54 protein-coding genes, 1 pseudogene and 1 riboswitch (1 of these 56 only partly in view) are annotated in these 57,671 nt (G+C 46.0%); of the genes and pseudogenes, 34 read left to right on the top strand and 21 right to left on the bottom strand.

Annotated features, from left to right (window positions below; all coding sequences use genetic code 11):
- Both AC15IQ_RS11160 and AC15IQ_RS11155 read right to left on the bottom strand, forming a co-directional pair.
- Positions 1-32: the 5' end (the start) of a transposase gene (locus AC15IQ_RS11160; protein WP_483179202.1), read on the bottom strand. Its footprint begins 1,189 nt before the window's first position; 32 of the gene's 1,221 nt are visible here — the first part of the coding sequence; its start codon is at positions 30-32; its stop codon lies beyond the left edge, outside the window.
- Positions 33-419: 387 nt separating this feature from the next.
- The gene (locus AC15IQ_RS11155) at positions 420-1,802 is read right to left on the bottom strand and encodes a hypothetical protein (RefSeq protein WP_483179201.1); all 1,383 of its coding nucleotides are present in this window, start codon (positions 1,800-1,802) and stop codon (positions 420-422) included.
- A gap of 313 nt (positions 1,803-2,115) precedes the next feature.
- On the opposite strand from AC15IQ_RS11155, the gene AC15IQ_RS11150 reads away from it, so the two are divergent.
- The 3 genes from AC15IQ_RS11150 to AC15IQ_RS11140 are packed head-to-tail and all read left to right on the top strand — an operon-like array spanning position 2,116 to position 5,456.
- On the top strand, positions 2,116-2,505 hold the full coding sequence (locus AC15IQ_RS11150) for a GntR family transcriptional regulator (RefSeq protein ID WP_483179199.1): 390 nt from the start codon (positions 2,116-2,118) through the stop codon (positions 2,503-2,505).
- Positions 2,498-3,397 carry an ABC transporter ATP-binding protein gene (locus tag AC15IQ_RS11145; protein ID WP_483179197.1) on the top strand — a complete coding sequence of 300 codons (900 nt, stop codon included), beginning with the start codon at positions 2,498-2,500 and terminating at the stop codon, positions 3,395-3,397. Before AC15IQ_RS11150 ends, AC15IQ_RS11145 begins: the two co-directional genes overlap by 8 nt.
- Positions 3,372-5,456, top strand: a complete 2,085-nt coding sequence (locus AC15IQ_RS11140; protein ID WP_483179196.1) for a DUF6449 domain-containing protein — start codon at positions 3,372-3,374, stop codon at positions 5,454-5,456. The genes AC15IQ_RS11145 and AC15IQ_RS11140 overlap by 26 nt, the downstream gene beginning before the upstream one ends.
- Before the next feature lie 233 nt (positions 5,457-5,689).
- Here the strand turns inward: AC15IQ_RS11140 and AC15IQ_RS11135 are convergent, their stop codons facing one another.
- The 3 genes from AC15IQ_RS11135 to AC15IQ_RS11125 are packed head-to-tail and all read right to left on the bottom strand — an operon-like array spanning position 5,690 to position 8,048.
- The gene (locus AC15IQ_RS11135) at positions 5,690-5,950 is read right to left on the bottom strand and encodes a putative Se/S carrier protein (protein ID WP_483179194.1); all 261 of its coding nucleotides are present in this window, start codon (positions 5,948-5,950) and stop codon (positions 5,690-5,692) included.
- A 9-nt stretch (positions 5,951-5,959) separates the two neighbouring features.
- Positions 5,960-7,234, bottom strand: coding sequence for a double-cubane-cluster-containing anaerobic reductase (locus AC15IQ_RS11130; protein WP_483179193.1), 1,275 nt, complete (start codon positions 7,232-7,234; stop codon positions 5,960-5,962).
- Between the two features lie 49 nt (positions 7,235-7,283).
- The gene (locus tag AC15IQ_RS11125; protein WP_483179191.1) at positions 7,284-8,048 is read right to left on the bottom strand and encodes an acyl-CoA dehydratase activase; all 765 of its coding nucleotides are present in this window, start codon (positions 8,046-8,048) and stop codon (positions 7,284-7,286) included.
- A 542-nt stretch (positions 8,049-8,590) separates the two neighbouring features.
- Between AC15IQ_RS11125 and AC15IQ_RS11120 the strand changes: the two genes are divergently transcribed.
- From AC15IQ_RS11120 to AC15IQ_RS11100, 5 genes are all read left to right on the top strand, one after another.
- Positions 8,591-8,980, top strand: coding sequence for a GntR family transcriptional regulator (locus AC15IQ_RS11120; protein WP_483179189.1), 390 nt, complete (start codon positions 8,591-8,593; stop codon positions 8,978-8,980).
- Between the two features lie 2 nt (positions 8,981-8,982).
- Positions 8,983-9,888, top strand: a complete 906-nt coding sequence (locus AC15IQ_RS11115) for an ABC transporter ATP-binding protein (RefSeq protein ID WP_483179188.1) — start codon at positions 8,983-8,985, stop codon at positions 9,886-9,888.
- Positions 9,889-10,000: 112 nt separating this feature from the next.
- Positions 10,001-11,047: an ABC transporter permease subunit gene (locus AC15IQ_RS11110; RefSeq protein ID WP_483179186.1), complete on the top strand. Its 1,047-nt coding sequence runs from the start codon at positions 10,001-10,003 to the stop codon at positions 11,045-11,047.
- A gap of 12 nt (positions 11,048-11,059) precedes the next feature.
- A complete protein-coding gene (locus tag AC15IQ_RS11105; RefSeq protein WP_483179184.1) occupies positions 11,060-12,166 on the top strand; it encodes an ABC-2 transporter permease in 1,107 nt (368 codons plus the stop codon).
- An 89-nt stretch (positions 12,167-12,255) separates the two neighbouring features.
- Complete coding sequence (locus AC15IQ_RS11100) at positions 12,256-12,801, top strand: HPP family protein (protein ID WP_483179182.1); 546 nt, start codon at positions 12,256-12,258, stop codon at positions 12,799-12,801.
- 34 nt (positions 12,802-12,835) lie between these two features.
- On the opposite strand, the gene AC15IQ_RS11095 is transcribed toward AC15IQ_RS11100, so the two are convergent.
- A complete protein-coding gene (locus tag AC15IQ_RS11095) occupies positions 12,836-14,026 on the bottom strand; it encodes an acyltransferase family protein (protein WP_483179181.1) in 1,191 nt (396 codons plus the stop codon).
- A 304-nt stretch (positions 14,027-14,330) separates the two neighbouring features.
- Between AC15IQ_RS11095 and AC15IQ_RS11090 the strand changes: the two genes are divergently transcribed.
- Complete coding sequence (locus tag AC15IQ_RS11090) at positions 14,331-15,890, top strand: stalk domain-containing protein (protein WP_483179179.1); 1,560 nt, start codon at positions 14,331-14,333, stop codon at positions 15,888-15,890.
- A gap of 208 nt (positions 15,891-16,098) precedes the next feature.
- On the opposite strand, the gene AC15IQ_RS11085 is transcribed toward AC15IQ_RS11090, so the two are convergent.
- Together AC15IQ_RS11085 and AC15IQ_RS11080 are read right to left on the bottom strand one after the other, a co-directional pair.
- On the bottom strand, positions 16,099-17,361 hold the full coding sequence (locus AC15IQ_RS11085; RefSeq protein WP_483179177.1) for a hypothetical protein: 1,263 nt from the start codon (positions 17,359-17,361) through the stop codon (positions 16,099-16,101).
- A 747-nt stretch (positions 17,362-18,108) separates the two neighbouring features.
- Positions 18,109-18,501, bottom strand: coding sequence for a helix-turn-helix domain-containing protein (locus tag AC15IQ_RS11080; RefSeq protein WP_483179383.1), 393 nt, complete (start codon positions 18,499-18,501; stop codon positions 18,109-18,111).
- A 144-nt stretch (positions 18,502-18,645) separates the two neighbouring features.
- Between AC15IQ_RS11080 and AC15IQ_RS11075 the strand changes: the two genes are divergently transcribed.
- The 8 genes and pseudogenes from AC15IQ_RS11075 to AC15IQ_RS11040 all read left to right on the top strand — a co-directional run bounded on the left by AC15IQ_RS11075 (position 18,646) and on the right by AC15IQ_RS11040 (position 23,331).
- Positions 18,646-18,852: a helix-turn-helix transcriptional regulator gene (locus AC15IQ_RS11075; protein WP_483179176.1), complete on the top strand. Its 207-nt coding sequence runs from the start codon at positions 18,646-18,648 to the stop codon at positions 18,850-18,852.
- Between the two features lie 265 nt (positions 18,853-19,117).
- Positions 19,118-19,471: a hypothetical protein gene (locus tag AC15IQ_RS11070; RefSeq protein ID WP_483179174.1), complete on the top strand. Its 354-nt coding sequence runs from the start codon at positions 19,118-19,120 to the stop codon at positions 19,469-19,471.
- Positions 19,472-19,733: 262 nt separating this feature from the next.
- A pseudogene (locus AC15IQ_RS11065) lies at positions 19,734-20,304 on the top strand (HAMP domain-containing sensor histidine kinase); the annotation flags it as partial.
- A 177-nt stretch (positions 20,305-20,481) separates the two neighbouring features.
- Positions 20,482-20,964, top strand: a complete 483-nt coding sequence (locus AC15IQ_RS11060; protein ID WP_483179173.1) for a hypothetical protein — start codon at positions 20,482-20,484, stop codon at positions 20,962-20,964.
- A complete protein-coding gene (locus AC15IQ_RS11055) occupies positions 20,948-21,784 on the top strand; it encodes a sensor histidine kinase (protein WP_483179172.1) in 837 nt (278 codons plus the stop codon). Before AC15IQ_RS11060 ends, AC15IQ_RS11055 begins: the two co-directional genes overlap by 17 nt.
- Positions 21,781-22,407, top strand: a complete 627-nt coding sequence (locus tag AC15IQ_RS11050; protein ID WP_483179169.1) for an accessory gene regulator ArgB-like protein — start codon at positions 21,781-21,783, stop codon at positions 22,405-22,407. Before AC15IQ_RS11055 ends, AC15IQ_RS11050 begins: the two co-directional genes overlap by 4 nt.
- A gap of 3 nt (positions 22,408-22,410) precedes the next feature.
- Complete coding sequence (locus AC15IQ_RS11045; protein WP_483179167.1) at positions 22,411-22,533, top strand: AgrD family cyclic lactone autoinducer peptide; 123 nt, start codon at positions 22,411-22,413, stop codon at positions 22,531-22,533.
- A 33-nt stretch (positions 22,534-22,566) separates the two neighbouring features.
- Positions 22,567-23,331 carry a LytR/AlgR family response regulator transcription factor gene (locus AC15IQ_RS11040; protein WP_483179165.1) on the top strand — a complete coding sequence of 255 codons (765 nt, stop codon included), beginning with the start codon at positions 22,567-22,569 and terminating at the stop codon, positions 23,329-23,331.
- Positions 23,332-23,495: 164 nt separating this feature from the next.
- Here AC15IQ_RS11040 and AC15IQ_RS11035 read toward each other — a convergent pair whose 3' ends face one another.
- The 3 genes from AC15IQ_RS11035 to istA (AC15IQ_RS11025) all read right to left on the bottom strand — a co-directional run bounded on the left by AC15IQ_RS11035 (position 23,496) and on the right by istA (AC15IQ_RS11025) (position 26,134).
- Positions 23,496-23,741 carry a hypothetical protein gene (locus tag AC15IQ_RS11035; protein WP_483179164.1) on the bottom strand — a complete coding sequence of 82 codons (246 nt, stop codon included), beginning with the start codon at positions 23,739-23,741 and terminating at the stop codon, positions 23,496-23,498.
- 97 nt (positions 23,742-23,838) lie between these two features.
- Complete coding sequence (istB, locus tag AC15IQ_RS11030; RefSeq protein WP_483177854.1) at positions 23,839-24,585, bottom strand: IS21-like element helper ATPase IstB; 747 nt, start codon at positions 24,583-24,585, stop codon at positions 23,839-23,841.
- Entirely contained in the window at positions 24,575-26,134 is a 1,560-nt protein-coding gene (istA, locus tag AC15IQ_RS11025) for an IS21 family transposase (RefSeq protein ID WP_483177853.1), read from the bottom strand. The genes istB (AC15IQ_RS11030) and istA (AC15IQ_RS11025) overlap by 11 nt, the downstream gene beginning before the upstream one ends.
- A gap of 425 nt (positions 26,135-26,559) precedes the next feature.
- Between istA (AC15IQ_RS11025) and istA (AC15IQ_RS11020) the strand changes: the two genes are divergently transcribed.
- Together istA (AC15IQ_RS11020) and istB (AC15IQ_RS11015) are read left to right on the top strand one after the other, a co-directional pair.
- A complete protein-coding gene (istA, locus tag AC15IQ_RS11020; RefSeq protein WP_483179161.1) occupies positions 26,560-28,116 on the top strand; it encodes an IS21 family transposase in 1,557 nt (518 codons plus the stop codon).
- On the top strand, positions 28,109-28,852 hold the full coding sequence (istB, locus tag AC15IQ_RS11015; RefSeq protein WP_483179159.1) for an IS21-like element helper ATPase IstB: 744 nt from the start codon (positions 28,109-28,111) through the stop codon (positions 28,850-28,852). Before istA (AC15IQ_RS11020) ends, istB (AC15IQ_RS11015) begins: the two co-directional genes overlap by 8 nt.
- Before the next feature lie 100 nt (positions 28,853-28,952).
- Here the strand turns inward: istB (AC15IQ_RS11015) and AC15IQ_RS11010 are convergent, their stop codons facing one another.
- Complete coding sequence (locus AC15IQ_RS11010) at positions 28,953-29,486, bottom strand: hypothetical protein (RefSeq protein ID WP_483179158.1); 534 nt, start codon at positions 29,484-29,486, stop codon at positions 28,953-28,955.
- Positions 29,487-29,886: 400 nt separating this feature from the next.
- On the opposite strand from AC15IQ_RS11010, the gene AC15IQ_RS11005 reads away from it, so the two are divergent.
- From AC15IQ_RS11005 to AC15IQ_RS10970, 8 genes are all read left to right on the top strand, one after another.
- The gene (locus AC15IQ_RS11005) at positions 29,887-31,338 is read left to right on the top strand and encodes an MBOAT family O-acyltransferase (RefSeq protein ID WP_483179156.1); all 1,452 of its coding nucleotides are present in this window, start codon (positions 29,887-29,889) and stop codon (positions 31,336-31,338) included.
- A gap of 20 nt (positions 31,339-31,358) precedes the next feature.
- Positions 31,359-32,414 carry a hypothetical protein gene (locus AC15IQ_RS11000; RefSeq protein ID WP_483179155.1) on the top strand — a complete coding sequence of 352 codons (1,056 nt, stop codon included), beginning with the start codon at positions 31,359-31,361 and terminating at the stop codon, positions 32,412-32,414.
- A gap of 183 nt (positions 32,415-32,597) precedes the next feature.
- Positions 32,598-33,059, top strand: a complete 462-nt coding sequence (locus AC15IQ_RS10995; RefSeq protein ID WP_483179154.1) for a PaaI family thioesterase — start codon at positions 32,598-32,600, stop codon at positions 33,057-33,059.
- Between the two features lie 110 nt (positions 33,060-33,169).
- Positions 33,170-34,156 (top strand): MBL fold metallo-hydrolase, encoded by a 987-nt coding sequence (locus tag AC15IQ_RS10990; RefSeq protein ID WP_483179153.1) that lies wholly within the window; start codon positions 33,170-33,172, stop codon positions 34,154-34,156.
- Between the two features lie 212 nt (positions 34,157-34,368).
- On the top strand, positions 34,369-35,205 hold the full coding sequence (locus AC15IQ_RS10985) for a VanW family protein (RefSeq protein WP_483179152.1): 837 nt from the start codon (positions 34,369-34,371) through the stop codon (positions 35,203-35,205).
- Between the two features lie 79 nt (positions 35,206-35,284).
- On the top strand, positions 35,285-36,133 hold the full coding sequence (locus AC15IQ_RS10980; protein ID WP_483179151.1) for a metallophosphoesterase: 849 nt from the start codon (positions 35,285-35,287) through the stop codon (positions 36,131-36,133).
- A gap of 412 nt (positions 36,134-36,545) precedes the next feature.
- Complete coding sequence (locus AC15IQ_RS10975; protein WP_483179149.1) at positions 36,546-37,778, top strand: MFS transporter; 1,233 nt, start codon at positions 36,546-36,548, stop codon at positions 37,776-37,778.
- 142 nt (positions 37,779-37,920) lie between these two features.
- Positions 37,921-39,987 carry a DUF3298 and DUF4163 domain-containing protein gene (locus AC15IQ_RS10970; protein WP_483179147.1) on the top strand — a complete coding sequence of 689 codons (2,067 nt, stop codon included), beginning with the start codon at positions 37,921-37,923 and terminating at the stop codon, positions 39,985-39,987.
- A 95-nt stretch (positions 39,988-40,082) separates the two neighbouring features.
- Here the strand turns inward: AC15IQ_RS10970 and AC15IQ_RS10965 are convergent, their stop codons facing one another.
- The 7 genes from AC15IQ_RS10965 to AC15IQ_RS10935 form a co-directional block, all read right to left on the bottom strand.
- On the bottom strand, positions 40,083-41,972 hold the full coding sequence (locus AC15IQ_RS10965; RefSeq protein ID WP_483179145.1) for a GNAT family N-acetyltransferase: 1,890 nt from the start codon (positions 41,970-41,972) through the stop codon (positions 40,083-40,085).
- 508 nt (positions 41,973-42,480) lie between these two features.
- Positions 42,481-43,332 carry a ModD protein gene (modD, locus tag AC15IQ_RS10960; RefSeq protein ID WP_483179144.1) on the bottom strand — a complete coding sequence of 284 codons (852 nt, stop codon included), beginning with the start codon at positions 43,330-43,332 and terminating at the stop codon, positions 42,481-42,483.
- Between the two features lie 23 nt (positions 43,333-43,355).
- Entirely contained in the window at positions 43,356-43,937 is a 582-nt protein-coding gene (locus tag AC15IQ_RS10955) for an FmdE family protein (protein ID WP_483179143.1), read from the bottom strand.
- Positions 43,938-43,950: 13 nt separating this feature from the next.
- The gene (tsaA, locus tag AC15IQ_RS10950; protein ID WP_483179141.1) at positions 43,951-44,757 is read right to left on the bottom strand and encodes a tRNA (N6-threonylcarbamoyladenosine(37)-N6)-methyltransferase TrmO; all 807 of its coding nucleotides are present in this window, start codon (positions 44,755-44,757) and stop codon (positions 43,951-43,953) included.
- 28 nt (positions 44,758-44,785) lie between these two features.
- Complete coding sequence (locus AC15IQ_RS10945) at positions 44,786-45,550, bottom strand: ABC transporter permease (protein WP_483179139.1); 765 nt, start codon at positions 45,548-45,550, stop codon at positions 44,786-44,788.
- Positions 45,531-46,550 (bottom strand): ABC transporter substrate-binding protein, encoded by a 1,020-nt coding sequence (locus AC15IQ_RS10940; RefSeq protein ID WP_483179138.1) that lies wholly within the window; start codon positions 46,548-46,550, stop codon positions 45,531-45,533. The genes AC15IQ_RS10945 and AC15IQ_RS10940 overlap by 20 nt, the downstream gene beginning before the upstream one ends.
- Positions 46,551-46,565: 15 nt before the next feature.
- The gene (locus tag AC15IQ_RS10935) at positions 46,566-47,273 is read right to left on the bottom strand and encodes an ABC transporter ATP-binding protein (RefSeq protein ID WP_483179136.1); all 708 of its coding nucleotides are present in this window, start codon (positions 47,271-47,273) and stop codon (positions 46,566-46,568) included.
- A gap of 311 nt (positions 47,274-47,584) precedes the next feature.
- Positions 47,585-47,703: riboswitch (molybdenum cofactor riboswitch) on the bottom strand.
- A 296-nt stretch (positions 47,704-47,999) separates the two neighbouring features.
- Here AC15IQ_RS10935 and AC15IQ_RS10930 point away from each other — a divergent pair.
- Positions 48,000-49,739 (top strand): stalk domain-containing protein, encoded by a 1,740-nt coding sequence (locus AC15IQ_RS10930; protein WP_483179134.1) that lies wholly within the window; start codon positions 48,000-48,002, stop codon positions 49,737-49,739.
- 123 nt (positions 49,740-49,862) lie between these two features.
- On the opposite strand, the gene AC15IQ_RS10925 is transcribed toward AC15IQ_RS10930, so the two are convergent.
- Complete coding sequence (locus AC15IQ_RS10925; protein ID WP_483179133.1) at positions 49,863-50,048, bottom strand: hypothetical protein; 186 nt, start codon at positions 50,046-50,048, stop codon at positions 49,863-49,865.
- Between the two features lie 63 nt (positions 50,049-50,111).
- Entirely contained in the window at positions 50,112-50,225 is a 114-nt protein-coding gene (locus tag AC15IQ_RS10920; RefSeq protein WP_483179382.1) for a helix-turn-helix domain-containing protein, read from the bottom strand.
- A gap of 180 nt (positions 50,226-50,405) precedes the next feature.
- On the opposite strand from AC15IQ_RS10920, the gene AC15IQ_RS10915 reads away from it, so the two are divergent.
- The 6 genes from AC15IQ_RS10915 (at position 50,406) to AC15IQ_RS10890 (ending at position 57,232) form a co-directional block, all read left to right on the top strand.
- A complete protein-coding gene (locus tag AC15IQ_RS10915; protein WP_483179131.1) occupies positions 50,406-51,137 on the top strand; it encodes a Uma2 family endonuclease in 732 nt (243 codons plus the stop codon).
- A 258-nt stretch (positions 51,138-51,395) separates the two neighbouring features.
- Positions 51,396-53,504: a sigma 54-interacting transcriptional regulator gene (locus AC15IQ_RS10910; protein WP_483179129.1), complete on the top strand. Its 2,109-nt coding sequence runs from the start codon at positions 51,396-51,398 to the stop codon at positions 53,502-53,504.
- Between the two features lie 721 nt (positions 53,505-54,225).
- Positions 54,226-54,804: a thiolase family protein gene (locus AC15IQ_RS10905; RefSeq protein WP_483179127.1), complete on the top strand. Its 579-nt coding sequence runs from the start codon at positions 54,226-54,228 to the stop codon at positions 54,802-54,804.
- Positions 54,767-55,399, top strand: coding sequence for a thiolase C-terminal domain-containing protein (locus AC15IQ_RS10900; protein WP_483179126.1), 633 nt, complete (start codon positions 54,767-54,769; stop codon positions 55,397-55,399). Before AC15IQ_RS10905 ends, AC15IQ_RS10900 begins: the two co-directional genes overlap by 38 nt.
- A 14-nt stretch (positions 55,400-55,413) precedes the next feature.
- Entirely contained in the window at positions 55,414-55,824 is a 411-nt protein-coding gene (locus AC15IQ_RS10895; RefSeq protein ID WP_483179124.1) for a Zn-ribbon domain-containing OB-fold protein, read from the top strand.
- A gap of 58 nt (positions 55,825-55,882) precedes the next feature.
- Positions 55,883-57,232 (top strand): acetyl-CoA hydrolase/transferase family protein, encoded by a 1,350-nt coding sequence (locus AC15IQ_RS10890; RefSeq protein ID WP_483179123.1) that lies wholly within the window; start codon positions 55,883-55,885, stop codon positions 57,230-57,232.
- Positions 57,233-57,671: the final 439 nt, after the last annotated feature.

Here is a 57,671-nt window from a genome sequence, read left to right as displayed (position 1 = left end):
AAGGAAAATACGTATCCTTGCCGAATATTCATAGGTGACTTCCCCTTTCGTGTTTGTTTGGGTTTTGGTTTTGTCACCTTATAAATTCGGCAAATACGGGGGTGAAGTCCTTTTATTGTCCTCAAAAAATCCCAATATATCTGGGCTAATTAATATGCAAAATCCTCAATTATTCGACATTTGTATGACAAAATCCTTCCATAATATAGAAAAGGCATAAGTATTAAAAATAGTATATGCTAAAGTTATGTATTACTCAACGAAGTTCGATAACTATAATGAACGGTAGCGAATCTAAATTTAAGCGATTCCTAAATACTGAACATTATTTAGAATATTATTTTCACTGAAAAATAAGAAGCCAGATTATCGAGGAGATAATCTGGCTTCAAAGGTTCCGCATATTACGGATCATACGTCTATACCAAACGCCCGAATACTACCTTGTCAATGATAACCGCACTGTTCTGACTGGCTGGTTTGGTGAACAGCAGCCGGGCTGCTGCGGTGCCGAAAGGTGCAGGCTCAGTGATACCAGTATAAACGAACCAATTCGGTCTGCCGCCAGTAACAAGGCAGGTTAGGCTCAACCCTAAACCAATTTGCACTCCGTTCTTATCCAACCATAAAACCTGGATTAGCATCTGAGGAACTTCGGAAGCTGGCCCGGTATCTTCGAATCCCAGCCCGCAATTAAACAAAAAACACCTGCCAACGGCATTGACCAGGGGTATATCCTGAAACAGTGAACTCCCGGCATCAACCGCCACAGCGGCCGTATTGCCTTCGTAGGTGATGTTTCCGGCAAGTAAGCCTAAATTGTCATGGATCCAGTTATTCAGACCTAAGAAGCTGGGATTTTCCACTAAATTATTTGTAGCTGCCCTGGCAAAAATAACCTGGTCAATTGTCAAAGTAGTATCAGTGGTGACATCCGCGGCGAAAACAATTCTGGCTTTGAAGGTCCCCAATGGGGCAGGGTCGGTGATATCCAGATAAGACAAATAGTTTTCTTGAGTTCTTAGAGTCTGATCAGGTATGACGATGGTAAGACCAACACCGATCTCATTGTCTAATGCATCAAGCCAACGTACCTCAACAGACAAAGAGGCTTCCCCGTTGGCAGAAGCGGCAAAACTCAGCAAAAATGTGGAGTTTTTGGGGAAGTGGTTGATTAGAACGTCTTGGTACATAGTATCGCTCTGAGTGGCCTGTGCCTTGCCACCGCCTGCAAAGGGCAGCTCATAACTGGAAACAAATGAGGCTGTTGTCCACTGGTTCAAGCCGGCTTCAAATCCTGGATTTTGGAGCAGATTGATGCTGCTTACGGGAGTGAGAATCACCTGATCTATCAAGATCATATCAGAGGTACTTCCCTTTGCTTTGCTAAATTGCAGTCTAGCCCAGGCGGCATTGGCAGGGGGGCGATCGGTGATATCGAAATAGGTCAGGTCAATGCCCGTAATCCTGCCGTTTTTGATAAAAAGGCTTAAACCAGTGCCGATAATGTTGCGGCTGGCGTCCAGCCATAACACCTCCACCAATAAATCGCCGTTGAACTGGTTGCTGGTAGGCGATACCGCATTAAAGCTCAGCAACAAAGGCATGCAATTCACTTTGGCCAGAGATATATCCTGGTACATGCTGGCTTCACCCGGTCCCAATCTGGCTGCCTGAGTTCCTTCAAAGGGTGTGCTTTCAGTAGTCGTGACATTATCAGTTGCCCATTGGCTTAAGTCAGTTTCAAAGCTGGGGTTCTGAACCAGATTATTGCACCTGCCACATGCCTTGGGCGAGGTCAATCCGCACCATTGGCAGCAGGGGTAAGCCTTGCAATACCTGCAGAAATAAGTATGGCAATATTGCCTCATAATCGCTATTCACCCTCTCAATGTATATATTTCCACAATATTCCCATGAAAAGGGTTTGGTTACGCAGGTTCTTGCCAGAACGCCTCTCAAAGCCAGTAGAACATCCACATGCGGGCAGACAGGGCTATGTGGTGGGCAGACTAGGTCGTCTGCCCCTAACACCCAATTGCGGGAATTTCTTGACTTTAACCTGTGTCAACTGTACTATGTATACTAGTACGGTTAACAGAGAGGAGGGAATTCATGTTTGAATTGGACCTTCGCAGTCGCAAGCCGGTTTATGAGCAATTGGCGGAGAAAATAATCGAGCTGATTGTCTGCAATGTCTTGAAGCCTGATCAGCAATTGCCCTCGGTGCGAGTCTTATCGGGTGAACTTACCATTAATCCCAACACCATTCAAAAGGCCTATCGGGAATTGGAACACCGTGGCTATATATATTCTCTGCCCGGCAAAGGCAGCTTTGTCCGGCCGAGGGAGGCTGGAGACAATTCAGCCCGAATCAACAATTTGAAAGCACAGCTTTCCAAAGTTCTATCAGAAATGGTTTATCTGGGAGTTCCCCGGGATGAATTGATCTCCACCATAGAAAATTTGTTATCTAGAGCCGAGGGAGGGAACATAGATGATTGAAGTCGAAAGGGTCAACAAGCAGTTTGGCCGCCTTAAAGCTTTGCATGATGTCAGCCTGGCGGTACATAAAGGATCGATTTACGGCCTGGTGGGCTGCAACGGGGCAGGTAAAACCACCCTCCTAAAACTGCTGGCGGGTATTTATAAACCTGATAGAGGGCTTGTGATGATAGATGCTCAACCGGTGTTTGAAAATGAAGCTATCAAAGAGCAGACTGTCTTTATTCCCGATAGCTTATACTTTTTCCACAATTATTCCATTCAGGACATGGCCAACTTTTATGCCAGTATATATGCCAAGTGGAGCCAGGAGCGCTTTCAGCAACTTTCCCAGGTTTTCAATATTGAGTTAAACCGGCGCGTCAAAACCCTGTCCCGGGGTATGCAGCGGCAGGTTGCATTCTGGCTGGGGCTAAGTCTGATGCCTGAAGTGATGATATTGGATGAGCCCCTGGATGGACTTGATCCGGTGATGAGGCAAAATGTAAAACGTCTCATCATACAAGATGTGGCTGAACGCGAAATGACAGTAATCATATCTTCACATAACCTGCGCGAGTTGGAGGACATCTGCGATCATATCGGTATATTGCACCAGGGACAAATGGTGACACAGAAGGATCTGGATGATTTGAAGGCTGATATTCATAAGATTCAAATAGCCTTCAGCGGCGAAATACCTCGGGCTCTGCTGGAGGAGAGCGGGGCCCTTCATCATGAGCAAAGGGGCAGTGTTGCGATTCTGATCGTCCGCGGCGTATATGATCAGATCATAAACCGGATGCAGGCTTATCAGCCCGCCATACTGGATGTCCTGCCCTTAACCCTGGAAGAAATATTCATTTATGAAATGGGGGATAACGGTTATGAGATCAGCAACATCCTTTATTAACAAAGGCATTTTACATAATGATTTTAAACGCTATGGCTGGATGGGAATGGTATACCTTCTAGCCTGGCTGTCAGCAGTGCCACTGCAGCTGGTGATGATTTACAGCCGGCCTGAAATAATCAAGGTGCATTATACTGCTTCCACTTATTTGAGGGTTTTTGAATTTAATTACTCGCCGGTTTCATTGTTTCTGCTGTTGATGGCTCCTGTTCTCGCCGGACTCTTGGTATTCCGCTATCTGCAGACCGGCAAAGCGGCCGACATGGAGCATTCCCTTCCCATCAGGCGGGAGACCTTGTATAATACTAACCTCTTGTCAGGATTGGTACTGCTGTTGTTTCCGGTAGTTATTACTGCCCTGCTCACATGGGCTGTGGTTACCTGGTTTAAGATCGATTTCGTGCAAGGCCAGGATATACTCAATTGGCTGAAAGTTGCATTAACAGCCAATCTGCTCCTTTTTAGCAGTACAGTGGCAGTAGGCATGATCACCGGCATGTCTGCCCTGCAGGGTCTGTTAACTTACATCTTGCTCCTGGTCCCCAGTGGATTAACCCTACTGGTATTGCACAACTTGAAAATGTACCTGTATGGGTTCGCTTATGATTACTTCAGCGTTGATTTGGAACGCTTGTCACCCCTGCTGAATCTAACCTATGTAAATTTAAACTTAACAAACAGTGATATCATAATATACCTCCTCGCCAGCATAAGCCTTTATTTTATAGGACGATACCTTTACCGGGTCCGCCCTATTGAAGCTGCTGGTGATGCGGTAACCCTAGGGCCATTGCGCCCGCTGTTACAGTATTCTGTAACCTTTTGTACCATGCTGCTGGTGGGCAGCTATTTTTATAGTACACAGCAGAGCATGGCCTGGACCTATGCGGGCTATTTCCTGGGTGCCCTTTTAGGCTATATCCTGATAGAGATACTGTTTCACAAGTCAGTACATATATTTACCTGGCAGCGCTTTAAAGGTCTGGGGGTTTACGCGGTTATAGCGCTGGCCTTGCTCGGGCTGATTCGTTCTAATTTTATCGGATTCGAGACCAGGCTGCCGCAAATCGATGAAGTAAAGTACGTGTATATGGATTATTCTTTTTACCCTCTGCTCCAGGCTAAAGATGAGAGTCGTACGGCAAACCAAGCACCGCAAGCTATATATGTTGACCGTGATAACATAGCCCATATATTGGCCCTGCACCGGGAAATCATCGCTAAGCGGGAAGAGGCCAAATCAAACCCCACAATAGACCAGAACATCAGGCAGGAAAGGATTTGTTTAGCCTATCAATTAAATGACGACAAAATGCTATTGCGTTATTATCTGGTTGATTCATCGAGGTTTACAGAGCAATTTAAACCTATTTATGAGTCATTGGAATATAAAACCCATAAATATGAGGTGCTCAGAATTAACCCCATGGACGCCAAACTGGTGGATATTAGGAGTCAAGTGGGAAACAAACGAGTCAGTATTACAGATCCCCAACTGATTCAGGAAGCTATTGCCGTTCTGCAAAATGACATTAAGATGCAGAGTTACGAGGAAATGACTGACACCAAACCCCCCTGGGGACATGTTGAAATCACCTTGCCTGGTGAGCAGACTGACACCGGAGCGGTGCGGGCCGAAACTGTGGAAAGCACCATGGAGACAACACCGAAAAAGGGGTACTACAACGTTACTGTGCAATGGCAAAAATCTTATTATGGATTGGAAAGCTGGCTGAAGGGTAAAGGTTTATACAATCAGGTCAGGCTGCTGCCTGGTCAAGATATTGTCCATGCCTTCATTGAATATTTTCCTCAAGGAATGGATGATGCTGAATTTCGCATAATGAAAGCTGACCAGGATTTCGGGGAAAGGCCCGGTCAGCTTAAGGTAACCGAAACGGATAAGCTTGAACTGTGCCTTCAAAGTTACCAGGAATACCACAAAACCAAAGGAGCCGTTTACATGGTCTATTTTCGGCTAAATAGTGGTTCTATCTTAACTGGCATATTAACACCATCGTCAGCTCCCGATTTTGTTAAACAGCATTTTGCCGGGTAATGCATTCAGTGACATGACTATATCAGGCTTGGCAGAGGGAAGATAAGAAAATCAACGAGCTAATCCGTGATATTGAAACCCCTCCGCAAGACGGGGATTCCAAAAGGCTTGGTTTTTTATCACTGTCGCAAAGCAATACCAGGAAATAAAATCCTGGTATTGTTAAATTTGTATTAAGTTTTCCGCCTACTCTGCTAGTTTTATTAAGCAGACCCGCTCCATTTTAATCGGTACTAAACCCCCCGGTACTTCCAGTCGGTCTTTACCGGCAGCTTGACCACTTTTTCTATTGATACACCGATTTCATCGATTATCTTATTGATCCGTTCCAGATCTGCCTCGTCCACAATTAGCGATATGCCGCAACTGACACTGGCTTCCCGCGGGGTGGGGGCAATCTGGTTTTTGATACCCTGCTGTTTCAATTCCCGGTTAAGCTTTAGGCCCTGATGGTGATTGGGAAAGAGTATATACCAGCGATAAGCCTGTTCCATGGTTTTAGCCTACTTTCGCAGCATCTCCAAAAACGCCTCTATTCTGGTTCTGAGCTGCTCATAATCCTGTTCGCTGTAATCAGTTTCAATATGCATGACAGGGAGGCCGCGTTCGGCCAGGGCTTGCTTAACCAGATAGCTCTCGGTGGAGTAGAGGTTGCAGAACTGCAAATTCACGTCAATAATCCCGTCCACCTGATACTCTCCTGCCAGGCGGATAATATCATCGATCCGTCCCGGGTTGGGGGTGAAACAGGCGCAATTGGTTTTCATGTAGCGTTCTGCTAAGGCTCTGACCTGTTCGTCGAGAGTCTGGCCGCTTTCATCAACCAGATTTTCAAAATAGCGGGTGCCGGTGCAGGATTCCTCCACGACCACGGCTGCCCCGGCGCTCTCCACGATATGATGCATTTTCCAGTTGGGAATAGCCATAGGGGTTCCGCTGATCATTATCCGCAGTGCATCCTGGGGGAATACGCCTTCACCCTTGCTTATGCGCTGTTCCAGTTCTTCAGCCAGTCGGTTGGCCATCTGGGCGCAGCGTCCCGGGTCATCATAGAAGGCGATTTGGGTTACTAATAGGGCATCTTTGCCGCTGATAGGCAGCGGTGATGCCTTGCGGGCATTGTACAAGCGCTGCAAAGCTTTGCGTTTATTGTTGATCAATTTGATGGCTTCAGCTAGTTTCTCGGCTGTTATCTTATTGCCGGTCACCTCTTCGACCACTTTAATAAAGTCAAATATCTCGCTTTCAAAGGCGGCGATGTCTTTAGCCCGCTTCATCTGGGGAACATCGATCACATGCAACGGCACCTCATGGGATAATATCTCCCAGGCTTTCTTTTTACCGTCGCAGGTGGTCTCCCCCACATACATGTCGGCGATTTGGAAAAATGGACAGGTTTTGTCCAGTCTGGCTCCCACCGAAGCCTTGATAAGCGGGCAGGTGTTGACCGGCAGCACTTTTTCGCCTCCGGAAACCCAAAACTGGGAACCACCGCACAAACCGGCGGCTATCCCTCCCGCGGCAAAAACCACTTCATCGGGTACATAGACACAGAAGGTGCCGAATACTTTCCCGCCCTGTTTCTGGTGTTCAATGAGTTCAGCCGGTCTTACCCCGTGAATTTCGGATACCACAAAATCATAGAAATCCATGCCTTCAGGGCGCTTCTGTTGCGAAAGAAACACTCCCCCGAAAGCGTCGGGCAGGACCTCACATAATAAATCATGTTTTTCCAGGTCCATACCCAGGTCACTCCACATTTGACGGTAATCAGCCATTGCCAACTCTCCTTTTCCCTTAAGATAGTCAATTAGCCCAACAGCCTTACTATTGCTCCAGGCGCGCCAAGAGAGCTGCGCCCAAAGCCCCGGTATATTGGCATAAATCAGCCACGATCAGCGGACAGCCTAGTTCCTTTTCCAAAGCCCGTCTTACTCCTGCGTTGATTGCCACCCCGCCGGTGAAGACCAAGTCAGCTTTTGTCCCTATTCGCCTCACCATGGGCGCAATGCGTTTACCGACCGAATTATGCAACCCGGCGATGATCCCGGCCTTAGCATTGCCCCGGGCCAGCAGGCCGATCACCTCGGATTCAGCGAACACTGTGCACATGCTGGTGATTTCCGAAGCATGTCGGGGGTCTTCAGCCACCCCCAATTCGCTGACATCGAGTCCCAGGGCTGTGGCCATCACCTGTAAAAACCGGCCTGTACCAGCGGCACATTTGTCATTCATGGCAAAATCCAGGACCCTTCCACCTTGGCCCACACTTATTACCTTGCTGTCCTGGCCACCGATGTCGATAATCGTACCCACCTCAGGATGAAGCTCAGCCACTCCACGGGCGTGGCATTTTATCTCGGTTATGGTTTTATCGGCTTCCTGGAAAGCCACCCTCCCATACCCGGTGGCAAAGATTCGTTCCACCTGGGGTCGTTTTACCCGGCTCAAATCCAACAGTTTATTAATGGTCAGCTGAGCGGCCTCACGCGGACTCCATCCAGTCGGCACCATGCTGTTCCAACTCTGCTCGCCGCAGATGATAACGCCCTTGGTTGCGGTCGAACCGATATCAATTCCAATGGTTATCATTTGTGCTGTTCCCAACCTCTTTTAATCCGTACGATGTCCCGTTTTTTGCGCCGAATTGCTTCTAAAGGCTATGATATCATACCTAAGGTTATAATAAAAATAACAATTTGTTATATATAGGCGAGTCCAAACAATAAAAGCGGTCAGTTTGCGACCGTACGCTTTTTCACTCGCTCCGATTCAATCTTAATTAAGGATCTTCGCTGAAAGCTCCTTGGACGGGTGCAGGATGACTTACATTATTTTCTTTGGGCAGGGGACAGTTCGAGACCAAAAGGCCATGTCATTCTGAAGCATAGTCGGAGAATCTTCTTGTTTTGGTAATTACAAGATCCTTCACTAACGTTCAGGATGACAAAATGGGACTTTTTCAGTGGTTTCGGACAGTTCTCTTAGCTCATGGTTTTTAAACTGAGAAAAACTAGAAACGAATGCAGCGAGGTGTTTCTCTCGAAAGAAAAATTTCGCTGCATTTTTATTGACTTTTTCTCTCAGTTAGGTATATTTGTATTATAACAAGTAGTACAAAAGAGGGTGGTCTTTTGTGGTTTGATATAGACCCGCGTTTGAGTACACCAGTATATCAACAACTGGTGGATGAAATAAAAGAAGCCGTAGCCTTGGGAATATTGGCTGCAGGAGAGCGTATGCCTACCGTGAGGGAAATGGCTACGGAGCTTTCTTTAAATCCCAATACTGTCGCCAAAGCTTACCAAAGGCTGGAACAGGAAGGGATAATCGTCACCATGCGCTCCCGGGGGACATTTGTCGCCGATCGTTCCCGTGCAGATTTGAACCTGGCCCGAAAAAAGCTGAACGTGCAGATAGAAAAGGTATTGGTTGAGGCTTATCATCTAGGTCTGAACCGAGCCGAAATAGAGCAATTATTTGCTGAAAGCCTGGATACATTCGGAAACAGGGGAGGGAAATAGTAATGGATTATGCCATAGACACCAGGGGCCTTTACAAGTGGTTTGAAGGCTTTAAAGCCATTGACGGGCTTGATATCGCGGTTCCGCCCGGTTCGATTTTCGGGCTGATTGGTCCCAACGGGGCAGGTAAAACCACCTTGATTCAGATGCTGATTGGCATAATACATCCCGACAGGGGTGACGCCTTTATTTTGGGACACAGCATACGCGAAAAGAACGGCAGCATCCGAAACCAGGTGGGTTATGTACCTGATGTCCCGGTCATGTATCCTAGCTTTACAGTTGCTGAAATGTACCGTCTGGGAAGTAAATTATACCCAGATTGGGATCAAGACCATTGCTTTGAATTACACCGGGCTTTCGGTTTGCCTGACAATCAGCGTATCCGCAGTCTGTCCCGAGGCCAAAAGGTGCAGGTTTCCCTGGTCATGGCTCTAGCCTTAAGACCGCGTTTATTGCTGCTAGATGAGCCCACCGCAGGACTTGACCCCGTAGTGCGTCGAGCTTTTCTCCGTACCGTTATTGATGAAGCCGCCAGTCGAGGGACTACCATTTTTTATTCCACCCATAACCTTAATGATCTGGAACAAAGCGCTGACCATATCGCTGCTATTTACCAGGGAAAGCTACTATTCACCCGTAACCTGGATGAGTTGAAGCAATCCATGCACCGATTGCAACTCGTTTTTGGAAGTCCACCTGGTGAGGGGACAATAGCTTCACTGCCTGGATTGCTCAACTGGCAGGGCAGCGGCAAGGTTATCACCATCACCATAAAGGGAGACCTGGACAGCATTTATCCCCGGCTAAACGCTTTGGGAGCGGAAATGGTCAAAATGATGGACTTCGATTTGGAAAGCATGTTTGTGGAACTGATGAAGGCCGAGGGATACGGGTTTGGCATGTGAGAGGTGTTTGGATGTGGGAAGGATAGTGCAAATCGGATGGGGGAGCGGGGGACTGAGTTCTCATGATCAAAGGGAAAGCTGTGCTGATTAGAAGTGCCGGGGTGGTGAAATTATGAAGATAAAAAGCTTGCTCTGGAAGGAGTGGCGGCAAAACCGCTGGTATTTCCTGATGGCCTTTTTGGTTATCGCTCTGCAGTCCAGTTGGGGGGCTTTGACCTATTATGGGGTTAATCAGCAGGCCGGTGTTGCCGCTGCCTGTGCTGTTGCTGTAGGGCAAATACTTGCGCCAGGCTCTTCGGCTATGGAGACTACGGCCATGGTAGCGGCAGTCTTCATGGCGGCGCTGTTGCTGGCCGGGGAGCGGGGCAGCAGCCTTAATTACCTGGTGACAACCCCGGTCAGCCGCAGGGAAATCGTTATATCCAAGTTTATCAGTGGCAACGTGGCCTTAATAACCATAATGTTTATAGTCAGCCTGTTCTTTATTTGGGCAATAAAGTGGTATCCTGCTGAGTACAGCGTCGTGGAGGTAATAAACTGGTCGATTGTTACTACCATGGCTTTGTCATGCCTATTCAGCCTGAGCCTTTGGGTAGCCTCCTTTACTCAAGGGGTAATGATTTCAACACTAATAACTGCGGTAATTATGGCATTGCCATGGTTACTTATTTCCATGGTTACTCAAGTGTATCGCCAGTATTATCAGCTTTCTGCCAGCCTCGAAATTAAGCTGCGCTATTTGCAGACATATCTCTTTATTCCGAGTTATATAAGCCGGGATGGCTATTTCATGGGTAACCGTAATGAGGAACTGGCGACTGCGGGAGCGAATGCTCCGTTTTATCCGCTGGAGATAATTGCCCTGGCACTTATTACAGGCTTATGTTTATGGGGGGCAATAAAAATGCTGGAGAGAAATCCCCTGGAATGCCGGGGCGAAATACTGCTTGGGGGCAGCTTCAGGCAAATCGGGATGATACTAATAGCCTTGCTGAATGCCATTTTGTGGGCGGCGGAACTTGCTCCAACCCCAGCCTGGTATGTGGTTTATTTTTTTGCTCTGTGGCTGGGAATATATCTTCTTTTATATGCTATAGCCTGGGGGGGAGGCTGGCTGATCGGGAAGGTTGGCCTTGATTTTCGTAATTATAGAGGCTAAGGGGGGAATTCAATGCATCTGTCAGCCGCGATGAAGGGGCTTTTGGATAAGGAATGGCGTCATAGCCGGGGATATATGCTGGTTACCTTGATATTGATGGTCTACGCACCGGTAATAATAAGCTTATTTAGCATACTGAAGGGCGATGCGGCCTTGTCTCAATGGGGGCAGGAATTGAACTATGCGCTGCATTTTGGCACCAACCTTATGGAAAGGTTTCCTGAGGGATACAGCGGACTCATGGAATGGCTGCCATTTACCGGTGCTGTTCTGCTAGGGATAATAATGCTGGGTACAGAACAGCAGAGCGGACTCAAATACCTGGTGAGTACGCCAGTCAGCCGCAGGCAAATCATTTTGTCCAAATTCATTCCCGGAGCAGCCACCATCCTTATTGCTATGCTTATTAATGCTTTATTTTTGATCGGTTTGGACTGGATATACCCTATGCCCTTCGAAAGCCGGGATGTGTTGAATTGGACCATGCTAGCCGGTGCGCTGAGTCTGGCCTTTTATACCCTGGGACTGATGGCGGCCACCTTCAGCGTTGGGGTGTTGGCAGCAGGCGTAGTTGTTTTCTTACTGAATATATTGCCAGGCATGCTGACCGGTATGATCGGGAATATTGCTGCCCGTTATTTTGCAGTCAGCCAGGCGGCTTCGGTTCGTATTTATACCATCGGATCATATTTTAATCTACATGATTATATTTCCAGGAACGGCCGGGATATTGATTACATACAGCATTATACAAACTTTATTACCATTACCGGCGTAAGCAGCAATAGTATTAAGAGCCCGGATTACCTCTTGGAAAGCGGTCTGCTGTTAATCGGGGTACTGTTGTTCCTATTGCTGGCGGTGATCATTTTTGAAAGGGTTTCCTTATCAGCAGGAGGCACTACGTTTTTGAGCAGCGGGGTGCGTAAGGCCGGATTAGTTATAGGAGCTACCTATATAGCATATATACTTGTGTTTTCCAGGGCGGAGAGCTTGTTAGCGTTTAGTATCTATATGGTCATAGTGACCGGATTGATTTGTATTGGGGTGGAGTTCCTGTATCGCTTGCAGCGGGGTGGCTGGCGCATTTTCCACAGAAAGCGGAGGTCGATCGGGTAGCTGGGCAGCATCAGACACCGTTTTCCCGCCTCCCTTGCTGACAGAGGATTACAGGAGTATTATCAAATAGGAGAATTAAGATTCCGGATGTGAAATGCTACATGAATGAAGCGGATGCCCAGAAAAAGGATGTTAGTGCTGATTTATCCAGACCCAACCAGGATCCTCAAGAGCCTATTATTTGGAGGGAAAACCTTTTATCCTTAAGTGGAATTGCTGTGGGAATGGCTGTTATTAGCCTTGTCAGCTTTCGCTTTCAATCCTTTTTCCTTATTCCCTCTCTGGCTTCATCTGCTATTATGCTGTTTATGTCATACAACAACGTATTTGCCCAGCCCCGCAATGTTATCGGCGGACACTTAATGTCAGTTCTGGCTGCTATTATGGTTGTGCAATTTTTTGGCCCCCAATGGTGGTCAATTGCTCTGGTGGTACTAATGGCTGCATTGCTGATGCTAGTTACGAATACCATCCATCCACCGGGAGGGGGTACCGCTATCGCTGCTTATCTGGGAAATTACCTTCCTGTCCAGATTTTTTCAACCGTTATTTTGGATTGCGCCCTTATTATACTGGCGGCGGTGTTAATAAATAATCTCAGTCCTTCTCGAAAATACCCGCTGTTCTGGGTATAAAGCAGGGTAGGAACTGAGAGGGAGCAGCGCGGGATTATGAAAATATTCTGCTCAAGAGTGGAATCCTTCTAATCAGCCAGCTAAAACAGAAACAAACCGGCAGGGCTATTATCGCCACCAGGATCATCTTTAATAAAGGCGGCAGTATCCACCCGCGCAGCGACAGGGAGATGGCCACCAGCAATGGCGCGTGGAAAACATAAACACCGAAGGCGTTCTGCGAAAGGAATCTGGCCAAGTAGTTCCGAGTATTGAAACGTTCTCTGAAAATGACCAGCAAGCCCAGACAGACGCCAATGCAAAAGAACGATTCCCAAGTAGCATAAGCAGCTGCTTGCCAATACATGCCTCCCCAGAAGGGGTCCAGACTTTCGAAAGCCTCTCCGGCGATCAACATCACAAACCAAAAGGGTATGCCAACAATTAGGGCCAATTTAAACCAGGTAATGCCTGTTTTATAAGGCAGACTGACTAAAAAGCAGCGTGGCTGAGACAGGACTCCAATTATAAAGAGAATTATGTATTGAGAAAAATAGCACAACTGCATATTGAAGATTGAGGTGCCAACAGGCTGCACCAACCTGGTTAGAAAGGTTGCCAGTGAGATGAGGGTGATAACCGCCAATACTTTGGGCGGAGATAGTATAAATTCTCCCTTATCTTTGGCTTTTTGTTTGCCCGTGGCCATCCTTACCAATCCGTAAATCAGAGAGAATATTAGCAGAGCCAGGGCAAACCATAGCGGACCCGATGCACCCAAGAATTGAAAGGAAATCAGGTAATGGAGATACTGTAGGCCGATATCGGATGGAAGGGTTATATAGAAATAACCCTCAATTAATCCTATAACGGGGCTTAGAACCAGCATAAAGAACAGGGTGGGGATGCCAAGACGAAACAGGCGGTCTTTTACAAACACTGTAAATCCCTTTTTATTGTAAGAAGCAGCTGTAAAGAATCCGGCAATGAAGAACAGCAAACCCATGAAATAAGCCTGGGTGAATGAGCCGTATAAAGCAAAGATTATGTAGGAGAAAGGACCGATCAAGCCGTCTTCGGTGTAAAACCAGCTTCCCAGACCGCTGTAGGTTACGTTCAAATGCATGACGACCACAAACACTATCATCAGCCAGCGGAGATTGTCAATGAACAACAATCGGGTCTCTGGTTGGATATGGGTTGCAGGGGTGCTGGTGTTGGAAACCATAGAACTGTCAAATTCCATAGAATACCCCTTTATATTAATCCTAGTATCAGTTTAACAAATGTATGACCAAATGACATTAAGCCAACCGAGGGACGTGAGCGACCTTGCTCGGTCGCTCACGTACTTCGGTTGGCCCGTCCCCATCTGATATTTTTACTATCTGTAACCATTATTAAGCATTTTGTGTAACAATTACCTTCATTTGAATATTTACCTCTATTGCAAGGTTGGACCAGGTGACACCGTAAACTGATATGAAGGCAGATTACTCGGGAAATGAGCCTTTTATGCCATCAGATAACTCAAAGAAAGAAGGGAAATAATGAAAAGGCTTTTAGCAATGTCACTGTTAATTCTTTTTGTTGTAGACACAGGCGTTTTAGCCAATACGGATGAAAGCCATTATGATGTTAGGGAAAGATTGAGAAATGAAGGTGTCTGGTTGACTCCAGAAGAAAGCCGACAACAGAAAGCCGAATTAGACAGGTTGTTGGTTTCATTAGATAATTCGGTCAATAGCTTGGAGAGTTTGACTGCTCAGCCTATTACAGTCCAAATAAACGGTTCGGCCGTGAATGCTCCGGCTGACATGGATATGAAAGCAGGCCAGGTGATGGTACCCATCCGCTGGGCGGCCGAGCGATTGGGCGCCAGCGCACTAGAATGGGATCCTGCAACCCGGACCATAACCATTAAGACCCCGCAAGACTTTTATAGTATGGAGAAATTAGCCTCTTATGCTAATGCCCTACAATTGAAAGATGGTCAACAGCATGAACAAGTTTGGACAGTGCCGGACAGGGCCAAAGAGCTGGATTTATCATATGCTGTGACCCGGAAATGGGAATTAGAACTGCCTGGTGAGGTGAGACCCCAACCCGCTGATTATATTACCATACGCATTGTAAGTGATGATGGAACCTATGAGCACAGTTCGGTGGTATACAGCGCCGAAAACCGCCACGGTAGTTATTTTCTGCCCATGGACTGGCTGGAATACCTGTTTAATGCTAGGGTCAATTATAATCAAACCACCAATGTATTCTCGATTCAGCCACCCGATCTGAACAAAATAACATCCGATATTGCCCTGATAGAAGATATCCTTATTCCAACCAGTGCCGATGAAGCTATAAAGATATGGGGCCGGGGTGAACAAACCCGCAACGGGGGTCTACAATATTTGGCATTGTCACCCCAACTTCGACAGGAAGCAGATAAAAGCAACTATGTTCGCCAATCATACTGGGTCACCGGCGGTTCCAGTCCCCGGGTGGGGCCGATAACCATAGTCAAATGTGATGAACTCAATGATGCCAAAGTTGAATACACCATTTCTTTTCCGGAAATCACTTCCACCCCTCCCTATACCACCGCCACCGAAAAGCTGGTAGTGGAGAAGATGCTTATTGACGGCCAGGAAGGATGGTTCATAACCGAAATACTACAGTCCAGCGGCTATGGCATTATTGATGACGTAAGTAAAAGTAACCGCTATGAAAATAATGAATTCGGATTTTCCTTGTTAATACCGCCAGATTTTATGAATAGGGTGGAAATAAAGGAAGGGAGCGACAGCATCTATTTTGTTAATAAAGAGATACAGGCCATGCTCCCGGAACAAATCTTCGGGGTGGTGGGACGCATCGAAATCTATGATAAAGAAAAATACAGCAGCGATATTATTCAAAGCGGAGCGGATGCATACGGATTAAGATATCTAGGGGAAAACGAAAACTATTATTTTGGTTATGCTTATGCCACAGACGTACAAGTACCACCTGATGCTGCGCAGGGTTTAATAGAACAATTCAGATCGATGGAAGAACAGTTTGAACAGATTATAAAGACATTTAGCTTGATCAATACTCCTGAAAATTGATCTGCTAAGGCAAATAATACTTTAAACCAATTTAATACAGCCCAGCAATTATGAATTATGGCAGATCAGGAGAGCGCTCTAAACTTACAATGATAAGCAGGCGGCCCCAATAGGGGCGCCTCCCCTCATCTCTCCAATAAAAACCACCTATCGATAAGATCTTTTATCGATAGGTGGTTGTCGGGTTTTGCTAACGTAGGACTTACATCTAAACTAAGGCATACATACTTTCGGATTTTCGGGCTATATTCGTATTGTCAATGGTTCTGTCCCTGAGTGCTTCTACCGGATGGGGCTGGGATTCACCACGGTAGTCAGTGCCATATTGTTGTTGATGTCTTTCAATGACCTTATGGCTGGCAACAGTGTCGACATCGTGGTTTATACGATTTTGGTAGGAGAAGTATTCATGATTATGGGGTAAGTCATTTATGCTGACATAGTTCTCTCGATTAGCAGTAAGCAAAATTTGCTCATCCAGGACCTTACGCACATAATCGCGGGTATCATGGAAATGCAGTAGCTCAGGAAATTCACCGCCAGGTATCACCTGTTGCCATTGTTTATTCTCATACTTGGCTAATAATTCAACAGCCTTGTGGAGATGAGCCACTTCCTGCTCAAAGTGCATCCCCCAAATGGATTTGATGTGCGGATCGGTTTCATCCTGGTAGAAGGAATAATAAAGGTAACATTCCATATACTCATGCAAAAGCAGGTTTTCAAGCCATGTGCTGGTAGGGTCGAGCAATGAACCGTAATGGGTGACATGCTGTTCTTCTATCATAGCAATTTCCTGGTATAGTAACCGCCCCAGGTCATTGTAGTAGTAAGGACCAAGATTCATATAGAAATTCATGGTCTGCTGTTCGGCGGCCACAATGATTAGCGAATTCAATTTAGTTCTGTTGGTCGCGGTCATAAAATCTGCCGGATTCCTGACAGAATCAAAGGGATGCCTGTGCTCCGCAATAGTTGGTCGTCCTGGTGTGATATCCACATAGCTTTTTACCAATTTTTCAGCCGGGACTTGCTCATCTAAATCAAGCAAGTTGGCAAAACGATACAGGTGATCAAAATCTTCCAAAAGGGCAAAATCTAGGGCTTGTTTGACACAGGGATCAGGTTCATTCAAGGCCAGCCAGGCGGTAAGGTCCACCGCCACATGCTCATAGCCTATGGCTGTCTCAAGCACCGGCTCATTAATAGGCTTAAGCCAGTTGATCCGCTTTTGCTGCTGTTGTTCAATGCGGCGGGTCAAAGCCAGCTCGCGACGCAAGTCATTGTTTTGGCACATCCGGTGGAACTCGTGTTTGAAGAGGATCGATTCCACTTCGATTCCGTTCATCAGGATAACACGGGTCTTAGTGTAGGGGTCTACCGTTTGCTTATCATATGGTTGGGGATACATCGCTGCCCAATCCATAATGCCGTCTTCAACTGGTATAGGCCTCTGTTCGAATGGATTCACACAATCAACTCCTTATAGCTATTATTGACTGTTGTAGTATCCCTCATAAGGCTTTGAAATATCCTTTACTGGAAGCAGGAAAGCACCCGCTACATCGGTGTAACGGTTAATCAGGTGTACCAATAATTGGGATTACCGGGGCTTCAGAGATAATACTTGATTTGAAAATGGGGGAATAGTTGTTGGAGGGATTATCATCAAGAACTCCATTGCAGTACTGGCGCACTGTTAGTAGTGGGAGTGCCCCTTTTGAAGGGATTAGTTGGTTGGCACTTATGGGGAGGCTCGCTACATAGTTGATTTTATCAACATTGAGGAGTTCGACGGTAGATTAATATGGTGAGTGCAACTTGTGCACAGCAATAAGGAAAGAGAAGGACATTCTATTGCTTTCATAGGTAAAGGCCTAAAACGCTTGGAAGCAAGTACAATCAAGCCATCAAAGCTCATATCCTCCTTGTATCTCAACGATTGAGAGAGTTAAGATAATGTGCTTCTGTTCTTGACGAGTATGGTCCGAAAAGGTGAAACAAGGTAACTAGCCGACAAACAGGCAACAAAACCTTCCTATGTCTCGACCCAGCATCTCCCCAAGGCTAAAGCAAGGCAAGAGAACTGCCCCTATGCCTTGCCTGAGCCTTCTGTGCCTCATTATAAATATGCTTCTATTCTTGTTGCCAGCGGCGTGCTCTTTTGATATTTCTTTTTAACCTTCCCGGCTTCCATCCGGTTTTCTTCCCTAACCCTTCAATCCTGTGCGCTTCTTGATTCTAAGTATCTGGCATAGTTTAAAAGTTCTTGTTTGCGATCGTCCGGCAGCGATAAAAATACATCTGTTATAATATTTGTTTCCTGGACATAACGGTTATCGGTAAATCCAATCAGATAGCTAAAACCAATGTTCAAGGCCTTGGCTATGGACACCGCATGGATAAGCTTGGGCGGATGACAAGCTGCCTCGTACTTTGATATGGTAGCCTTTGATAGCCCTGCCATCCTACCTACTTCCTCCTGAGAATAACCCCTTTCTTCTCTGAGTTCCTTTAACCGTTGGGCGAAAACATCTGTTAGCTGTTTTGCGTCTGTCTCTGGACCTATCTGTTTTGTGTCCTTATTAATTTTTACCACCCTCTTACACATTCTAATAAAAGATATAACATGAATTAACTTAATGCGCAAGAAGTAATGGTTTTTGTTAACAAAAGTTATTGACAAAAAATACCCTATCTGGTAGTTTGTAATTATCGGAGTTGCAAAAAGTTAACTTACAGAGAGGAGACGTTGATGACTTTTTCCATTGAGCGCAATATTCGGGCTGAAAGGGTTAGGTGCGGATTTACTCAACGGGAATTAGCCCTGAAGTTAGGACTTTCGCCGACTGGATATAACCAGAAGGAAAACGGAAAAAGGCAGTTTACACTGGAAGAATTCATTTTAATATGCAAAATACTAGGAGCAGATCCGGATTCTTTAATCAGAAAGTCCGATTAGCGGGCTTTTGTCCGCCCACAAGTTTCGAAAAGTTAACATTAGGAGGATGAAGTGTGGTATGACTTCCTATGTTTTGAGTAGGGACGAAAGGAGGAAAACGGGTGAACGGGCTGTTAGTTGCACTAGCCATTTCGGTTTCACTATTATCCGGAATGTTTAGTACAGTATATGTTTTTACCAGGATTTATTTGGATGTGTAGCAGCAATTGATAATGTGTTGCAGAAAAGATGGGAGGTTGAAAATGCAATAGGAGGAGGGTGAAAAGTGACCAGATTACAAGAGATGTTTCTGTTTGGTGTGTTCATTTTTTATCTGTTTAAAGGCTCATTGTATGTAACTTTATATATTGCGTTAGTAATTGTGGAAAAGCATGCTCGCCAACGACAAAAAGAGATACATATGTTTTTAACTAAGAAAAGGGCTAATGAGCGGGAAAGATGGAAGGTAGCATATGATTTATACGAAAAGCAGAGAGATATTGCTCCATCAGAACCTTTAGAATTATCCCAATTAATAAATAACCCAAATTCATTTACAGCTTATTCCAACGTGAAACACTGTGAACGGATAAATAAAAGGGAATATGATTGGGCACGAGAACTGATAACATTAACCTGAATGTTGTAGGTCGAAAGATTATAATGGAAGCAACCAAGTGAAGGGGTGGGCCTATATACTCTGTCGAGGTTCAAGCAGGACGGACTGGCTGCTGATCTGGATGGGGAATAAGGCATTAAAGCGTTAATTATTAGAACTCAATTAAAACCATACCGGGATATGAGTTGTCCATCGAAAACAGCCGGACTCAACTTACGATAATAACCTCCCGTAACCCTTAAAGGGTCTTTTTTATTTTCTGTCTGCCTAGCAATAGTCTTATGCTGTTGCTAAGCAAATGGCAGTCGGAGATTTCCAAGTCAAGAGCAGAAAAGCCAAAGACGATGAAGTTGGCATACTGTCGGATACCTTGAATTACCTGGCCGATGAAATCGTAATAAAAGAGCAGCTCAAAATGACTTCATTTCCTCGGTGTCTCATGAGTTGCGCACACCCTTGACTTCCATTAAGGGTTGGGTCATTACTTTACAGAGTGAAAACTTCCAGCAGAAAGAAAGTTATGCAGCGGTCTCGGTATCATAGAGAAAGAGAGTGACCGATTGACTGAGATGGTTGAAGGACTATTAGACTTTTCTAAGTTTATATCGGGTAGAATTAAGCTCAACCCTGAAGAGGTAAACTTGAACCATCTCTGTGAACATTTGCGTAGACACCTGACGACGCGAGCTGTGCGAGAAAATATTGAAATTATCGTGTTTTGTCCCGGAAATTCGCCCGATATCTACGCTGATGTAAACCGGCTTAAACAATTGTTTATCAATGTTTTGGATAATATTTTCAATTTTAATCAGCCCGACGGCTATGTTCATTTTAAAGCCGAAGCCAAAGAGGAATGTCAACCCACTATTGAAGTAAAGTGTGGCTATTCATTCTAATTGATTTAATAAGTGAAAATAGTACGATTAAGCCACTTATGCTTATAAATTGTCAAATTAACAAAAGGAATTTCAATTGATTTAAAAGAAGAATAGAAGAATAATAGAGAGACTCCAATGATGGAGGAATTATTGTTGCAATACATACCGTGGTTTCTTGCACTTTTTATCTCAATTCCACAAGCTATGCTGGTAATATATATTGGGTTTAGCTTATGTAATATTGCTGTGGATCTTCGCAAATGCATTTTGTGTTCAATTTTATTCGCCATTACATCCTATATTGTCCGTCCGCTAGCAGTTTCATTAGCATTAAATACTCTGATTCTCGGTACCTTTTTAGTAATTACTACTAGCTTGATATTTGCAGTACATGTAAAAAAGACCATCATCGCCTGTTTGTTGGGTATTATGATTTCAGGAGTGATTGAAAGCTTAGTCATACAAATCCTACTGTGGATTCAACAGGATATAGCCGAGAGAATTATTGTCGATGCATTATTGAATATAACCACTTATATTCCTGTATTTTTGGCTACTTTGGTCATATTGCTAATAATTAAACGTACTAACTTTGTTCTTTTTGAATTAGGGGAAACAGATGAACAAAGACAGTGATTATTTTGTAATCATCACAATTCTTCTGCAAACCTTACTTGTTATAACTATTAATACCGAAATAATAGTGGTTGAAAATCTGGATTATCTTAAACAGGCTATACCTTTTATTAATCTAATAATTCTGATAATGTGTGTTATCAGTTTAATATCTGTCAAAAATATCGGCAAACACCGAGTATATAGGACAAAGGCCTTAATGATGAAGAACCACCTCAAGCAGGTGGAAGAACTCATAAGAACCTTGCAGGTTGAAAGGCACGAAAACTCTAAGCATTTGCAGGCTATCCAATCATTAATGGGGCTTGGCCGGTTTGATGAAGCGATTGAATATTTGGATAGTATTACAGAAGGTGTCATACCGCAGTACGAAATGTGTTACATTGATCATCCAGCTTTGTCCGCATTACTGAACAGTAAAAAAGCTGCCGCCGAAAAGAATGGGATCGAAGTAAATATTTCTTTGCATTCTGAATTAGCTAATCTTAATATACCTTCCAGGGATATTTGTAGTATCGTAGGAAATTTGGTTGATAATGCTGTAGAAGCAGCATCTGAGGCTGACAAACCCAGGGTTGACATTGAGTTTTTGCAGGACCATGATTCTTACATAATTGATGTTTATAACAATGGAGCGGCCATGCCATGTGGAGTCGATGTTTTCCAAGCCGGGTTCAGCACAAAAATGTCAGAATATCGCGGCTACGGTTTATATGTAGTCAACAAATTGCTCGTCAAGCATAAAGGTCAAATAGATATTAACACTGATGATGATACCCGAATAAGGATCCGATTACCTCATAAGGTGCAAAGATATTGATTCAAAAAGTATCCCGAAGAACTGCCCAACAGTTAGTAAACATATTAGAATCCAAAGATAGCAGTATAGCATGGTATGCCTATTCAATAGAGATCCTTTTAATATTGTTGATAACTATGACAATGGTGCTAGGTTTGGCATTTCTGTTGGGCACTATCAAGAACACCTTGATTTTCCTGGCGATATTTGCCCCGCTCAGGTGTATTGGCGGTGGGGTGCACATGAGTACAGGAAATCGTTGTATTTTGGTCAGTACGTTCATATTTGTTTTTTTTGGTCATTTAAGTACTCTCGAAATCCCTGTCAATTCTTTAACAGGTTTAGTCATAATAGCACTATTATTGGGAATCTACACCACAGTAAAATGGGTGCCTGCCGGTACCCGTAAGCATACTATCACTGATACTCGGGTCCGTAATAACAGAAAAATCTATATGTTAATGGTCTTAGCTATCTACGGTATCACCGCATTTATTCTAATACATAAGGGTAATTTGGGAGAAAGTATAGCCTTAACTTGGGGAGCTATGGTAAGTTTGTTGCTGATTACCCCGATAGGGTACGGTATCATCGAAGTGTTTGATAACACCGTTGATATAATAGTCCAAAAAGGAGGTGAATAATTGATGAAGAAACTGGTTGTGACGTTTGCATCAGTATTTGCATCAGTATTGACAGTTATTAGCGCAGCCAACATGAACGCATTTAAACTATTTTTACTCTATGAGCCGGATTTACCAGAAAAGTAATTAGAACAAAATAAGTACAAAGAAGGGTTTATGTTGTTTGAGGTCTTAATTCTTGAAGATGAAGAATATAACCGGGAATTCCTGAAAAAAATTATCAATGAAATACCAGAGGTGACAAAAACCTATGCCACTTCAAGCAGTAGTGAAGCAATTGCGCTTGCTCAAGAACATAAACCATACTGTGTTCTTCTGGATATTGAACTGTGCCCGGGAGATATCAGTGGACTAACTGTAGCTAAAAGCATATTTAGTAGCAATCCGGACTGTTTTATAGTCTTTATCACGGGTCACACTAAATATGCTCTACAGTCTTTTACGGTTCACCCGTATGATTATATAGTTAAACCTATCAATAAAACGAGACTCAAGGGGTTAATTAAAGAGATCGCCGATAGAGTCAAGCAAAAGAAATATCTTTCGAATAGCGTCATTGTCAAGGGAAAAGGTGAACATTATCACATTAGCAAGACGGATATAATATTTATTGAGAAGTATGGAAATGTTGCATATTTACATACCGATAAGGTGATTCATAAATTGTATCAATCACTTGATGAAATAGAAAAAAACCTACCTGATTCATTCTTTAGATCTCATAAATCCTATCTGATTAATTTGAGCAAAGTAAAAAAAGTATATAAAGACAACAGTAGGTCATATGTCGTAACCTTTGATAATTACGAACCGACAGCGAGTATGAGCAGAAATAAATATCATCTGTATCTACAAATGATTAATGATAAGTCCGAGGGATTTGTTTGTCTGACTCAACCACCCCCGATAAACCAAGATAGTTAACGATAACGCCTCCAATGCTTTCAGCACACTGTCCATGCCCGCCCTCTGGGACCATCTTTTCCATGCCCTTAAAATTGATGCTTTGAGTTATTCAAGTGTCCCGGCCATGATCATATTTATTGCCTTTGGGCTTACCGCCAGTTTCTGACCAGGAAGTTGAGTCATTAATCCAAAAGAATATCGCGTTTGAAGAAGAAGTCCCGTTCTTTAAATACTATGAAAACTGTCAAAATGAGCAGGAGTAAGGTTTGTATGATTTTACTATCAGGATGGGTCATGAATATTTCATTGAAAAACCCTGCAGATATATGAAACACGATGGGTACCATGATGTTGCGGTTGGTTTTGTAATAAAGCCAATTCATCAAAAAGACATAAGGAATTTGAATATTACGAGTTTCCAGAGCCACCTAATCTCCTAAAAAAGAGCCACTCAATCTTTTACATAGAGCCACTGTGTTGATGGTGGGAGCCACCCCTTAGGATGGCTCCAGAAGTATGTTCATATTATTCTGGTATTCGTCGTTTTCTCTGACGCATGGAAACATCTCCATCAATTATCATGGTATATGCTGATGGGATGATTCTATCCAGTATGGAATCGGCCAAGGCACCTCCTCCCAGTCTTTCATGCCAACCTTCAGGGACAAACTGAGAACAGATGATAGTAGATGATTGACCGCAACGGGATTCCATCAGTTCGAGCAAATCTCTCTGTTCAGAATCAGAGGTGGGAATCAGCAGGAACTCGTCCAGAATCATCAGGGAGTATTTTTGATACTGCTTCATGAGCTGTTGATACTTCCCCTGGACCCTTGCTGCTTCAAATTCGCTGAACAGTTCAGGTAGGCGGATGTATCTCGTTTTATAACCTGACTGACAGGCATTGACCCCAAGGGCATTGGAAATAAAGGTTTTGCCAGATCCAGTAGCCCCTATGAGGATGACATTGAGACTCTGACGGATAAATTCATTATCGGCCAGACTTTCCAACAGATCACGGTTCAGATGCCGGTCTGGAAGATACTCAATATTTCCAAGAAAAGCGGATGAGTTCACAAATTTGGCATTCTTAATCAGACGCCGGATGTTGTTGTTATGTCTGGAATCATATTCAGCATCTGCTAATAGCGCTAACCTTTCGTGGAAAGACAATGACTGATACTCTATCTCATTCTCAACCTGCTTTTGGTAAGCTTCAGCAAATGCAGGAAGACGCATGTTCTTCAGCTTTCTTAATGTCTCATTCTTCACGGCTTCCACCTCCGTAATAGCCAGCCCCTCTTACGTAGGCATACTTGTTAGATGCTGATGATGAAAAATGTGATTGGGAAGCACCTTTATCCTTTTTGTCTTGACCGGATTCCAATATCAGTCTAATATTTTTATACCGGGGGCTGGGAATCCGGATAAGTGCTATTCTACATGCGTTTTCCAGGCGTTCAGGCGAGTATTTATCTGCCAGTTTCAACAGGGACAGGCAGCCCTTATAGGCCTGTTCCTCTACCCGGTATGAATCAAACAGTTTCTGCACAACATCTTTTGTAGAATCCCCAATGCCTGTAGCCCATTTCAGGAAACGTGCAGAGTCCCACTCACTATATAGCTGATGATTTGCGGGCATATGATCAATGACCGTGGAATACTGCCCACGCATTCCATAAATTCGCTTGTGGCTGCAAATACGGGAACCTTTGTAGAAGACTTCAATCACGTTTTTGGTGTATCTTACATCCACTTTTTTCTTGACGTACTCATAGGGAATCGAGTAGTTCTGGTAATCTACCGCTATGTGGTAATTCAGCTGAACGGTAGCAGTTTTCCATTGTGCAAACTCATACGGGTATTGGGGCAATGGTGGCATGAATGGAAGCTCTTCTTCCATGAATACAGAATACCGGCTACCCTCTCTTTTCTGGAATTCATTGTGATTGAAACGATCCAGTTCTTTCCTAATTGCTGCATTCATCTCATTGATATTAAAGAACTGACGGTTACGCAGTTTGGCAATTATGTGGGATGTAACTTGTCCCGCAGTCCCTTCCACAGCAGCTTTGTCCTTAGGTTTGAGTACTCTGGCAGGAAGAATGGCTGTCTGATAATGATCTGCTAATTCCTGATAAGCACGATTAACGATGGGATCTTCATATTTTTTGTTGCTGAGTATCCCCGTCTTGAGATTATCTGGGATAAGCAATCTGGTGGATGCTCCGAAATACTCATACATGCTAATATGCACATTGATCCAGTCTTCCTCTTTCATGGTAAGACAGGCTTTTGCAAAACAGTACATGCTGAATGGCAGTGTGGCGGCAAACAGATAAACCTTAGAGCTTTTCCCGGTCAACTTGTCGTAAAGAGGCAAGGGTGTACCTACCCAATCCACCATCAGTTTATCTCCAGGTTTATGTTTGATATGCAGGGTAAGACTGTGCTTGTTCACGTATTCCTGGTAAAGTTTGCAGAATTGGGAATACATGTACGGAGGCTTTTCTGAACGGCGGCAGGTATCCACATATTCTTCCCATAGAAGCTTTAATGTTACACCGCTTTTCAGAAGTTCCTTATGGACATAATCGTAATCAGGATTAACAAGAACCGGCACTTGTGATTCCTCTGGGAACAACTGCTGATGAAGTTCCTGATCGTTTAAGGTATTCAAGGAATCCTCGGAAACCGGATGTTTCTCAAATGCCTTAAACACCTTTGCTACTGTGTTTCTGGATACCCTCAAGGTATCTGCAATTCTTCGCTGGCTATAGCCCTTTGTGCGAAGCTGCAAAATTTGTTTTTCCTTGGACATAAATATGTCCTCCCTTCGTAAGTATTACGGCGTTACCGCAATTTCATTGTAATACTTACGATAGTGGCTCTCTATTGCGGATTTCTTTTTGAAAACCAATGGCTCTCAACTTCGGATTATGTGGCTCTACGTATCGGATTCACTGGCTCAAAACCGTCGGAATACTCAGAATTAGACTAACTCCGAAATTTATGGAATGTATCAACCCTTCCTCGGCCAGATTGGCTTGATAATAATCCTTAATGAAAGAGAGTGGGAAGTGCCAAAATGCAATGCAAATTAGCTTTTAAAAGAACCAACAGTGTACTTTATTAGAACCGTTGTGGTCTTAAAATAGAACCATCATGGTCATAGTGAGAACCACACCTGTATATTGGAGATATGCACTGCTTTTCAGTGTAAATCTTAAACAGGAGGTCAATATTATGACCAACTATCGTGAAATCCTTAGGCTTAGTAGCCAAGGTGTCAGCAAAAGAGGGATAGCCTCTAGCTGCCATTGTTCACGTAATACCATTACCGCTGTCCTAGAACGGGCGGAACAATGCAGTATTTCGTGGCCGTTACCTGCAAGCCAGACAGATGCCGAGCTACATGAACTTCTGTTTCCTGAAAAATGTGTTTCTTCCAGCCGGAAGATGCCCAATTGCGAGCACATTCATAAGGAAATGGCTAAGAGTGGTGTCACACTCAGCCTTCTGTGGAATGAATATTGTGAGGAGTGCCGTTTAAGCGGCGAGATTCCTTTCATGTACAGTCAGTTCTGCAGATACTATCGTCGTTACGCAAGTACAACAAAAGCCACCATGCGCATCACGCGCAAACCCGGAGAGATTATGGAGGTGGACTGGGCCGGGAAGACTGCATCCATCATTAATAACATCACCAGTGAAATTATTCCTGCTTATGTATTTGTTGCGACACTTCCGTGTAGCCAGTTTACATATGTGGAAGCATTTTTATCAATGGACATGGAGAGCTGGATTACAGCCCATAACCATGCTTATCAGTATTTTGGAGGCGTTACTCGAATCCTGGTTCCCGATAATTTAAAAACAGGCGTTGATCGTGTTTCATGGAATACACCTACGATCAATCGAACTTACAATGAGATGGCAGAACACTATGGCACCGCTGTTATCCCTGCCAGGGTGAGACACCCGAAGGATAAAAGTAATGTAGAGGGTACAGTTGGCATTATTACCACCTGGATCATTGCTTCCCTAAGGAACCAGCAGTTCTTCTCATTAAGGGAATTGAACGAAGCCATCCTCATCAAACTAGACGAGTTTAATGAAAAACCGTTTCAAAAGAAACCGGGAAGCAGGAAAAGTGCCTTCCTTGAAGAAGAGAAAACGCTGCTTTTACCTCTACCCGCTTCCCCATACGAGTTAGCTACCTGGCGGAAAGCTACTGTACAGTATGATTATGTCATACATGTGGATAAAAACAAGTATTCCGTCCCATACGAATATATCAAACACGAGGTGGATATCCGTGTAACAAGCAAAGTCATTGAGGTTTTTTATCATAACCATCGCATAGCGTCCCATGTACGTATTTATGGTGAGGGAAACGATCCCGTAATATTACCTGAACATATGCCTGACAACCACAAGCAATATTTGACCTGGAACGGTGAGAGGTTCATGGACTGGGCTAGAGCTGTAGGTCCTAATACAGAGGCTGCCATGCAGTCTATCTTATCTGCACATAAAGTAGAACAGCAGGGATACCGTTCCTGTATGTCATTAATGAAACTAGCAGATAAATATTCCGTAAACAGGGTTGAATCCGCCTGTGGAAAGGCATTGTCATATACGCCTTGTCCGAATCTGAAAAGTATCCAGACGATCCTAAAAACCGGACAAGACAAGCTGAAAGAAGGAACGAGCCAAACATCTACTTCCAAGAAAAATACATCAGAGAACTTCGGATTTACCCGTGGTGCTGACTATTTTGGAGGTAAGAAGCATGATTAACCAAAGCACGATAACAAAACTCAATGAAATGCGGCTTACTGCAATGGCAGATTCCTATAACAATCAGCTGTCCGATGCCAAGTATCAGGAATTATCCTTTGAGGAACGGTTTGGGCTGATGGTAGACATCGAATGGTCTAGACGAAAATCAAACAAGCTTGCCCGTTTAATCAAACGAGCGGAATTCCGTTTCAGCCAGGCATGTATTGAAGATATCGAATACTACCCGGACAGGAAATTGGACAAAACCCAGCTCCTCCGTCTTGCTACCTGTAATTACATACAGGAAAAGCATAACATCATCATTATGGGTGCCGCCGGAAATGGAAAGAGCTATATGGGTTGTGCTTTCGGTGTAGCCGCCTGTAGAAACTACTATACAGTGAAATATGTCCGCCTTCCGGATTTGCTGAATGAATTAGCTGTTGCACGAGGCGAAGGCATTTATCAAAAGGTAATGAAGCAGTACAAAAAAGTAAGCCTCCTGGTTCTAGACGAATGGCTATTAAGACCTCTTGACGGGCCACAGGCTGTGGATGTCCTGGAGATCGTGGAAGCCAGACATCAAACAGGATCAACAATCTTTTGCTCACAGTTTGACCCAAGAGGATGGCACGAACAAATCGGGGAAAACACTCTGGCAGATGCCATTTTAGACCGTATCGTCCATGATTCCTACACTATTCTTATTGATGGTGAAATATCAATGAGGGAACGTCACGGTTTAAAGGAGTAAAAACACTCGGAGCTGCCGTCTTTCTGACGGTGGCTCTCGGGAAGAATACAGTGGTTCTCTTGGATGAATAAGGTGGCTCTAACTAAGTACACCGCTGGATCTATCTCAAAATATTACTCACCCAAAAGGTGGCAAATATTATATTAGTTGTGAAAAGACTAAATCTTCTCCGCAGACAATCGGTACCATAAGTATGCCAGGCTAACTCCTCTATAATGGGAGCCATAAAAAGCATAAACCAGGCTGGAAATATTCCGGCAGTAAAGGTAAACCCATGTGCCAGCTTAAACTGTTCCGGGCTATAACCGAAAAATAGCGAAATCGCCTGAGCCAGAAGTATGCTGGTAAGCATTAGGCCAAATGTCGCGAGAAGATAAACCGGTTTGATCTTCTCCAAGCTAAACAGCCGATTATATAAATCGCTGCGTAATTCCGGGTCTGGGAGCATCATTGCAAAAGCTATTATCATCGGTGCCACTAAACCCAGAAGCCCAAGCAGACTCGAAATCGTTAACAAAAGACTACTGCCCGGCGTAATATGACTCAAATATGCCGCGGTAAACCAACATAGCCATGGAATGATAATAGACAAACTGTAAAACCGGACTGGATGTCGATATTTTTCAATAGTCATACTTCTCCTCCACAAATGACACAGGGGGAATGCACTCCCTTAACCTTTCACCCATTATTACGTTTTTTTCCAATTGTCTTTCCTGCTAAAATTATTATACTGTTCATTGTTTTCGGGCACCATGGTTATTCACTTGTTGCGCAATAATGAATAACTGTGGTGCCTGGCACCCAAGAAGGAAATACTAAGCTGAGTGGCGAAGGATTTTTAGGCAAAAACGAAAAAGGTCGAATTTCCTTCACTTTGGCCATCCATAAAACTCGCTCAATTAAGCAGAAAGGCTCATACCTTATTTTTAGAGTGTTGTAATGTGTTACAATGGGCGTGATTTGATAGCCTGTTTTGGAATGTCCTTTTAGAGCTGCCTCCTGATTATCGAAGCTTTAAGGAGCCGTTGTAGTTGTTATTTAATTCTTACGAGTTCATAATACTGTTCCTGCCAATTACATTCGCCCTCTATTTTATTCTCAACCGCATGGGTCTAAACCTGGCTGCCCGCACCTGGCTGGTCATCGCTTCGCTTTTCTTCTACAGCTGGTGGAATATTGTTTACCTGCCGCTAATTTTAACGTCGATTGCCTTCAACTACCTGGTGGGCTCGGGCTTGAGCCGCAGTCGGGGTAAATCCTCCAGCCGGGCCCTGCTCTTTTCAGGAGTGGCCTTAAACTTGCTGCTGCTGGGCTACTACAAGTATGCCGACTTCTTTATCAGCAATATCAACTCCCTGGCAGGCGCTCACATTGGCTTGTTGCAGGTTGTGCTGCCGCTGGGCATCAGCTTTTTTACCTTTACGCAAATCGCCTATCTGGTGGATGCTTACCGGGGCCAGGCCAGGGAATACAGTATTGTAAACTATGCCTTGTTTGTCACCTTTTTTCCGCATCTCTTGGCCGGCCCGATTCTCCATCATAAAGAAATGATGCCCCAGTTCGAGGACCCCGACCGCAGCGGGTTAAACTACGAAATGATTGCCAGGGGACTTTTCCTATTTTTTATGGGGTTGTTCAAAAAAGTCATCATTGCCGACAATTTCGCGGTCTGGGCCACCCTGGGCTTCGACCAGATGCCCACTTTGACCCTGGTGGAAGCCTGGATGACCTCACTTTCTTATACTCTGCAGCTCTACTTCGACTTCAGCGCTTATACCGATATGGCCATCGGAGCGGCTTTGTTATTCAATATCCAGCTGCCCATCAATTTCTTCTCACCTTATAAGGCTTTAAACATTCAAGACTTCTGGCGGCGCTGGCATATGACCCTGGGGCGCTTTTTCCGGGACTATGTTTATATCCCGCTAGGGGGCAACCGCCAGGGCAATCAGCGCACCTATCTCAACCTGTTGATCACTTTTATCCTGGTCGGCTTCTGGCATGGGGCGGGATGGAATTTTATATTATGGGGTTTCATGCATGGAGTGGCCTTGCTGGCGCATCGTATCTGGCGCGGTTTCAAACTTAGGATGCATCCACTCTTGGGCTGGGTTATCACCTTTAACTATGTGAATCTGGGCTGGGTATTTTTCCGGGCTACAAGCTGGGCTGATGCCATAAAAGTGGTCAAGGGCATGCTGGGTTTAAACGGGGTGATTTTGCCCCGCTCTCTGCAAGGTTTAATGGAAAGCCTGGCAGCCTATGGGGTACGCTTCGACGCTTTGCCCTGGGGGGTTGACACCGGTCTGATTACAGCGGCATTGCTGGCCGGCCTCCTGCTTTGTGTGGCTGCACCCAATTCCATTGAATTGAAGGACCGTTTCCAGGGCGGCTGGGCCAGCGCGGTCTTTACAGCGGCTCTGGCTCTGGCGGGAATACTCAGTTTAACCAAGATTACCGAATTTCTTTACTTTAATTTTTAAGTGCAAGGAAGCTTGGCATTATGAAAGACTACCGCAATTGGACTTTTACAACCTTGATACTGATCCTCCTGCCTCTTTTAGCGGTAGCGGGATTCAATTGGTATATCGACCCGCTGTGGCTATTTGAACACAGCCATCAGTACAACAATATACAGGCCGGATTCGATGAGCGCCAACAGAAAACCAACCGGATCGCTTTCGGCTCCAACCATTATAATATGCTGATTCTGGGCAGCAGCCGTGTAACCTATATTAACCAGCATGATTTTGCCGGCTATAAAGCATTTAACTACGCGGCTGACAACATGCTCCTGGATGAGTTTTACGATTACATCGAATTCGCCAAACAGAAAAACGGTCAGGACTTTGACGTGATGGTCTTGGGCCTCGATTTTTCCGCTACCAACCGTAATCTTACCTTTAAGGCTTTCCAGGAACCTTGGTTTTATATTAAAACCGCCCGAGAGCCTATCTACCGCTTAAAAACCCTGCTTTCCACCGAAGTACTGTCTCGCTCCCGGGATAATTATAATTTCGCCCGGGAGGGAATACCCAAAAACTTCTTTTACGACCGGAACAATGTAAAGACCTTGCTGATGGTCCCCGACCCCGCGGAACGGGACAAAAAGGTGTGGGCTACAGTGGCTAAATATGAAAGCGATATTTATGCCGGCTATGAATATGGAGATATTCGGGAAAAGCTGTTAAAAATCAGGGATGCCAACCCTAATAGCAGGTTGCTGGTCTTTACCACCCCGGATTCCTGGCCTATGTTTGAATTGATGGTCAGGAAAGGATTGTATCCCTCCTACCGGCAGTGGTTAACCGACAGTGTAGATGTTTTTGGAGAAGTCTATAACTTTATGACCTTAAACACCATTACCAATGATCTGGACAACTTTTATGACGGCACCCACGTCTACCCGGAAGTAGGCACGTTAATGGTACACCGCCTGTTAAACATTCCGGATGCAGATCTGCCGGCAGATTTTGGTATCTTAATCACCCCGCAAAACCTTGAACAACACTTGAAAACCCTGGATCAGCAGGTTAGGGAAGTGGAAGCCCGCCTCTAACGCTTACAACATATCGCCCCCCGTTTATCAGCAACCGGGGTTTTTGTTTTCGATGCCAGGATACAATCCTATTAATGAGAATTAACAATATATGTTAAGATGTAGAATAATAGATGTTGGACTTAATGCGGAAATTTTGACGGAAAATGCGGCCAAAACAAGGTTATTATTAAGGTGTTCGTTATGAGTAGGACAGCAATTGAAAATAGGGGAATTGATGGTCATTTTTTCAGCCTCTTGTGCCAGGCGTGTGAATCGGCCCCCATTCATCAGACTCTGGGCATGAGATTGACCTATCTAGGACAGGGAGCAGCGGGTATAAAAATAAATCCGGGAATGGAACTTACTACTATCCGTGGAAGGCTGCACGGCGGAATTAGTGGGACTTTGGCGGATACTGCCATGGGTTGGGCTTTTATCACCCTGGGGTATACCTGTGTGACTATGGATATGTATACCAACTATTTTGCTCCCAGTTTCGCGGAAGATGAGCTAACAGCTGAAGGGAAAGTCATACATTTGGGCAAAAGAAGCGGAGTCGCCGAGGCTTCTTTGTACAATGGCCAGGGGGAGCTGGTTGCAGTAAGTAGAGGAACTTTTTCTCTGCAAAAACTCAGTATGCAAGAGTTGAAAGAGGGGCTTTGAGACAGACCATAGCTCAACTCTGGTGTAGTGGTGACCAGGCGGCGGGCCCTATCTAAGCACTGCACGCTGGCTGACCAAATGTGTTGGACCTATCGGATAAGGAGAGTATAATGTACCAGCAGGTCAGAAAAGATTTATTTAAGATTGAGATCCCTTTGCCCCGCAATCCCCTTAGAGCTTTGAATGCTTATTTTATCAGGGGCAAAGACAGGAACCTGTTGATCGACACCGGTTTCAATCAGGAAGAATGCCGCCAGGCCATGGATCAGGCCATGGAAAAAATCGGTTTTTCTATGGATGATACCGATATTTTCGTGACCCACTGCCATTCCGATCATGCCGGATTGGCAGGATATCTGTCCAAACCACAAACCCGTATTTTTACGGGATACTATACGGCACAGGAGATCAGCTCCAAGCACGATTTTTTTGAATACTTCAATAATCTGGTGCGACAGGGCGGGCTGCTGGATATGGGATTGACGCAAAACCCCGCTACACACCCTGGTTATAGATACCGGACCGATGAAATAGATGAAACCAATATCAGCGTAGTGCAGGATGGCACGGTGATCACCGTGGGGGACTACAGTCTAACCTGTATTCTGACTAACGGCCATGCACCTGATCACATATGTCTGTATGACGGCCATCACAAAATTCTGTTTAGCGGAGATCATATTTTGGGGACTATCACTCCTAACAACACTACCTGGGAAATACCCTGGGAGGTTAAAACCGATTATTTGGATGAATACTTGAAAAGCCTGAGCAAGATTGAGGCGTTGGATATTGAGCTGACCTTGCCCGGGCACAGAGATATAATCGCGGATTGCTACCAAAGAATCAAAGGGCTCAGGGCACACCATGATAACCGGCTCGATAATGTTCTGGTTGTCTTGGGGAATAAATCCATGACCGCAGCGCAAGTTGCCAGCCAAATGAAGTGGGATTTAAATATTAAGAACTGGGATGAATTCCCGGCAGCTCAGAAGCTTTTCGCAACCGGAGAGGCATTATCCCACCTGTCGCATCTGGTGTGCAAGGGAATTTTACAGAAGGAGCTCTGCGATGGAGTGATATACTACCATAAATAAAATGGGACGGGGACGGGGTTCCAGGCCAAACTCCAGGGACTGCTTAGAAAGTGCAAGAATGGGCCGTCATCAGCCGTATTAATAGAACAGCTCCAGCTACCAACAAAAGATTTTGTCTGATCTTTGGCTGGATTTACTGAAGAGCAATTTCGCAAATACTATAGTATTCAGCAGTAGGTATTTGAGTTACGGGGCTGATAAAGGTACTGAATATGAACGAGCTTATTGACAGGCCATTGTTACCAATCAAGAGATCCCGGCTGCGTCTGGCTCTGGGCCGGGCATTCTTTACCGGGCGGCGATACCTGGAGTGGCTTTTACCGGACAAATGCTATGCCAGTTTAATTGATGCTGAAAATCTGCTCACGTATAAGGCCGCTTGCCACCAAACCCCGCTCTTAAGACAGCTCCGGGAAGTCGATATGCAATTGCAGTATAATAAGATCACCAATCTGCGCCTGGCCGCTTTTCGTATCAACGGACTCATTCTGCTGCCCAAGGAGACCTTTTCTTTCTGGAGACTGGTGGGCAAGCCTAGCCGCCGCAAAGGTTATCTGGACGGTATGGTGTTAAGCAATGGTCAGGTTTGTTCAGGGATCGGCGGAGGGCTGTGCCAGCTCTCCAATCTGATCTACTGGATGACCCTATTCACGCCGCTTACAGTCACCGAACGCTGGAGGCACAATTATGATGTATTCCCCGACAGCAACCGCACCCAGCCATTCGGCAGCGGAGCTACGGTAGTCTATAATTATGTTGATCTGCAGATAACCAATCACACCCAATCCAGTTTTCAACTGCATATAACCCTGGATGATAAAAACCTTTACGGGGAATGGCGCAGCAGCCAGCCGCCTGAGGCTCGATATGAAATCTATGAACGGGAACATATGATAAAGGCGGAGTGGTGGGGCGGCTATACCCGCAATAATGTCATTTCTCGCAGGACATATGATCGTAGTAGTAATGAGATGATCGGGGATGAGGTTATTTGTGCTAATCGGGCCGTTATGATGTATGAGCCTATGATAACCGAAATGCCGTGTTAAGTGTGCTAAGTGATACCGTCTGACTGCTTCTGTTTCAATGGGCATCAAGCTCATGGTTTAACCGATAAGGAGTATGTTGTTGCTTAAGCATTGGAAAGTTGCAGTGACTATTGGCCTCTTGGCGGTTTGTTTAGGTTGGGCTTTCTACAACGGGCTGGTAGTCAAGAAATACACCGTCAATACGGATAAGTTTAATGAAGATCAGTCTATAAGGATAGTCTTGATCGCTGATCTGCATAACCATATTTATGGCCCAGGGCAATCTGAACTGCTGCAGTTGATCAGAGAGCAGGAGCCCGACATTATCGCCCTGGCAGGGGATATAGCTGACGATCAGGTCCCTCTTATGGGAACTGAAATGCTTCTAGAAGGAATACAGGGAATAGCCCCGGTCTATTACGTGTCCGGAAACCATGAGTATTGGTCCAATGACATTCGACACATAAAAGATACCATCCGCAAATATGAAGTGACCATTCTTGAAAGCGGTTACGAAAAGATTACTATTAATAATTCAGCGATTATTATCGCCGGGGTCGATGACCCGGAAGTTGTCAAGTATGAGAAGCGGAGGTCCACTTGGGAGGAGGACTTTTACCAGGCATTTTCAGAGCTGCGAAAAGAGCCTGCCTTTAAGGTATTATTAGCTCACCGCCCCGAGTTAATCGAAATCTATAAACAGAGCCATTTTGATCTGGTGTTATCGGGCCATGCCCACGGGGGTCAGGTCAGAATCCCATTCATCTTAAACGGGCTTTATTCCCCCAACCAAGGCTGGTTTCCACAAAACGCCGGAGGGATGTATGATCACGGCTCTTTAATCCAAATTGTAAGCCGTGGGGTCTCATTTAACCCCCGTTTACCGCGCATATTCAATCCTCCTGAGGTAGTGGTAATTGATATTAAGGGAAACAGGACCATCAAATAATGACGGCATTCCGGCCAGGGGTTGAAGTATCTCTGTCGAAAATCCTTTCAGGTCATAGGATTTTCATTCACGTTGTGACCCGAAGGTTCATGGAAGTTCAGTCTCCTTGGTACCAGTGCTATTGATTTTGCACACAAAATATAGTATCTTGGTTTAAGTTTCGTTAGGGAGCTGGGTAATAATGTGTAGCTTTACTGGAATGCAAATGGCAGCAGGATATATGATTCCTGTTATAAATGCTATCTACAGGGATAGGTACCTGCATTATAATCAATTGAAGCATGCATTTCCGGAAAAGGCACACCTTTATTACTAACCTTTAGAAGTAAGGCGGATATCGATAAAGACGGTGGTTTTTCTATCGTCTTTTTTTGTGCTTTTCTCCGAGTAACGAACAACGGAGGATAACTTAATGAACACAAAGCAATTGCCTGATGATAATTCCTGGAAAAAGAATATTGTTTTATTTTTGCTCAGTCAGAATATATCCCTATTCGGCTCTTCAGTAGTGAGTTTCGCCATTATATGGCATATTACCCTGCAAACCTCATCCGGTAAATGGATAATGCTTTTTACCATCTGTGCGCTATTGCCTCAGGTGCTGATTTCTCTGTGGGCGGGCGTATGGGCAGACCGCTATAATCGTAAACATCTCATCATGCTGGCGGATGGCTTTATTGCCCTGGCCACCTTAGGACTGGCTGTCGCTTTCTGGGCAGGGTATGAAAGAATCGAACTGCTTTTGGTGGTATCCTTTATCCGCTCAATTGGCGCCGGTATTCAAACCCCTGCCGTCGGTGCTTTGTTTCCGCAGATCGTACCAATGGAACAGTTGACCAGGGTGCAGGGGATTAATCAAACCCTTAATTCAGTTTTAATGTTATTATCCCCCGCGGTAGGTGGGGTTGTACTGGGGACCATGGGCATTACCTGGGCTTTTATCCTGGATGTAATCACCGCAGCGATAGCAATTATGGTTCTTAGCTTTATTTATGTTGAAAGGGTTGCCCGACCCACAGAACCTGCATCTGTTATGTCCGAGCTGCGCGACGGGATAGCTTACGCACTTAATAACAAGTTGCTGAAGTTGGTTTTAATATATTTTGGCGTGTCCTTTTTCCTGATTACTCCGGCTGCGGTACTGACACCATTGTTGGTAGAACGCACCTTCGGCAGCGATGTGTGGCGGCTTACTGCCAATGAAATGGTATGGACCATAGGTTCTTTAATTGGTGGGGTTTATATCTCACTACGCGGTGAATTCAAGGATAAAATTCTTACCGCAGCTATTTGCCTGGTGGCTTTCGGAATTACTTTCGCTTTATTGGGCATTGCCGATAATTTTGTGGTATATTTGCTAATTATGGGGATTGCTGGTCTTTTCATGCCGGTTATCGCCACCGCCCAAACGGTGTTAATACAGGAGAATGTGGAAACTGCCATGATGGGGCGGGTGTTTTCGCTGGTACAAATCGTTGCTGGCAGTGCCATGCCTGTTGCTATACTCTTTTTCGGACCACTCGCAGATATCGTGCCAATCGGTTCCATCTTGTTGGTAACAGGTATACTGCTGGCTGTGGCAGGGGTTGGTTATCAATTAACCGCTAAGCATATGGGTCTTATGCCTGAGGGACGAAGTTATTAATAACTTCTTGTCATGGAGTGGTGTCGCCTCCCGTAACAATAAATGAAGAGAAATGAGGTGAACCACACCTCCCGAGATTGTAAGATAACTCTTTCACACTCGTAACAATAAATAAAAGAAAAATGAGAGGCAGGGTAACAGTATGAAAAAGCTGGTTGGTTATCTGGTACTGGCTGCGTTCCTGTTGTTTCCGACCGGTATCGCGAGTGCCAAATTGTTTTCGGGGACATTTGTTGACACGCGGGGGCACTGGGCCGAAAGTGAGATCGAAGCAGCATATAAACAGGGTTTAATGCAGGGTACCGGGGTAAACGAGTTTGGTTTCAAAATTTTTATGCCAGAAGAAAAAGTAAACCGTTTCCAGCTGGCGGCGGTTTTAGAGCGGGCTTTTGATTTAGATTATGGGAATATGAGGTTTGTTAAGCAACCCACGGCGAGTGACTATTACTATGATTTGGAAGAAGAAGCCTGGTACAGTGAGGCCGTGCTCCGGTGCGCAATCAACCACATATTTGCACCCATGGATGCTTTTGAGGGGGATAAAGAGGTAACGCGGATTAAGGTAGCCAGAGGTATCTACAATGCTTTTCAGGCTAAGGGGATCAATGTGCCTATGATCATGCTGATGCCTTTATATGATGATACCGCAGAGCTTTCCCAGGATGATACTAATGCCATGGTATTTGTAAGCAATACCGGCATTATGAAGGGTAACAACAACCTTTTCCGCCCCCATGATCCCATAAGTCGGGCTGAACTGGCTAAGGTTCTAAACCAGTGCGTCAAGCTGATCGAGATGAATCCTGTTGAGGTTAGCCCCACCCCTGCAGTAAAACTGGAATGTAAAGAAGTAAAGAGCGAATCTGAATTAATTAACATTGACCTGAACATTCCTGTAATTAAGGGGATGCAGGATACAGAGATACAAACCAAAATGAACCAGCTTTTGGAAGACGAAGCTATTAAACGTCAAGAGGCTATGATAGCAGAAGCTCAGCTAAATTCCGATTTTGTACTGACAGAGCCATACCATACCTATGAGATTGTAAGCCGATTTTATCAGTATTTTGCAACCCGGGATAACTTGAGTTTCTATGTGGATTATTATACTTATACCGGCGGGGCCCACGGCATGACCGATCGGGTGGCTTACAACTTCGATTTGAATACCGGCCAGGAATTGGCCTTAAGCGACCTATTTGCTCCTGGTACAAACTATACGGAAATGATTAATAAAAGGGTAAAATCTATGATTGAGCTTAACCCAAGAGACTATTTTGAGGGAGAACTCGGGTTTAAGGGTATAAGCGAGGATCAGCGTTTTTACCTTGAGAATGGGAGCCTAATAGTATATTTCCTGCAGTATGAAATTGCTCCTTATGCTGCCGGGATAAGGACTTTTCCTGTGCCGCTTCCATCCATCGGTTCTAAACAGCTTGAAAGTGATGAGACTGCAGTGATGCAACTGGTGGCAGAATTCGGCAGCAAACTAAAAAATGTTTCACTGCTGGCCCCAGAAGATATCGTTAAAAATACCCTATCTGAAAACTATGGCGATTTAGTAACGCCTGGACTTCTGGCCAAGTGGCAAAATGATGTTAACCATGCCCCGGGGAGGGTGACCTCAAGCCCGTGGCCGGAGCGTATAGAGATTACCGCCATAGAGAAACTGTCAGATTCCAAGTACCAGATTAAGGGCGAAATTATTACTATGACCAGTGTAGAGATGGTAAATGGCGGTGTGGCAGGTAAGAGTCCGGTTACTCTGGAAGCAGGAAAAATCGATAATAACTGGCTTATTACTTCTTATGAGTATGATGAGGCCTCAGTTTACAGAAATGAGGAACTTGGTTTTACCTTTAAACTGCCGGAGAACTGGCAGGGCTATTCGATAATGGCGGATAAATGGGAAGGCATATATCTTGAAAGTGCCGCTAAAGATGATGGCCCGCTGATTTCCATAAGGCATCCTCAATGGACGGAACAAAACCCTCGTCAGGATATTCCCATCATGGTGTTTACGCTTAATCAGTGGAACATGATTCAAAAAGAAGAACTAAGTGTGAGTGCAGCACCTATCCCGCCCAAGGAACTGGGCCGTAACAGCAAGTATGTATTTGCTCTGCCGGCTCGCTACAACTTCGCATTTCCAACCGGATATGAAGAAGTGGAAAAAATATTGGAAACCGATCCGCTGATGCCATTTTAAAACTTAGCAGCCTGGGACATAGGGCTGGTCCTTGTCCCTGGCCAGCCCCGGTTCCCATGCCTCAGTCGACTCATTTGAGAACTGCCTATCCCTGATTAGAGTCTGTATTCGAACTCGTATGTCCCGTATTCCATATTCGTGCGGGTGAATCCCATATTTCTCAGCACACGGATCATGGCTTTATTCTCCGCCAGCACGGTGGCAGTAAAGCGCAGAATACCGTTTTTTCGGGCTATAAGGGTCAGATGCGAAAGCAATAGAGTGCTTATTCCGTTGTTCTTATAATTATCGCTGGTGGCAAATGAAACCTCGGCCGAATAATCGGATTCGTTGATGAAGTATTGCCCCAGACCTACGACAATTTGTTTTTCCTCTTGCTGGACTACAGCCAGTATCGATACACCTTTGGCGTTATCAACAGTAATGATCTGTTGAAGGTCTTCATGGGGGACATGTGAACGGACATGGAAAAATCTTGTGTAGAGACTCCTATCGGAAAGTGAATTGAAAAAATCCCGCAAACGAGGTTCGTCACTGATCTTTACAGGCCTTAAAAGTACATCTAGTCCGCTTTTAGTGGTTTTATGGGACTCGTATTCCTCAATGTATCTACCCCCCGGGCCGGGGATTATCTTCTGGTCCTGGAAAATTAGGTTTCTTTGTTTGGCTTCCTGAACAAGCCAGGGTCTAAATTGGGGATGGGCGATGGATATTAATTCCATGGCCCTTTCTCGAAGAGTCTTCCCTTGCAGATAGGCAATGCCATATTCTGTCACCACATATTGGACATCGCCTCTATGAAGGCTGACCCCGGCACCTTCCGGCAGACAAGGCACTATTTTGGAAAATTTCCCGTTGTTAGTTACTGATCTCATCGCCAAGATGGTTTTTCCTTTGTTGGCCATAACTGCCGCCCGCATAAAATTGGCAAAACCACCGATGCCGCTGTAAAAGACTTTCCCCAGTGACTCAGCCGTAGCCTGCCCCGTCAGGTCGATTTGCAGGGCGGTATTTATGGCTGTCATGTTATCGTGCTGGGCGATAGTCATGAAATTATCAACATAATCGATCCTTCTTAGCTCAATGGCAGGATTATTATTGATGTATTTATAGGTCTCTTTCTTGCCAAAACAGTATGACCCAATCGTCTTCCCCTTGTTCAAGGTCTTTTTGCTGTTATCTATGACGCCTTTTTTCATCAATTCGACGATCCCATCGTTCAAGATCTCGGAGTGTATCCCCAGGTGTTTTTTATTGCTTAGGCAAGGCAAAACCGAAAACGGCATATTACCATAGCCTATTTGCAGCGTATCTCCATCCTGGACGATGCTTGCCACATATTGGCCAATTTTTTTCGCGATCTCGCTTTCCTCACTGAGATCGTATTCCGGCAGCGGTTCGTCGTAGGGAATGATAAAATCTATGTCATCGATATGGATAAACCCATCGCCGTGCACTCTGGGCATAAAGGCATTGGCCTGCACAATAGTCAGGGCGGCGTTCTCTGTAGCGGCTTTAACAAAATCAACATTGACCCCTAAATTAAAGTAGCCGTGCTCATCCGGCAAGGAGGTCTGGATAATGGCTATATCTATCGGAAAGTATTTGCGATCGAACAACTCCGGTATCCTGGATAGGAAAATGGGGGTATAATCAGCTGCTCCTTTATTGATGGCATTCCTGTTGGCTTCACCGATAAACAAGGAGTTGATCCTGAAGTTGTCCCGGTACTTTTCATAAATGGAATCCCTCACGCCAGGGAGTGTCCACACATAAAATATATCTACGTCAAAGAAAGCTTTAGGGTTGCGATCCAAATACCTGACCAGCGATCTAACCAGATATCTCGGTTCTCCTGCCGAAGTGCCAATGAATATCTTATTTCCTCGTTTAATATTGCTAAATACCTGATCCCCGGATGTAAACTTCTGCGGATATGCGCTTTTTAGTTCATCGATTATGCTGATTTCCTGACTAATGCCCACAAAATACCCACCTTTCCGACGATTACTTCTACTATGATAATTCCTGATCTATAACGCTCCTATTCTTCAAGTATAGCGTCGGGGCAACTGTACTGAAAGGATCTTTTGATGGCGCCAGGAGTGTTGATCGTAAAAGGACGTGAAGGCTGACCATAGCCCCGGTCAAAACAAGATGATAAAACACCCTGCATCACCAGGAAGGTCAGCCATCATTCATCAGTAATGACGCCATTATTGCTGCATGCTATAAATGATATAATTGGGCCTAAATACATAGCAACGATACGAGGGGGTAATGAGCTATTACCCTACAGCAGGCCCATGCCCATAACCAATTCATCTATTTGGGAAGGTTGTAAACCGGTTCTTTTAACCGCTTAGGTGGCTGCGATTTTAGACAGGTCATTAGCCCGCATAGATTTCAAAGAGCAGCCATAGGTCCCTTGTCCCAGGCTAGGCAGCCATGAACTCGGGTTAGAATAGCTGATTCAAGGCATATTTCAATATACTAATCGTATTTTGGTACCATCTTCACTCCGATATTGGTTGGTTTCCCGAAATACACTGCGGTGGTCACGATAGCATCGATGCCGGTAGCCGCATAGTCAGCGGCATTTTCTGCATTTATGCCCCCAGCCCCCAGTATCAACAGATCAGGTTTTATATCCCTCAATCTAGCCACCGCCAGGGCCAGATCCGGATAGGGCACCTTGTCAAACTGCAATCCGTCGGCACCGGCCTGACATACCTGAATGGCTTCATTTAGCGAAGTGACCTCGACTATTATCTTTTTTTCCAGATTTTGCATCTTTAACTGGCACAGCTTGTTCAACAGTTGATCGTATCCTTCCAAAAAAACCGTGTGCTGTTCGAATACCAGTATGGTTTCAGAAAGACCCAGACGATGAGGCATGCCTCCACCGGCAATGACCGCTTTGATTGACAATTCCTTGGTTCCTGGGAAAACTTTACGGGTGCTGAGCAGTTGTATATTGGGGTTGCCCTCCCGCGCTCTGGCCAGTATTATTGCAGTGCGAGTGGCGATTCCGGAGAGATACTCCAGGATATTCTGCGCGACCTTCCAGGCCATATGCAGGTTTTCAGCCATACCTTCAGCCTCCAGGATCACGGTGCCAGGCTTTACTGTGCTTCCCGAAGGCAGGTGAAAAAGGGGGCTCAGATTTAACTTGCCCATTATGCGCAGTACTTCTTCGGTGCCGCAAATGACCGCTTGGTCGCGGCACACGAAGCTGATCCGGCCTTTTTTACCGGCTATACCCAGCATTGTAGTGGTCAGGTCTATGTAGGGGACGTCTTCCTTAATGAATCTCTCCAGAGCATCGTCGCTGATATAAACCATTTAAGTTAAGGCCTCCATTTGTATTATTTAAAATGCGCTTTGCATGCCAGGCCGTTTTCATGCTCGACAGCCCAGGGACGCATAACCTCCTCGCCGCAGATATTGCAGACCGCAATGGGATGGAGCCTGGGCTTACCGGGGAGATGAACCTCAATATCGGTCACTTTGAACAGCTCCTCATCGGAAAGCTGATACAGCAATTGGCCGCGTTCATTACGCAGGGAGAAGAACTCGGCCTTTTCAGCCTCGCTGGCTGTCCCCGTCTTGACCTTTTGATGCAGTTCAATGGGATGATTCGAGCCCCACAAGGGGTATTTCAGGGCAATTCGTATACCTCGGCCTGACTTGGAGATGAAGTTAAATGCCTGTCTGCCTTGATTGTCGATAATCAAGCCGCTGTTTCCGACTGTGCAGCCGGTAACATATTGAACCCCATCCACCCCGCAAACGTCGTTTTCCACTATCACAGTATGTGTGCTGCTGATATTTTTGCCTTCCAGCCCCAGCAGTTTCAGCGCTAGCATGCTAGCCCGGTAGCCCACCGTTATGCCCGGACAGATATGTCCGTGGAATTTGTGTGCAGCTTCCCACAATTCTTGGCTCATTTATGATTACCCCCTAATCTGCTTTATTCCATACCTTGATGTCAAAAAGGGCCTGATGAGGTTGGGCCTGCAGCAAACACAAGCCAGCCCCGGGGTTAAGGCTTATGGCAGCCCGGCGGCTATTATTCTCCCAGCAACTCATGGCCTTATCGGGGTTGTGTTCAAAGGAGAACCGCGCCGGGTTGGCCAGCCTGGCCTTGCATATGCCCTGAATAACGTCGGCCAGACAAAGGCTGCCGACAACATGCACTTGGAGATCCTGTGCGTTAAGGTGTCCAAAGATCTCTTCCGCCGCCATACACATCTTCACTGCCAAAACCAATTGCTCGCATTCTTCCTGATGGTGGTTTACGGCCGCCTTAAAGAGGGTTTCTTCCAGCATTTTAGGTTCACGCGGTTTAATATAAGGGGTCCCGGGTGAAAAAATGATATCCGCCTCATAGTAAGGCTTAATGTCTATAATCGGAGTGCCTTCAATAAAGTCCAGTCCGTCTACTGTCAGGATGTTGTCCTCTATATTCACTAATTTGACCGCAGTCAGGCCTATGGGATTAGGCCGCATGAATGCCCTCAGACCGAAAACACCGTATTCCCCAAGCTCAGGATTGATGCGGGGCACTACACGCAGAGTATCCCGTCTCGATTCATGAAACCACCCTATCACCCAAATATGGGAGTGTTCACTGATGCGCAACAGGGCTTCGCTATACTGGGGGAAAATCTCAATAGTGGACTGGGATACGTCAATCCGAACATGATCATTTTTAGTGAAGTCGCTATGAACTACTCCGATCGGGTTAATTACAATAGGTTCTATCAAATTATATCCCTCCATTGCCTGGTAAAAATCAGGCTTGCCATTTCTTACTGTATTTGTGCAGAGGATTGAAGACTACCGTTTCCATAATGGCCACCAGTATGATCAGGGTTATGGTCCAGGCGAACAGCTTGTCGGTCTCAAGATAACTCCGGGTTATGAAAATGGCATTGCCAATACCATTTTGGGCTCCCAACAGTTCAGCCATTATGGTGATTCTCAAAGATGAGGCCACACTCAGAGAAAAACCGGCGATAAAGCCATTTAGCAACCCGGGCAGGTATAGCTTCAGCATCCGCACTCTCCCGGGAACCTGGTATACTGTGGCCATCTGCAGCAATTGGCTGTCTATAGAATGTATCCCTTTGACCGAGTTGAGATACATTATGGGGGTGATTAGCAGAGCGGTCACAAAAATAACCTGAGTGCTGCCCTGACCAAACCACACCATGGCAATGACTACGAATATGACGCTGGGGGTGGCCAGGACGGCATTGATGGCAGGCATTATCATGCTGTCCAGTGCGTGCTTCAGTCCCCCCAATACACCTAAAAAAGTACCTGCCACAACACCCAGGGCAAGACCCAGCAGCTGTCGCTTAAGGGTAACCACCAAGCTTTTACCCAATTCGCCGCTATTCAGCATATCTAAAAAAGCGGTTATGGTGGACAGGGGCGAAGCCACGATGAGGGGATGGGAGGCCATAGCCAGGGCCTGCCATCCCGCCACCAAAATGACTATACCCAAAATGTAATATTTGCGTTCCGTAAACAGCCTAATAATAGAAGCCATCATCAGGCATTTTGCCCCCTATCGATGCCGGGGGAGCCACCTTCAGATACTCGGTCAAGAAAGCATTGATCTCCTCTTTGCATTCGCTGGCTGCCACGGGGTTAAGTCCGGCAAAGGGAAGGGATTTTTCCACCGCAGCACCTTTCATCTTGGGGAAATATTTTTCCACCAGGGGACCGGCCTGGGCAGGGTTTTCGTTGACCCATTTGGCGCTCTCATGATATTTGTCCCTTGCTGCTGTAACCAGGGCCTGGTTCTGGGCATGGTCACCCACCACCATCAGACCGGCTTGAGGAATGCGGGCGTTTTCATCGCCCACCGCCTTGGCCCATTCTTTTTGTAAGTCAATAGCCCTGGTCACGGTAACATTGCCTTTTTTGGCATTATCAATAGTTACGGTGGAATTGGGCTCATTGGATAATGCTAATTTGATACCGCCGGTAGCTAGTTGTGCCGAGGACTCAGCCATATCCATATTGACGATGGTCAGGTCTTTCTCCGGATCAAGGTTGTTCTGGATGAGGACATACCTTAACAGATTGCCGTGGTATGAGGTGAGACCACCGGTTACCGCAATCGTTTTCCCTTTAAGGTCGGCAATACTCTTCACGCTGTCGTCGGCACTCAAAATATACAGCATGCCCCAAACAGCGACATTGACCAGCTTCACATTCGCCCCTTTATTGTAGAGCATCAAGGCATTGGTTATGGGCCCTACTACAAATTGGGCCTGGTTGGAAGTGATCATAGCAGATAGTTGTTCACTGGTGACCCAGGGTTCGATGACGGTTTTATCAGCAATGTCCTTTAAGGCATTGTTCTCCACCAGGGGTGCCAGCGGATAGCTGCCTGAGCCCTGGGAAGCGGCGATGGTCACCTGTTCGATCTTTGCGGTCGGGGCCGGAGCGGTAGCCGGTGCCTGAACCTGGGAGCAACCGGCCAGTCCCAAAAACAGTGTCATTACTATTAAGCCAGCCAGAATTTTTTTCACTCGAATGTTCATTTTATCCTCCCCTTACTAGTCAGTCATTGTCAACGTTTGCATCAGTTCGATCTGTTCCATGCGGTATTTCCAATTACGATCAGACAGGGCAACCTTGATGGTGTGATCCAGTACGATTTTACAGGGACGATGCTGAAGAAAAATGATACGGTCGGCCAAACGCACCGCTTCATCGATGTTATGAGTTACCATTATCGAGGTGCGGGGTTTGGCGGCCAGCAGGTCGATCAAATAGCGGCACATAACTTCGCGCAGTTCATCATTGAGGGAACTGAATGGTTCATCCAGCAATAGTATGTCCGGGTCGACAGCAAAGGCCCGGGCCAGGGACACTCGCTGTTTCATGCCCCCACTCAATTGAGCCGGGTAGTAATGCTGGAAGCCATCCAGACCTACTTGCAGAGCCAATTGATTACAGGTCTTGCGTCGTAAAGGCTTGTCCTGGGGCATTAAGGCGTGCAGCCCGATTTCGATGTTTTCGATTACATTGCACCAGGGGATTAAGCGGGGTTCCTGGAATACGTAAGCAAGCTTGTGACTCTGGTAGTGGATGCTGCCAGAGTCGGGTTGTTCCAAACCGGCGATCAATTGCAGTAAGGTGGTCTTGCCGATTCCTGAGGGGCCACAAATGCACACGAACTCCCCGGCACGGAAGCTAAACGAGAGATTTTTTAAGACCCCTAAATCATCATAGCTTTTGCTGATATTCCTCAATTCGATCATTTCTGCCATCCTTTTGTACAAACATGTATTGCGGATGCGTCAACTCTCTGGTTGATCGTTTGGCACCATTTAGGATACCTAATAATAAACCATTGATCATGCCGAAATCTTAAACAACACCTCCTTGGCTCCTGGTTTGCTGAAAAAATAACAAGGCCCGGCAGAAAGGATCTCCGGGCGCTACCACCAATAAGCAGCCTCATCTTATACATATCAGCAAACTACAGCTTGATTTTCTGGTTTAAACTAGTCGCTGAGTGATGGCCTGATATGGATAAGGGGCGGACTGCGACAAACAGTCCGCCCCACAGGGACGATTCCGCTTATCTCCTTTCCACACTGGGAGGCAAGTCAGTTTCCCGGCTTACCCTAACGGCCTGAATACCTTGGAGCAACCTTTAGGTACACAGGCTCGGAGACTATTCTTTTTTTCTATATTTTTCGCCAGAAAAGGAGATAATCCTTCTTTGATAGCAGGGACATCGAATCTGTCCAGGTATCCAACGGTGCAAAAGTGTTCGGCCCCCGAGAAACGTGTTGGTGAGATTTCAAAAGGGGAGCAGATGCTGCAAATATACTCAATCCGCTGATGCCATCAAAGAAGATAGAAAATGTCAGGTTGACACCCTTTACATAAATATCATAATCGGCAGCCTTTTGGCCGCATGTAAGACAAATACGAGAAAGAGCGTAGTCTTAATTAAATTGGTACCAGGAGGTATGGCAGTGAAAAGAAGCAAAATGGTTAGAATTATAGTTTTGGCAATTGGTTTTACTCTGCTCTTAGCCAGTGTAACCGTGGGGGAGACTGGCGAACATCCGCCTGTGCTGCAGCCACTAGTTAGTTCCGGTATAAACATCGTTGTTAATGGAGAAGCACTGGCAGGTTCTGTGCCCCCAATAATTGAACAGGATAGAATCCTGATACCAGTCAGAAGCCTGGCTGAGCAACTGGGAGCACATGTGGAATGGTTGGCCGCGGAGAATAAAGTTATGATAAATAAAGATCAAGACAGCCTTGAGCTAACCATCAATGAACCGAGCGCTGAGATAAACGGTGAAAAAATCAATATGGAAGTACCTGCCCGCATCATTAAAAACCGTACTTACGTACCGCTTAGATTTATAAGTGAAGCCTTGCATGCCCAGGTTACCTGGATGCCCCAGGAAAGAACCGCATTAGTTGAATTTGATCCGGCCAATAAACCTGGCGATGCAAATATCAAAATCAATAATCATATCTGCTCCCCCAAACAATTAACTGTTACTGGAACTGCCAGGGTTTGGGAGGCCAACGTACTTTACGAAGTAACTGATAAAAATGATAAAGTTCTATTTAATGGCTTTACTACTGCCTCTATTGGGGCGCCAGACTGGGGGGACTTCAGTTTCTCCATCGAGGGTGATTTGAGTGAGGCTTATATATTAAGGGTCTTTACTGAAAGCGCCAAGGACGGGAGCAGGATGGATATGGTCGAATATTTCCTCAAACCTTTTGGTACGGCGCAAATTCTGTCTAAAGAACCCGGTTCAATACTGGTAGAAGGGGTTTTAGGCGGTTATTCTGATCAACCCACCCGGTTTTATTTTGCCATAAGCCCGGAGACAATAATAACTGATGCAAATAACATCCAACTGTCAGAAAGCCAATTGCAGCCGGGAGACGAACTGCAAATATGGATATCATATCCCGGGGTGGTTCTGGAATCATGGCCGGCTCAAGCCGGAGCAGGGAAGATAGTAAGAACAAACAAGGATATCGATTGGCAAGGCCTGGCTGCCGACTACAACCCTCCGGCTATTGACGATTTGTTGACAGCGATTAAAAACAGCCCTGTTAGCAATGCAGGGAAGATAGAGATAACTGATGATATAAAACGGGACTTCAATCAGATGGGTGAAGATTACCGCCTTTTCTTTATGCCTGAAGTAAATTGGTTTGATTTTGAATCTACAGGCGCCGCCATCTCTTATATGCTCTTTACCTGGACCGGTGAATTTGGTTCTTTCCCCGAGTCATTGTCTCCATATCAGGCGGAGGCGCGGCTGCGTAAAGTATTTGCCGCACCTGATGATGTATATCCGCCTCTAATACACCAGACTTACCCTAAATTTGTACAGTTTGACGGTAAAAGTTATTCGCCCTGGCCGGAAAGCTATAATACTGATACCATGGTTTACGACCTGGTCGAATTAAAACAGCGTAATGGGGGAGATTACATCTATTACACTGCTATCGCCAATGAATACGGCTTTGATGTGAAGGGCTATTATGAGCCAGGGGTAAATGAGAAGTTTCTCCTTGCCAAGGCAAAGGCTCTGGGACTGGACTATGATTCCGCTCTGGAAAAGTTGCTGACAAGCGGGCAAATCACCGACACTGAAAAAAGGCGAACTTACCAAATTGAATTCCGTGTCGATCATAACGGCTCAACCCCGAAAATAGTTGCAGTTGACTGGTATTAAACCCTTATCGCTTTGAGCCGTTCAAACTAATGGCATGACTCGGATAGCTGTGCTACTGTAAGATATACCCATATGATGCCTATAAACTATACAGTACATATTGGCATAATGAAAATTACTTATTCAAAGGGCGGGCAGGTAGGGGAACTGTCCGGGATAGCCAATGTCACTGGTAAAGTCCATGTTTTGAATGTCTTCTGGAGTATAAAGCCGTGCGATTTCCAGATCGGAAACGGTTGACCAGCGCTCTTTCTGGTCAGCTTGTTTGGCTATGCTGCGGCGCACCTCATCTTCCCACTTTTTTCTCAATTGATCCGACTGCTCCAAGACGGGTCAGGCTGTCTCTTTAACACTTAAACTATTTAATACTGGTTAGTGAATAGCTGTCACCTTCAGGCCTTTCATCACCGGGGATGGCCTGCGCTCGTATTTGGAGAGGGTCTGTCTGCTTATGCCCACCGCCCGGGCCAGTTCTTGCTGATGAATACCCTGCCGAACAATATTGCTTTAACATGTTTCTAACATAAGCGTAAGCCAATTCCATCCTCCCAATGCCTGATATCCATTATGACACACAAATTAAGTTTGGATTTGCATTTGCGGCAATAGTTGGCTACCATATAATTAGCTAAATTAGCTAATATGTTTATAAAAGGAGGATGGCGGATGAAAGTGCCCTCTACCGAAGTGCAGAATAATTTCGGCAAATATCTGATGCTGGCGGCTCAAGAAGATGTCATCATTACCCGCAACGGCCTTGAAATAGCCACATTGTCAGCCATAAAACACGATGCTGAGAAGCCGGCAGCCATTATGGTCGGCGAGAAGGCGAAAGAATTCAGCTACGGGGGCCGCAAGGCAACTTTTGAGGAATTTGTGGAGCTAACTGAGAACAGTGAAGAAAGATACGAGTACATCGATGGCGAGATCTACCTGCAGTCTTCTCCCAAAACCCGGCATCAGCTGGCTCTGACCGAATTGTTCGGTATCTTTTACAATTGGTTTCAAGGCAAAAAGTGCGCTCCCTTCGTAGCCCCATACGATATCACCCTCAGGCGGAACCCCGAAAATATCAATGTGGTACAGCCAGACATCATGGTTATCTGCGATCTGCAGGAACACCTCAATGAGAAAGACTATTATATGGGGACGCCGGCCCTGGTGGTGGAGATCCTGTCGGAAGGGACCCGCCGCCTGGACCTGATCAAGAAACTCGACCTGTATATGTCCTGCGGGGTGGAGGAATACTGGATCGTCAATCCGCTCAACCGGGAGGTTCTGGTGTACCTTTTTAAGGACAATGATTTTGACCAGCACATCACCTTCAAAGGGTCTGATTTGGTCCAGTCGTTTATTTTCCCGGGACTGAACGTTGAATTGGAGCGCATTTTCAAGTAGCAACCCCAATACATTGGGAGTGAGCGAGATGTGTGCGTCAATGATCTTGCGGTTTTGGATTCATGGTCGGTGGGGCATGTTTAAGCAGCAACCGAATAGTATTTAGTAATCAGAACCTGTTCATCGGGTCCTCAACTGGCCTATATTGAAGCCGCAGCCAGGATTATAACTCCCTAAGCTTAGGGCGGCTTGTGCTATACTATGGAATAACAGAAGAATACAGCCAGATACGTCCAACGTAGTTGTGAGGTTTTCATTATGAAGCTGTCTGACATAATGAGCACTGAACCGGTGACTTTGACCCTGGCGCATACTATTCGGGAAGCCAGCCGTATATTCTTAGATCACGAAATTGATGGGGCCCCGGTAATAGACGAACATGGCCGGATGGTAGGGCTATTGACCAAAAGCCACCTCTACCGGGTATTGGCCGGGGACGGTGATCCCAATACCACAGTCGATCAAATCATGGCCACCAGCGTAATTACCGGCCACCCCGATGAACAGGTGCGGGATCTTATCAAGAGAAGTGTGGGGCGGCTCCCGGTAGTCGACCAGGATAAAGTGGTGGGCATGATCACACGCAGCGACCTGGCCTATGCCTATTTTAACTCCTTCATGTACCTGTCTAATGAACTACAGACCATCCTGGATTCCACACATAACCTCATCATAGCTATTGACAAAAACGCCCGGATAACTTTGCTCAACCGGGCCGCGGAGAAATTCCTGGACATCAAAAGCGTTGATGTGATTGGCCAGGAAATCATGCAAGTCATTCCCAACAGCGGCCTGGTAGAAACGCTGGTAACCGGCTGCCCCAGACCGGCACAGAAGATTATGCTTAAGAACTCACTGTTCATATCCAACCGCACCCCAATATTAGAAGACGGAGAGATCATTGGGGCGGTGGCGGTTCTTCAGGATATCTCCGAACTCGAAAACATATCCAGAGAACTGGAAAATGTGAAGGAGCTAAATCGGGAAATGGATGCCATCATCGAGTCGTCCTATGACGGACTCTACCTGACCAATGGCGAGGGCATCACCCTTCGGGTCAATGAGGCCTTTGAAAAACTGACCGGGGTCCCGGCCAGTGAAATGGTGGGTCACAACGTAGAGGACTTGGTGAGGGAAAGGGGCATCGTATCGGAGTCGGTCAGTGCCCTGGTTCTGAAAGAGAGAAAACCGGTGACCATCATACAGCGGACCTTGGCCGGGCGGACCGCGCTGACTACCGGTACCCCTGTGTTTGATCGAAAAGGCCGGATATTCCGGGTGGTTTCCAATGTCCGGGACATCACCGAGCTGATGCAGCTTAAGCAACAACTGGAGCAGGCTCAGGGGCTGAGCAAACATTATGAATCCGAGCTGCGGGCCCTGCAGATGCAGTACGACACTGAGAAACTAATTGTCGGTTCACGGATAATGAAAGAATTGCTCGACAAGGTTATCCGTATCGCTCAGGTTAAGTCAACTGTCCTGATCACTGGGGAATCAGGTACCGGCAAAGAACTTATCGCCGAAACCATCCACATCAACAGCCCACGCCGTAATGGCCCGTTCATCAAGATAAACTGCGGAGCTATTGCCAAAAACCTTTTGGAATCAGAATTATTCGGCTATGACCCGGGAGCTTTCACCGGGGCCAAAAAGGGAGGCCGGGCCGGTTACTTCGAACTGGCCAATGGGGGAACCATCCTCCTGGATGAAATCAGCGAGCTGCCCTTCAGTTTACAAGCCAATCTGTTGAGGGTGATTCAAAATAAGGAAATAATCCGGGTGGGTGGGGAAAAGACTATCCCCATTGATGTGCGCATAATCGCCGCCACCAACCGGGATATCAAACAATTGGTAGCCGATAAACAGTTCCGGGAAGACCTTTACTATCGCCTCAACGTGGTGCCGGTCGAGGTCCCGCCCCTACGGGCCCGCAAGGAAGAGATACCTCTGCTGGCAGCCCACTTCATAAAGCTATTTAATAAGAAATACGATATGAAAAAAGAGTTGTTCCCTGATGTCATCGATATACTCATGAATTACGACTGGCCAGGCAATGTCCGGGAATTGGAAAATGTCATTGAGCGCTTGATAGTGACTATCCCGCGGGATGTCCTGACCGGCGAAGACCTGCCCAATAATATAAAAAATTTCATGCGCAAAGATGTTCACCCTCAGATATCCATCGAAGGGATTCTCCCCTTAAAAGAGGCCGTCGAATTTGTGGAAAAGGAGATCATTTCCCATGCCTACAGGCGTTACCGGGCTACCCGCGAGGTCGCCAGGCATCTCGGCATCGACCCATCCACGGTTTTGCGCAAAGCCGCCAAATACGGCATAACGGCCGAACCGGCCCACAATGACTGACACCAGAGCAACCGCTAGCCTCAAAATGGCCCACTTCTTCAAACCAATCTGACTCCCCCTCTTATTGAAACCAAATACCTAATAATGTTGTAATTCCGCCCGGTAGCAAAATACTCTGCTTGGTGAGTTGACTGCAATAATGCATGGCAAAATAGCATTGCTTTTTCTGTGGCCTCATGCAATCCTGCCTTGAACTTAGCATTGGCAAACCCAATTGCTCATCCGGAAAAGGCCAATCTATAGCCATCCCCAGTCTGACGCAACCATGGCCAGGCAAGATTACCGGGAGAGCCTGCAGATTTGCCTTATGCAGCGGTAAAAAGCAAGGCGGCTGCGCCGCCAGCCATCATATCTATTCCTTTAGAAGGCCCATAGAATGGGCTTTTTGCTGTTGGCACAGATTTTGCTCTTCATAGTGGCAGGGAGAGCCTTTGACCGGAAGGACCTATTGACCGGGATCGGATAAATCAGCAGATGGCTATTGGACTCAGTAAACATCGGCCCTTAATGATGGAACCGAGACCCGGCCATGATTATTGAATAGATTTTTTCGGGCTCTGTTTCAGCACCACAGATCAGAAAGAAGGGGACGCTCGCATCCAGACCATCTACGCGCGAACGTCCGAGGTGATGAAATTGGTCCCACTTATTTGTGCTGTGCAGCCATCCAAAACCATTATTTTTGCCAGGATGAAGACCAATGAAGAGGAGGTAATAAATCATGAGAAGAGTAGCAGTAGTCGGAACTGGACACTCCAAGTTCTGCTTCAATTCACCCAAAACTTCAGTTGAACTGCTGTCCGAGGTGGCTATGGACGCCATCCAGGAAGCCAATCTCACTCCCAAGGACATCCAGGCAGTCAACGTAGGCAACGTTCTCGGCACCTTCGAGGAAGGGCAGGGGATGATACAGTCATTCTTTGCCAACGATATAGGTTGTTTCAACGTGGCGGCGAGCCGCTTTGAAGGGGCTTGCGCTTCCGGCAGTATGGCGGTCAGGGACGCTGTCATGTGGGTGGCATCAGGGTATTATGACATAATGTTGGTGGGTGGGGTGGAGAAGTGCACCGCAATGGGAACCCCCCTTGCAACTCGGACTTTCTCCATGTTCGGGGATGCCCACTATGAATTCCCGGCCGGATTCCTGTTCCCGGCAGTTTTTGCCCTGTTGGCCCATTTGTATGCCAGCAAATATAATATTCCTCTTCCAGTCTCTGGAAGGAGCAGATGGCCGCGGTATCCATTCAGTCCCATGGTATGCCATGAAAACCCCAATGCCCGGATCCGAACTGATAACTAAAGAGGATGTCTTAAATAGTTTTATGGTTTCAACCCCCATCCAGCTGCAGGATGCCTGCCCGTTTTCTGATGGGGCGGCAGCGGTGGTAATCGCTGCAGAGGAGATAGCCAAAAAGTTGACCCCTAAACCGGTCTATTTCGCCGGCATCGGCCAGGCGTCCAGCGGCAAACTCAGTTCGCAGTCCAGATATCTGCCTCGTATCTACGCCCGGGAACTGGCCTGCCAACAATCCTATCGTATGGCCGGCATGACCCCGCAGGATATGGATCTGTGCGAATTGCATGACTGCTTCAGCATCGCTGCCCTGATAGCCGCGGAAGGGCTAGGCTTCTTCGATTTTGGCAAATCAGGTGAGGCGTGGCTTAAGGGCGAGACCAGGATAGGCGGCAAGATACCCATCAATATCTCCGGGGGGTTAAAGGCCAAAGGCCATCCTATCGGTGCTACCGGTGTTTCCCAGCTGGTGGAAGTCACCCGGCAACTGAGGGGAGACATGGTGGAGCAAGGCCGCCAGGTCGAGGGTGCCAAAAATGGCATTATAGACACATTGGGCGGCGACGGGATACTGGTCAGCATGATATTGACCAATCAGTGAGGAGGGTAAGAACTATGGAATATAAACTCACCTTTAAGGACTATAACAAGGCCTTAAAAAAGGATGTACTGCTGGGCTTGAGGTGTAACGACTGCGGCGCCTACACCTGCCCCCCGATGATGGTGTGCAGCCAATGCGCCAGCACCAACTTGGAGATTGTAGAGATGTCCGGCAAAGGTAAGATAGTCACTTTTACCACCTGCAACATCGCCGCTGAGGGACGCGAAAATGAGAATCCCTATACCATTGTGATGGTGGAACTTGATGAAGGCCCATGGATAATGGGCAACCTGGTATCCATGGATCCCAAAAAAGTAACCATGGAGGTCATCGGCAAGTCGGTGCAGGTCGGCCATCGCGTATATCCCGGTGACAAGTATTCTCCACAACCCATGGCCCGGCCGGCCTTCTGCATTATTGCGTAGGGTCTGAGGGGCTATGACCGTGACGTAAACGAGGGTTAATATTAAGGAGGGTATGAATATGTGGAAAAAGGAATATCAGGCCAAACTTATCTCCATCCAAGAAGCGGCCCAGAAGGTCGAATCGGGAGATGTGGTCGGCACCGCGCTGGCCATTGGCTCAGGATCGCCGGACATCTTCAACGCCATCCTGGACCGGTGGCAAGAATTGAAAGGGGTAAAGATATTAGATACCATAGGACTATATCCTTTCAAATTCCAGGATCCAGAGTATATGCTGCCACTGGACGGCCATATCAACTATATGCCAGGATTCAGCATCGCAACTGGCCGGCGCATGAACACTACCAAGCAAGCGGAATTTTACCCGGTTATGAGCTCCGACCTGGCTGATAAGGTGTGGCACAGAGCGGACGTATTTATCACCCAAGTGACCCCACCTAATTCAGCCGGGTATGTCAATCTGGGGCTGACTAACTTCTATACCCTGGATACCATCCGGAAGGGCCGTGCATCCGGCAAGCAGCGCGTTACCATCGGCGAAGTCAACGACCAGATGCCGGTGATCTATGGGAATAATTGGATGCATATCTCCGAATTTGACTATTTCGTGGAAAACTCCACCAAAATACCAACCTTTGGCCGGGGCACCCCGACCGAAACAGACAAAGCCATAGCCGGGTATGTGCTGGACCTTATAGAAGATGGTGATACTATACAGATGGGCATCGGGGGGATACCAGAAGCGGTGGTATGCGGCCTGGAGGGCAAAAAAGACCTGGGTGTCCTGACCGAAATGTTCCCCATTGGATTGCCTCAGCTGGTGGCACAAGGCATTGTAACCAACACACGTAAACCTTTTCACCAGGGTGTTACCGTGGCCACATTCTGCATGGGTGACGAAGAAATGTACAGATACGTTGAGCAAAACCCAGCCTGCGAATTCTATCCTTCATCATACACTAATAACCCATTCTTCATCGCCCAGCATCCTAACATGGTGGCTATGAACATGGCTTTGATGGTGGATCTGAGCGGGCAGATCAATTCCGAGGGGGTGGGCCATACCCAGATCAGCGGCTCAGGCGGGCAGTTGGATTTCATGATTGGCTCCTTCTGGTCGCAAGGGGGCAAGGGGATTACCCTGTTATATTCAGCCAGGAAAATGAAAGATGGTTCACTATCCTCCGCAATAGTGCCCGAGCTTCCCATAGGCTCGCCAGTCACCGTGCCTCGCACTTACGCCCAGTATGTAGTCACCGAATACGGGGTTGCCAACCTGCGCTATAAATCCAGAACAGAACGCGCCAAGGAGCTGATCGCGGTGGCTCATCCCGACCTGCGCGGTGAGCTTTATGCAAGCCTGAAGAAAAACTTCTTCCCGTTTGCCAGTATGGCAAGTATAAAATAGGGTGCAGGGGATTCTAATCCAAAGCCATAAATGCTTGGTCAATCAACAACGGAAGTCTAAAAGGCTGATGGCCAGGTATTCAGGATATGGTGGTTTCAGGTGCCTGGATGCACTTGTACAACCGAAATGGCCTGGCTTTTCAGCCTTCTTTTGCTTCCCAGTGTCTCAGGGAAGGGATTATGTGCAGGTTTGTGACATGGGGCAGAGTTCCAGATACCTGGATTCGGTTTTTTTGTAAAGGACAATGCTCTATTCCAGTTCCAAGGTAATACAAGACAATATTATTGATGCTTTAAAACAGGAGAATATCTGATAATGAGCCAATCAAACCAGGTGAGGCAGGGGAACAGTGTCGATGTGACTTGAGCCGAGGGATCGAAGTTGGCGCCCGGGATAAGTCTGGTTTGGCATTTTTGGTATTAACCAGTGGGAGAAGCAG

This window comes from Syntrophomonas sp. DTU019, from assembly GCA_913757435.1.
In the GTDB taxonomy this organism is placed as follows: domain Bacteria; phylum Bacillota; class Syntrophomonadia; order Syntrophomonadales; family Syntrophomonadaceae; genus DTU019.
Note: the sequence above shows the minus strand (reverse complement) of the source record. Positions and strands in the feature narration are given on the sequence as shown.

Excerpts from the sequence above, each read along its gene's own strand:
- AC15IQ_RS11010 (WP_483179158.1), bottom strand. The coding sequence starts at position 29,486 with ATGACTATTGAAAAATATCGACATCCAGTCCGGTTTTACAGTTTGTCT.
- AC15IQ_RS11125 (WP_483179191.1), bottom strand. The coding sequence starts at position 8,048 with ATGATAACCATTGGAATTGATATCGGTTCGACCGCAACCAAGGGCGTT.
- modD (WP_483179144.1), bottom strand. The coding sequence starts at position 43,332 with ATGGTTTATATCAGCGACGATGCTCTGGAGAGATTCATTAAGGAAGAC.
- AC15IQ_RS10940 (WP_483179138.1), bottom strand. The coding sequence starts at position 46,550 with ATGAACATTCGAGTGAAAAAAATTCTGGCTGGCTTAATAGTAATGACA.
- AC15IQ_RS11150 (WP_483179199.1), top strand. The coding sequence starts at position 2,116 with ATGTTTGAATTGGACCTTCGCAGTCGCAAGCCGGTTTATGAGCAATTG.
- AC15IQ_RS10975 (WP_483179149.1), top strand. The coding sequence starts at position 36,546 with ATGAACACAAAGCAATTGCCTGATGATAATTCCTGGAAAAAGAATATT.
- istB (WP_483179159.1), top strand. The coding sequence starts at position 28,109 with ATGATTAACCAAAGCACGATAACAAAACTCAATGAAATGCGGCTTACT.
- istA (WP_483179161.1), top strand. The coding sequence starts at position 26,560 with ATGACCAACTATCGTGAAATCCTTAGGCTTAGTAGCCAAGGTGTCAGC.
- AC15IQ_RS10935 (WP_483179136.1), bottom strand. The coding sequence starts at position 47,273 with ATGATCGAATTGAGGAATATCAGCAAAAGCTATGATGATTTAGGGGTC.
- AC15IQ_RS10995 (WP_483179154.1), top strand. The coding sequence starts at position 32,598 with ATGAGTAGGACAGCAATTGAAAATAGGGGAATTGATGGTCATTTTTTC.
- AC15IQ_RS11055 (WP_483179172.1), top strand. The coding sequence starts at position 20,948 with ATGAACAAAGACAGTGATTATTTTGTAATCATCACAATTCTTCTGCAA.
- AC15IQ_RS10915 (WP_483179131.1), top strand. The coding sequence starts at position 50,406 with ATGAAAGTGCCCTCTACCGAAGTGCAGAATAATTTCGGCAAATATCTG.
- AC15IQ_RS11130 (WP_483179193.1), bottom strand. The coding sequence starts at position 7,234 with ATGGCTGATTACCGTCAAATGTGGAGTGACCTGGGTATGGACCTGGAA.
- AC15IQ_RS10985 (WP_483179152.1), top strand. The coding sequence starts at position 34,369 with ATGAACGAGCTTATTGACAGGCCATTGTTACCAATCAAGAGATCCCGG.
- AC15IQ_RS10970 (WP_483179147.1), top strand. The coding sequence starts at position 37,921 with ATGAAAAAGCTGGTTGGTTATCTGGTACTGGCTGCGTTCCTGTTGTTT.
- AC15IQ_RS11000 (WP_483179155.1), top strand. The coding sequence starts at position 31,359 with ATGAAAGACTACCGCAATTGGACTTTTACAACCTTGATACTGATCCTC.
- AC15IQ_RS11045 (WP_483179167.1), top strand. The coding sequence starts at position 22,411 with ATGAAGAAACTGGTTGTGACGTTTGCATCAGTATTTGCATCAGTATTG.
- AC15IQ_RS10905 (WP_483179127.1), top strand. The coding sequence starts at position 54,226 with ATGAGAAGAGTAGCAGTAGTCGGAACTGGACACTCCAAGTTCTGCTTC.
- AC15IQ_RS11140 (WP_483179196.1), top strand. The coding sequence starts at position 3,372 with ATGAGATCAGCAACATCCTTTATTAACAAAGGCATTTTACATAATGAT.
- AC15IQ_RS11080 (WP_483179383.1), bottom strand. The coding sequence starts at position 18,501 with ATGTGTAAGAGGGTGGTAAAAATTAATAAGGACACAAAACAGATAGGT.
- AC15IQ_RS10895 (WP_483179124.1), top strand. The coding sequence starts at position 55,414 with ATGGAATATAAACTCACCTTTAAGGACTATAACAAGGCCTTAAAAAAG.
- istA (WP_483177853.1), bottom strand. The coding sequence starts at position 26,134 with ATGTCCAAGGAAAAACAAATTTTGCAGCTTCGCACAAAGGGCTATAGC.
- AC15IQ_RS10955 (WP_483179143.1), bottom strand. The coding sequence starts at position 43,937 with ATGAGCCAAGAATTGTGGGAAGCTGCACACAAATTCCACGGACATATC.
- AC15IQ_RS11135 (WP_483179194.1), bottom strand. The coding sequence starts at position 5,950 with ATGGAACAGGCTTATCGCTGGTATATACTCTTTCCCAATCACCATCAG.
- AC15IQ_RS10945 (WP_483179139.1), bottom strand. The coding sequence starts at position 45,550 with ATGATGGCTTCTATTATTAGGCTGTTTACGGAACGCAAATATTACATT.
- AC15IQ_RS11075 (WP_483179176.1), top strand. The coding sequence starts at position 18,646 with ATGACTTTTTCCATTGAGCGCAATATTCGGGCTGAAAGGGTTAGGTGC.
- AC15IQ_RS11090 (WP_483179179.1), top strand. The coding sequence starts at position 14,331 with ATGAAAAGGCTTTTAGCAATGTCACTGTTAATTCTTTTTGTTGTAGAC.
- AC15IQ_RS11115 (WP_483179188.1), top strand. The coding sequence starts at position 8,983 with ATGGATTATGCCATAGACACCAGGGGCCTTTACAAGTGGTTTGAAGGC.
- AC15IQ_RS11110 (WP_483179186.1), top strand. The coding sequence starts at position 10,001 with ATGAAGATAAAAAGCTTGCTCTGGAAGGAGTGGCGGCAAAACCGCTGG.
- AC15IQ_RS11145 (WP_483179197.1), top strand. The coding sequence starts at position 2,498 with ATGATTGAAGTCGAAAGGGTCAACAAGCAGTTTGGCCGCCTTAAAGCT.
- AC15IQ_RS10900 (WP_483179126.1), top strand. The coding sequence starts at position 54,767 with ATGAAAACCCCAATGCCCGGATCCGAACTGATAACTAAAGAGGATGTC.
- AC15IQ_RS11095 (WP_483179181.1), bottom strand. The coding sequence starts at position 14,026 with ATGGAATTTGACAGTTCTATGGTTTCCAACACCAGCACCCCTGCAACC.
- AC15IQ_RS11105 (WP_483179184.1), top strand. The coding sequence starts at position 11,060 with ATGCATCTGTCAGCCGCGATGAAGGGGCTTTTGGATAAGGAATGGCGT.
- AC15IQ_RS10990 (WP_483179153.1), top strand. The coding sequence starts at position 33,170 with ATGTACCAGCAGGTCAGAAAAGATTTATTTAAGATTGAGATCCCTTTG.
- AC15IQ_RS10910 (WP_483179129.1), top strand. The coding sequence starts at position 51,396 with ATGAAGCTGTCTGACATAATGAGCACTGAACCGGTGACTTTGACCCTG.
- AC15IQ_RS10890 (WP_483179123.1), top strand. The coding sequence starts at position 55,883 with ATGTGGAAAAAGGAATATCAGGCCAAACTTATCTCCATCCAAGAAGCG.